General features: G+C 27.9%; 50 protein-coding genes and 1 pseudogene (2 of these 51 running past the window's edge). 41 read left to right on the top strand and 10 right to left on the bottom strand.

Annotated features, from left to right (window positions below):
- The 9 genes and pseudogenes from BINT_RS08530 to rfbB form a co-directional block, all read left to right on the top strand.
- Window positions 1–504, top strand: partial view of a tetratricopeptide repeat protein gene (locus tag BINT_RS08530; RefSeq protein ID WP_014488171.1) — the end only. 570 nt of this gene lie to the left of the window's left edge; 504 of the gene's 1074 nt are visible here — the last part of the coding sequence; its start codon lies off the left edge, out of view; it ends in the stop codon at window positions 502–504.
- Window positions 505–640: 136 nt separating this feature from the next.
- Complete coding sequence (locus BINT_RS08525) at window positions 641–1936, top strand: ABC transporter permease (protein ID WP_041177615.1); 1296 nt, start codon at window positions 641–643, stop codon at window positions 1934–1936.
- A complete protein-coding gene (locus tag BINT_RS08520) occupies window positions 1929–2618 on the top strand; it encodes an ABC transporter ATP-binding protein (RefSeq protein WP_014488169.1) in 690 nt (229 codons plus the stop codon). The genes BINT_RS08525 and BINT_RS08520 overlap by 8 nt, the downstream gene beginning before the upstream one ends.
- Window positions 2619–2809: 191 nt before the next feature.
- Window positions 2810–4630 (top strand): ABC transporter ATP-binding protein, encoded by a 1821-nt coding sequence (locus tag BINT_RS08515; protein ID WP_014488168.1) that lies wholly within the window; start codon window positions 2810–2812, stop codon window positions 4628–4630.
- A 168-nt stretch (window positions 4631–4798) separates the two neighbouring features.
- Window positions 4799–5266, top strand: coding sequence for a dTDP-4-dehydrorhamnose 3,5-epimerase (gene rfbC, locus BINT_RS08510; RefSeq protein WP_014488167.1), 468 nt, complete (start codon window positions 4799–4801; stop codon window positions 5264–5266).
- 118 nt (window positions 5267–5384) lie between these two features.
- Window positions 5385–6239, top strand: a complete 855-nt coding sequence (gene rfbD / locus BINT_RS08505; protein WP_014488166.1) for a dTDP-4-dehydrorhamnose reductase — start codon at window positions 5385–5387, stop codon at window positions 6237–6239.
- A gap of 11 nt (window positions 6240–6250) precedes the next feature.
- Window positions 6251–6873 (top strand): annotated as a pseudogene (locus BINT_RS08500) (sugar phosphate nucleotidyltransferase).
- A 112-nt stretch (window positions 6874–6985) separates the two neighbouring features.
- Window positions 6986–7114 (top strand): hypothetical protein, encoded by a 129-nt coding sequence (locus BINT_RS15415; RefSeq protein ID WP_456151107.1) that lies wholly within the window; start codon window positions 6986–6988, stop codon window positions 7112–7114.
- 11 nt (window positions 7115–7125) lie between these two features.
- Window positions 7126–7995, top strand: a complete 870-nt coding sequence (rfbB, locus tag BINT_RS08495; protein ID WP_014488165.1) for a dTDP-glucose 4,6-dehydratase — start codon at window positions 7126–7128, stop codon at window positions 7993–7995.
- A gap of 355 nt (window positions 7996–8350) precedes the next feature.
- On the opposite strand, the gene BINT_RS08490 is transcribed toward rfbB, so the two are convergent.
- Entirely contained in the window at window positions 8351–8755 is a 405-nt protein-coding gene (locus tag BINT_RS08490) for an ExbD/TolR family protein (RefSeq protein WP_014488164.1), read from the bottom strand.
- A gap of 25 nt (window positions 8756–8780) precedes the next feature.
- Window positions 8781–9554 carry a CAP domain-containing protein gene (locus tag BINT_RS08485; protein WP_014488163.1) on the bottom strand — a complete coding sequence of 258 codons (774 nt, stop codon included), beginning with the start codon at window positions 9552–9554 and terminating at the stop codon, window positions 8781–8783.
- 199 nt (window positions 9555–9753) lie between these two features.
- On the opposite strand from BINT_RS08485, the gene BINT_RS08480 reads away from it, so the two are divergent.
- From BINT_RS08480 to BINT_RS08460, 5 genes are all read left to right on the top strand, one after another.
- Window positions 9754–10992 (top strand): membrane lipoprotein lipid attachment site-containing protein, encoded by a 1239-nt coding sequence (locus BINT_RS08480; RefSeq protein ID WP_014488162.1) that lies wholly within the window; start codon window positions 9754–9756, stop codon window positions 10990–10992.
- A gap of 19 nt (window positions 10993–11011) precedes the next feature.
- Window positions 11012–12271 (top strand): peptidase M30, encoded by a 1260-nt coding sequence (locus BINT_RS08475; RefSeq protein ID WP_041177614.1) that lies wholly within the window; start codon window positions 11012–11014, stop codon window positions 12269–12271.
- Between the two features lie 80 nt (window positions 12272–12351).
- The gene (locus BINT_RS08470) at window positions 12352–12603 is read left to right on the top strand and encodes a hypothetical protein (protein WP_014488160.1); all 252 of its coding nucleotides are present in this window, start codon (window positions 12352–12354) and stop codon (window positions 12601–12603) included.
- Window positions 12604–12768: 165 nt separating this feature from the next.
- Complete coding sequence (locus tag BINT_RS08465) at window positions 12769–13959, top strand: acetate/propionate family kinase (protein ID WP_014488159.1); 1191 nt, start codon at window positions 12769–12771, stop codon at window positions 13957–13959.
- Window positions 13960–14094: 135 nt separating this feature from the next.
- Window positions 14095–15720, top strand: coding sequence for a peptide ABC transporter substrate-binding protein (locus BINT_RS08460; RefSeq protein WP_014488158.1), 1626 nt, complete (start codon window positions 14095–14097; stop codon window positions 15718–15720).
- Window positions 15721–15723: 3 nt separating this feature from the next.
- Here the strand turns inward: BINT_RS08460 and BINT_RS08455 are convergent, their stop codons facing one another.
- Window positions 15724–16236: a DUF2147 domain-containing protein gene (locus BINT_RS08455; protein WP_041177361.1), complete on the bottom strand. Its 513-nt coding sequence runs from the start codon at window positions 16234–16236 to the stop codon at window positions 15724–15726.
- Between the two features lie 136 nt (window positions 16237–16372).
- Between BINT_RS08455 and BINT_RS08450 the strand changes: the two genes are divergently transcribed.
- The 7 genes from BINT_RS08450 to ahpC all read left to right on the top strand — a co-directional run bounded on the left by BINT_RS08450 (window position 16373) and on the right by ahpC (window position 22405).
- Window positions 16373–17497, top strand: coding sequence for an aminopeptidase (locus BINT_RS08450; RefSeq protein ID WP_014488156.1), 1125 nt, complete (start codon window positions 16373–16375; stop codon window positions 17495–17497).
- A 16-nt stretch (window positions 17498–17513) separates the two neighbouring features.
- A complete protein-coding gene (locus BINT_RS08445; RefSeq protein ID WP_014488155.1) occupies window positions 17514–17999 on the top strand; it encodes a GNAT family N-acetyltransferase in 486 nt (161 codons plus the stop codon).
- Window positions 18000–18042: 43 nt separating this feature from the next.
- On the top strand, window positions 18043–18528 hold the full coding sequence (locus BINT_RS08440) for a GNAT family N-acetyltransferase (protein WP_014488154.1): 486 nt from the start codon (window positions 18043–18045) through the stop codon (window positions 18526–18528).
- A 99-nt stretch (window positions 18529–18627) separates the two neighbouring features.
- Window positions 18628–19332: a UMP kinase gene (gene pyrH, locus BINT_RS08435; RefSeq protein ID WP_014488153.1), complete on the top strand. Its 705-nt coding sequence runs from the start codon at window positions 18628–18630 to the stop codon at window positions 19330–19332.
- A 19-nt stretch (window positions 19333–19351) separates the two neighbouring features.
- Entirely contained in the window at window positions 19352–20371 is a 1020-nt protein-coding gene (floA, locus tag BINT_RS08430) for a flotillin-like protein FloA (RefSeq protein WP_014488152.1), read from the top strand.
- Between the two features lie 125 nt (window positions 20372–20496).
- Window positions 20497–21696: a MalY/PatB family protein gene (locus BINT_RS08425; protein WP_014488151.1), complete on the top strand. Its 1200-nt coding sequence runs from the start codon at window positions 20497–20499 to the stop codon at window positions 21694–21696.
- Window positions 21697–21841: 145 nt separating this feature from the next.
- Window positions 21842–22405, top strand: a complete 564-nt coding sequence (gene ahpC, locus BINT_RS08420) for an alkyl hydroperoxide reductase subunit C (RefSeq protein ID WP_014488150.1) — start codon at window positions 21842–21844, stop codon at window positions 22403–22405.
- Window positions 22406–22541: 136 nt separating this feature from the next.
- Here ahpC and fabD read toward each other — a convergent pair whose 3' ends face one another.
- Window positions 22542–23456: an ACP S-malonyltransferase gene (gene fabD, locus BINT_RS08415; protein ID WP_012669742.1), complete on the bottom strand. Its 915-nt coding sequence runs from the start codon at window positions 23454–23456 to the stop codon at window positions 22542–22544.
- Window positions 23457–23704: 248 nt separating this feature from the next.
- Between fabD and BINT_RS08410 the strand changes: the two genes are divergently transcribed.
- The 5 genes from BINT_RS08410 (at window position 23705) to BINT_RS08390 (ending at window position 31464) form a co-directional block, all read left to right on the top strand.
- The gene (locus BINT_RS08410) at window positions 23705–24583 is read left to right on the top strand and encodes a cation diffusion facilitator family transporter (RefSeq protein ID WP_041177360.1); all 879 of its coding nucleotides are present in this window, start codon (window positions 23705–23707) and stop codon (window positions 24581–24583) included.
- Between the two features lie 88 nt (window positions 24584–24671).
- Window positions 24672–25691 (top strand): hypothetical protein, encoded by a 1020-nt coding sequence (locus BINT_RS08405; protein ID WP_014488148.1) that lies wholly within the window; start codon window positions 24672–24674, stop codon window positions 25689–25691.
- Window positions 25692–26523: 832 nt separating this feature from the next.
- Window positions 26524–27939, top strand: coding sequence for a UDP-N-acetylmuramoyl-L-alanine--D-glutamate ligase (gene murD / locus BINT_RS08400; protein ID WP_014488147.1), 1416 nt, complete (start codon window positions 26524–26526; stop codon window positions 27937–27939).
- Between the two features lie 107 nt (window positions 27940–28046).
- Complete coding sequence (locus tag BINT_RS08395; RefSeq protein WP_014488146.1) at window positions 28047–29864, top strand: ABC-F family ATP-binding cassette domain-containing protein; 1818 nt, start codon at window positions 28047–28049, stop codon at window positions 29862–29864.
- 19 nt (window positions 29865–29883) lie between these two features.
- Complete coding sequence (locus BINT_RS08390; protein WP_041177359.1) at window positions 29884–31464, top strand: amidohydrolase; 1581 nt, start codon at window positions 29884–29886, stop codon at window positions 31462–31464.
- Between the two features lie 71 nt (window positions 31465–31535).
- Here BINT_RS08390 and BINT_RS08385 read toward each other — a convergent pair whose 3' ends face one another.
- From BINT_RS08385 to frr, 6 genes are all read right to left on the bottom strand, one after another.
- Window positions 31536–32369 carry a carbohydrate ABC transporter permease gene (locus BINT_RS08385; RefSeq protein WP_014488144.1) on the bottom strand — a complete coding sequence of 278 codons (834 nt, stop codon included), beginning with the start codon at window positions 32367–32369 and terminating at the stop codon, window positions 31536–31538.
- Window positions 32366–33115: a carbohydrate ABC transporter permease gene (locus BINT_RS08380; protein WP_014488143.1), complete on the bottom strand. Its 750-nt coding sequence runs from the start codon at window positions 33113–33115 to the stop codon at window positions 32366–32368. Before BINT_RS08380 ends, BINT_RS08385 begins: the two co-directional genes overlap by 4 nt.
- Window positions 33116–33430: 315 nt before the next feature.
- On the bottom strand, window positions 33431–34747 hold the full coding sequence (locus BINT_RS08375; RefSeq protein ID WP_041177357.1) for an ABC transporter substrate-binding protein: 1317 nt from the start codon (window positions 34745–34747) through the stop codon (window positions 33431–33433).
- Between the two features lie 269 nt (window positions 34748–35016).
- A complete protein-coding gene (locus BINT_RS08370) occupies window positions 35017–35922 on the bottom strand; it encodes a phosphatidate cytidylyltransferase (RefSeq protein ID WP_014488141.1) in 906 nt (301 codons plus the stop codon).
- Between the two features lie 5 nt (window positions 35923–35927).
- Window positions 35928–36650, bottom strand: a complete 723-nt coding sequence (locus BINT_RS08365; protein ID WP_014488140.1) for an isoprenyl transferase — start codon at window positions 36648–36650, stop codon at window positions 35928–35930.
- Window positions 36647–37195: a ribosome recycling factor gene (gene frr, locus BINT_RS08360; RefSeq protein ID WP_014488139.1), complete on the bottom strand. Its 549-nt coding sequence runs from the start codon at window positions 37193–37195 to the stop codon at window positions 36647–36649. The genes BINT_RS08365 and frr overlap by 4 nt, the downstream gene beginning before the upstream one ends.
- A 463-nt stretch (window positions 37196–37658) precedes the next feature.
- Here frr and BINT_RS08355 point away from each other — a divergent pair, with 463 nt between their 5' ends.
- The 15 genes from BINT_RS08355 to BINT_RS08290 form a co-directional block, all read left to right on the top strand.
- Entirely contained in the window at window positions 37659–38096 is a 438-nt protein-coding gene (locus tag BINT_RS08355) for a DUF523 domain-containing protein (protein ID WP_041177356.1), read from the top strand.
- 38 nt (window positions 38097–38134) lie between these two features.
- Complete coding sequence (locus tag BINT_RS08350) at window positions 38135–39112, top strand: type I phosphomannose isomerase catalytic subunit (RefSeq protein WP_014488136.1); 978 nt, start codon at window positions 38135–38137, stop codon at window positions 39110–39112.
- 1 nt (window position 39113) lies between these two features.
- On the top strand, window positions 39114–39893 hold the full coding sequence (locus tag BINT_RS08345) for an ABC transporter ATP-binding protein (protein ID WP_014488135.1): 780 nt from the start codon (window positions 39114–39116) through the stop codon (window positions 39891–39893).
- A gap of 119 nt (window positions 39894–40012) precedes the next feature.
- On the top strand, window positions 40013–40723 hold the full coding sequence (locus BINT_RS08340; RefSeq protein WP_014488134.1) for an MlaD family protein: 711 nt from the start codon (window positions 40013–40015) through the stop codon (window positions 40721–40723).
- A 27-nt stretch (window positions 40724–40750) separates the two neighbouring features.
- Entirely contained in the window at window positions 40751–41644 is an 894-nt protein-coding gene (locus tag BINT_RS08335) for an inositol monophosphatase family protein (protein ID WP_014488133.1), read from the top strand.
- Window positions 41645–41690: 46 nt separating this feature from the next.
- Window positions 41691–43103: a F0F1 ATP synthase subunit beta gene (gene atpD, locus BINT_RS08330; RefSeq protein WP_014488132.1), complete on the top strand. Its 1413-nt coding sequence runs from the start codon at window positions 41691–41693 to the stop codon at window positions 43101–43103.
- Window positions 43104–43177: 74 nt separating this feature from the next.
- Window positions 43178–46027 carry a methyl-accepting chemotaxis protein gene (locus BINT_RS08325; protein WP_014488131.1) on the top strand — a complete coding sequence of 950 codons (2850 nt, stop codon included), beginning with the start codon at window positions 43178–43180 and terminating at the stop codon, window positions 46025–46027.
- Between the two features lie 265 nt (window positions 46028–46292).
- Window positions 46293–49073, top strand: a complete 2781-nt coding sequence (locus BINT_RS08320; RefSeq protein WP_014488130.1) for a methyl-accepting chemotaxis protein — start codon at window positions 46293–46295, stop codon at window positions 49071–49073.
- 27 nt (window positions 49074–49100) lie between these two features.
- Window positions 49101–50312, top strand: a complete 1212-nt coding sequence (locus BINT_RS08315; protein ID WP_014488129.1) for an OmpA family protein — start codon at window positions 49101–49103, stop codon at window positions 50310–50312.
- A gap of 1060 nt (window positions 50313–51372) precedes the next feature.
- Window positions 51373–53415 (top strand): GTPase ObgE, encoded by a 2043-nt coding sequence (gene obgE / locus BINT_RS08310; RefSeq protein WP_014488128.1) that lies wholly within the window; start codon window positions 51373–51375, stop codon window positions 53413–53415.
- A gap of 75 nt (window positions 53416–53490) precedes the next feature.
- Window positions 53491–54048, top strand: coding sequence for a flavodoxin domain-containing protein (locus tag BINT_RS08305; RefSeq protein WP_014488127.1), 558 nt, complete (start codon window positions 53491–53493; stop codon window positions 54046–54048).
- A 55-nt stretch (window positions 54049–54103) separates the two neighbouring features.
- A complete protein-coding gene (locus tag BINT_RS14810; RefSeq protein WP_158306603.1) occupies window positions 54104–54367 on the top strand; it encodes a hypothetical protein in 264 nt (87 codons plus the stop codon).
- 10 nt (window positions 54368–54377) lie between these two features.
- The gene (locus BINT_RS08300) at window positions 54378–56243 is read left to right on the top strand and encodes a hypothetical protein (RefSeq protein WP_049783503.1); all 1866 of its coding nucleotides are present in this window, start codon (window positions 54378–54380) and stop codon (window positions 56241–56243) included.
- 141 nt (window positions 56244–56384) lie between these two features.
- Window positions 56385–57638, top strand: a complete 1254-nt coding sequence (locus BINT_RS08295; RefSeq protein ID WP_014488125.1) for a hypothetical protein — start codon at window positions 56385–56387, stop codon at window positions 57636–57638.
- Window positions 57639–57650: 12 nt separating this feature from the next.
- A protein-coding gene (locus BINT_RS08290; protein WP_014488124.1) for an OmpA family protein crosses the window boundary here: on the top strand, window positions 57651–57671 show its 5' portion. It continues 579 nt past the right edge of the window; the window shows 21 of its 600 coding nt (coding positions 1–21); its start codon is at window positions 57651–57653; its stop codon lies beyond the right edge, outside the window.

Below are 57671 nucleotides of genomic sequence, written 5' to 3'. Positions count from 1 at the left end.
GAAGCATTAGAATATTTTAATAAGGTTTTAGAATTAGACTCTAAAAATATACATTCATATAATAATATTGGTATAATAAAACAGGATTTAAAGCAGCATAGTGAGGCATTAGAATATTTTAATAAGGCTTTAGCATTAGATAAAAATTATTCTAAGGCATATTATAACAGAGGGCTTTCAGAATTAGAATTAGAATTATATGAATGTGCTTTGTATGATTTTAATAGATGTTTAGAATTAGAGCCTAATTATTATCCTGCTTGTTGCAAAAGGGGAGAGGTGAAATTAAAATTAAAAAATTATAGAGAGGCTTTAGAAGATTTTAATTATTATATAGAACATAGTAATCCTGATAAGCAAATATATTACTATAGAGGATTTTGTAAATATAAATTAAAAGATTATAATAATGCTATAAAAGATTTTAATATGTCTCATAATAATATAAAAACTTTTCTATTAAAAATTATTTCAAAGTTTACACTTCTATTTGTAAAAAAATAACTATAAATTATCATCATAAAAGTTTTATTATATTTGTATAAAATAGGTTTAAATTTATTGTATATAATATATAATATTTCAAATTATATTGATATGAATTTTTGAATTTTAAGGAGATAGTTTGAGATTAGAGTTAATGCTTGGCGTCAGATATTTGAGAGCCAAAAAGAAATTTTCATTTGTTTCAATTATCACAATTATATGTGTACTCGGAATATTAGTTGGAGATATGGTAATGATTACCGTGCTTTCTGTTATGAATGGTTTTCAGGACGATATAAGAGATAAAATACTTGGTATGAGGGCACATATAAATATCAGTGCTTATAGCGATCAGCCTCTTACGGATTATAAATATGTTGTTGATAATATAATGGGCAATAAAGAAATAACAAGTGCTTATCCTTATATAGTTTTGCCTTGTATAATGCGTTCTTATGGTTTTACCACTCTTATAACAGTGCGTTCATTTGAGGATAATATATTTACAACAGATAAAGATTTCATAAAGTATTTTAATTTTGTTGAAGGTAATAACAAAAATATGAATACTAATGATGCTTTAATAGGCTCTGAAATGGCAAAGGATTATGCTTTATCTATTGGAGATACTATAGATATAATTTCAGCTTCTGGAAGTTTTGATAGAGGATTCAAGCCTCAAAAAACTACTTTCACTATTAAAGGTATTTATAAAACAGGTTATTATGAATATGACAGCAGAATGGTAATAGTTCCGCTTGCTACAGGTCAAAAAATGGTTGGGTATGATAATGCTGTTACTGGGGTTGCTGTAAAGGTAAGAAATTTTTTTGATGCAGATAAGGTTGCTAAAAAGATTGATACAGATTTAAAGGAATTTTATAATGTTATGCCTTGGATGCTGTTTGATAGAAATTTCTTTCAGGCTTTGCATACAGAAAAATTGATGCTTGCTTTGATACTTTCTTTTATAATATTGATAGCAGCTTTGAATATTGCATCAAGCCAGATAATATTTGTTAAAGATAAAAGAAGAGATATTGCTATAATAAAGACATTGGGTTTAAGACCTTCAAATGTGGCTAAAGTTTTCTTTTTAGAAGGAGCTATAATTGGTTTGATAGGTACTGTACTAGGTGTAATATTCGGTATATTGCTTGCTAATTATGTCAATGAGGCTTTAGAAGGACTTAGAATTATAATGCAGTTTATAGTTAATATTATTTGGTTTATTCCTTCAAAAATAAGTGCAGGAATATCAATACCTATAGTTCCAGACTTTTTCCCCTCAGATATATATTATGTAAGCGGAGGACTTCCTTCTATAATACATGTTTCTCAGGTTATAATGGTTGCTAGTATTTCATTCTTACTTTCTGTTTTATTTGCTATAATACCGGCTTATATAGCAAGCAGATATAAACCTGCGGAGGTACTTAGATATGAGTGATAATAAAGAAGTTCTTATTAATATAGAAAAATTAAAAAAAACTTATGCAGGACCTCCTAAAGTAGAAGTATTAAAATCTATAAGTTTAAAAGTTTATAGAAATGAAATACTTGCCATAACAGGTGAATCAGGAAGCGGAAAGACTACTCTTTTAAATTTAATAGGCGGAATAGATGATATTACAGAGGGCAGTATAGATATATTAGGAAATAATATTGGTAAGATGAATGAGGGACAATTAGCACATTTTAGAAATAGTTCTCTTGGATATGTATTTCAATTTCATAATTTGCTTGGTGAGTTTAGCGCTTTGGAAAATGTTATGATACCATCTTTAATGCTTAAATATAATAAAAAAGAAGCAAAGCAAAAAGCAGAAGCTCTTCTTGAAACTGTAGGGTTAAAAGATAGAATGGAGCATAGAATAGGTGAACTTTCAGGAGGTGAGGCACAGAGAGTTGCTATTGCTAGAGCTTTAATAAATAAGCCTAGTGTGGTATTAGCTGATGAGCCTACTGGTAATTTGGATAAGAAGAATGCTGAAGTGGTAAGAGAATTATTATGGAGTATGACAAAACAAAGTAATGCTTCTTTAATAATTGTAACGCATTCTGTTTCTATTGCTAATATGGCTGATAGGAAGCTACGTTTGGAATATGGTGAAAATTTAATAGAATATTGAAATATTAATTATATAATGTAAAATTATAAATAAATATGTATAGGAATATTAATTTATGTTAATAAAAAAGTTAAAGAATTTTTTAAAAAAGAAAATAAATCATTTAATTATGGTGCTGTTACAGAAGCGCATAGAAAAAATATTATTCTAAAATAGAAAAACATCCATATAAAAGAATGTTTTCCTATGCTATGAGACATAAGAAATTATTTATACCATCTTTTATTTTGAGTGTTGGATATACAATAATAAATATACTGCCTCCATTTTTTGGTCAAATGGCAATAGCTATCACTGGAGGTAAAAGAGTCGATTTATTGGATAAAATTCCTTTTGTATCAGATTTAACTGCCAAATTTAGCAATTTGGATACAAAAAGTTTGGCCCAGCAATTTTTAAATGTGGATTCTATTGGAAATCCTGTTATAATGGCACAATTTGCTTTTATTATAATAATTGGATTTATATATGTAATATTTCGTGTAGGTTTTGATTATACTAAAACATTTCTTTTTGCATTTACTGCTCAGGAAATAGGTAAAGATGTTCGTGCTGATATGATGAAAGGTCTTCTTAATACTGATATTGCATATTTTAAACAGGAAAAAGAAGGTGATTTAATGAGCAGAGTTATTAATGAGTCTGGAACAATAGAAGGTTTTTTATCAAGTACATTACCTAATATGATTACTGTGCCTTTAACTTTAATATTAACATTATGTATGCTTTTAATTTTGAATGTTAAATTAACTTTAGCTTGTTTTATAGCTGCTCCATTAATAGCTTTGGGCATAGATAAGGTTTCAAAATTAATAAGAACTAGAGTTACAGCTGAGCAAAATTTGCTAGGCGCTACAACTTCTGTAATACAAGAAGATATAAGAGGAATAGAGGTTATTAAAATATTTTCTAAAGAAGATCAGGAAGTAAATAGATATAGAACTGTATATTCAGAATTAATAAAATTTATGAGAAAAATTTCTTTATTAACTTCTTTAAATAGACCTATGACAGAGCTTGTAATGATAGTTGCTATGCTTATAATACTTGCTTATGGCGGATTTTTAATATTTAAAGGAGAAATGCCTTTTGAGTTTTTATGGGGATTTTTACTTTACATGCTTAATATATCTACTCCAGTAAGAGATTTATCAGGTATTGTAATTAATTTGCAAAGAACAATGGGAATAGCTCAACGTGTATTTCAAATAATGGATTTACCTAGTGAGAATGTTGATGATCCAAATAAAAAAGAAATGAAACCTATAGAGCATTCTATAACTTTTGAAAATGTACATTTTGAATATGGTAAAAGGGGTAAAGAAAAACCTTTTCATTTGGGTCCTGTAAATTTCAATGTTAAAAAAGGTGATGTTGTTGCTTTTGTTGGTAATTCTGGAGGCGGTAAAACTACTTTAATCAGTTTAATACCTAAATTATTTACACCGAGTCAGGGTGTTATAAGATTTGATGGTATTGATATAAATGAATTAAATACTAGAAGTGTAAGAAATCAAATAGGTGTAGTATCTCAGGAAAATATTTTATTCTATGGAACTGTAAGAGAAAATATTTTATATGGTAAGCCTGATGCTACAGATGATGATTTGCTTAGAGCAGCTAAAATAGCACATGCTGATGAGTTTATATTGAAATTACCTAATGGTTATGATACCCACATAGGACCAAGAGGTGTAATGCTTTCAGGAGGTCAACGTCAAAGAATAGCATTGGCTAGAGCTGTTGTGAAAAGACCTTCTATATTGATACTTGATGAGGCAACTAGTGCATTAGATACAGAAAGTGAAATGTATGTACAAAAAGCTTTAAATCAAATTATTAATTTACAAACTACATTTGTTATAGCACATAGACTTTCTACAATAAAAAATGCAACATATATATGTGTAGTTGAAAATGGTAAGATAACAGAATCTGGTACTCATGATGAACTAATGAAAAGAGGTGGAAAATACCAATATCTTTATTCACTTCAGTTTAGAGATAATTAATATTTTTTATATTTTATTAGTTTATTGAATAATAAAAATATATTTTATGATAATTATTGATTACTTTAGAATTATTATAATTGAAATATATTTGAAGTTTATATATTGTATTGCTTACTTTATAATTTTTTTACTATAATTTATATAAAACAATTTTAGGATATATATATGGCTTTTACTTTTATAAAATTAGATATAGAAGGTCTTTTTATAGTAGAACCTAAAGTTTTTGGAGATTCTAGAGGATATTTTTTAGAAACATATTCAGAGAAAGATTTTTTTGAAGCAGGAATTAAAGAAAAATTTGTACAAGATAATCAATCTAAATCTACAAAAAATGTATTAAGAGGACTTCATTATCAGAAGAAATATTGTCAAGCTAAATTGGTTAGAGTATTAGAGGGTGAAGTATTTGATGTGGCTGTTGATTTAAGAAATGATTCTCCTACATTTGGGAAATATTATGGTGTTTTATTAACAGAAGAAAATAAAAAGCAGTTTTTTATTCCAAAAGGTTTTGCTCATGGATTTATTGTTCTAAGCAATTCAGCTGTTTTTGTATATAAATGTTCTGATTTTTATCATCCTGAAGATGAAGGCGGGGGTGGATATATAATGATAATAGTATTAATATAGATTGGACTTGTGATACAAAAGATGTATTAGTATCTGATAAAGATTTAAAATTACCTGCATTTGATAAAAATAAAAAATATTTCTCACTAGATGGTAATTGGATTGGAGAATAATTTTTATGGTTTGGATAATTGGTAAAAATGGAATGCTTGCTCAAGATATACTTCAAATATTCAATAAAAATAATATAGAATATATTGCAACAGCTTCTGATATAGATATTACTAATATTAATATACTTAATAATTTCATAAAAGATAAAAATATAAAAACTATAATCAATTGTTCAGCATATACTAAAGTAGATTTAGCAGAAGATGAAAAAGATATTTGCTATAAAGTAAATGCGGAAGGTGTAAAAAATATAACAGAAATAGCATTCAATATAAAATCTGATTTGATTCATTTTTCTACTGATTATGTATTTGATGGAGATAATACAAAACCATATAATGAAAATGATATAACTAATCCAATAAATATTTATGGCAAAAGTAAATTAAAAGGAGAAAATTACGCTTTGTCATACAATAGATCTACTGTTATAAGAATTTCTTGGTTATACGGAATTTATGGAAAAAATTTTGTATATACTATGATTAACTTAATGAATAGTAAAGAAAGCATCAAAGTTGTTAATGATCAATTTGGTTCTCCTACTTTTACTCAAGATGTTTCTGAGGCAATTTTTAATTTAATTGATAAAAATAATTATGGACTTTATCATTATACTAATGAAGGAAATATTTCTTGGTATGATTTTGCCAATAGTATATACAAAATTGGAAAAGAATATAATGTTATAAATAATGATTGCAAAATAAATCCATGCACTACAGAAGAATATCCAACCAAGGCAAAAAGACCAAAATACAGTGTTTTATCTGTAAAAAAAATAAAAAAATATGCTAAAATATATGATTATGAGTATAGTTTAAATAATTTCTTTAAAGCTCATAAGAATAAATATTAAAGGTTTTTTATATGAAAGGAATAGTATTAGCAGGAGGAAGTGGGACAAGACTTTATCCTATGACACATGTTATATCAAAACAATTATTACCTATATATGATAAGCCTATGGTATATTATCCTTTATCTGTTTTAATGCTATCTAAAATTAAAGATATACTTATAATATCAACAGAAAATGATACTCCTCTTTTTAAAAAATTATTGAAAAATGGAAGTCAATGGGGATGTAACATAGAATATGCTGTACAAAAAGCACATAATGGCTTGCAAAAGGATTTATAATAGGGGAAAGTTTTATAGGGAAAGATAGTGTTTCTATGGTATTAGGTGATAATATTTTCTTTTGTCAAAGTTTTTCTTATGTATTAGAAAAAAGTTCTAAAATAGATAATGGGGCTATTATATTTGCTTATCAAGTAAAAGATCCAGAACGTTTTAGTATAATTGAAATAGATAATGATTATAATGCATTATCTATAGAAGAAAAGCCTAAAAATCCAAAATCTAATTATGTCGTTACAGGGCTTTATTTTTACGATAATGATGTAGTTAATATTTCAAAAAGTATTAAGCCTTCTGCAAGAGGTGAGCTTGAAATTACAGATGTAAATAAAGTATATTTTAGAAAATAAAAAATTAAAAGTTTAGGTATTAGGACGAGGTTTTGCTTGGCTTGATACTGGTACTAGAGATAGTTTACTTCAGGCTTCTCAATTTATATCTGCTGTAGAAAATATTGAAGGTATGCAAATAGCTTGTTTGGAAGAAATTGCCTATAATAATAAATGGATTGATGCTTCTAAAATAGAAGAGACAGCATCAAAATTAAAAAACTCTGAATATGGTAAATATTTATATAATTTAATAAAATAGGTTTATAATATATGAGAAAATTTAATAATATCTTAGTTACAGGCGGATGTGGTTTTATAGGATCAAATTTTATAAGATATATATTACAACAAACAGAATATAAAGGTAACATCATAAATATAGATGCTTTAACTTATGCTGGAAATAGAGAAAATTTACTTGATATAGAAGAGCAATATAAAAGCAGATATTTTTTTGAAAAAGTTAATATTTGCGATGATAAAAAAATAAATGAAATATTCAATAAATATAATCCGGATTGTATAGTTCATTTTGCAGCTGAAAGCCATGTTGACCGCTCAATATATGGTCCTAAAGATTTTATTGAAACTAATATAATGGGTACTTTTATTTTATTGGAAGCAGCCCGTAAATTATGGGAAAATAATAAAGAAAATAAATTATTTCATCATATAAGTACAGATGAAGTTTATGGTTCATTAGGTGAAATTGGATATTTTTATGAAACAACTCCTTATGATCCTAGGAGTCCTTACTCATCATCAAAAGCTTCAAGCGATCATATTGTAAAAGCATATTATCACACTTATAATTTACCTGTTACAATATCTAATTGCAGCAATAATTATGGACCTTATCAATTCCCTGAAAAATTAATACCTTTAATGATCTCTAATATAGTAGAAGAGAAAGATCTTCCCGTTTATGGTGATGGTAAAAATATAAGAGATTGGATATTTGTTGAAGATCATAATAATGCTGTGCTTGATATAATTTATAAAGGTAATGTAGGTGAGACTTATAATATTGGTGGAGAAAATGAGATTACTAATATTGATATGGTAAATATTTTATGCGAAAAATTGGCTGTTAAAATGAATAAAGATAAAAATTATTATAAAAACTTATCAAATTTGTAAAAGACAGAGCAGGACATGACAGAAGATATGCAATCAATTGCGATAAAATAAAAAATGAATTAGGATGGCAGAGAAAATATGATTTTAATACTGCTATTGAACTTACTATAGGTTGGTATTTAAATAATAAAAAATGGATAGACAATATTAAAAGCGGAGAATATAAAAAGTGGATTGAGTTAAATTACTCATCCAAATAAATATATAAAAAGATTAGTAATATTTATATGGTATGATAAATATAAGATTATTATGTTTCTTTTATATCAAAGAATTAAAAAATATCTTATATAAGATTATAATATATAATACAAAGAATTTGTAAAATATTTTTATTTCCTATTGTATTTATAAATTATTCTTTAGTTTCAGTTGCTATACTAAGTTTAGTAAACCCAGCATTTTTTACACTGTCTATAACAGATATTAGTACCTGAGTTTTTACATCTTGATCTGAGCGTATTTCCACAGGCTTTTCCAATTCGCCTTCTGTATCTGCTAATTTTTTAAGATCGGCATCAATATCTTCAGAAACATATCCGTTTATATATTTTTGTCCGTCTTTTGATATGCTTATAACTACAGTGTCATTTTTTTCTGATCCAACTGCCGATGTGGATTTAGGCAAACTTATTTCTATTTGAGGAGTAACTATGATTGTTGAACCCACCATGAAAAATATAAGCAAATTAAATACTATATCTATCATGGGGGTTAAATCTATTCCGCTTTTTATATTGAATCTTCTTCTAAACTTCATTTATATTTATCGCTAAGCTAAATTATTATTCTACTGTTATAGTTCTTACATTACTTAAGAAATGCTGACCTTTATATAGTATAGAAATTTTATAATCTCCTTTTCCATATTCAGCTTTGAAAGTTCTTCCTAATATAGAGTTGCCCATATCTTTAACATCATATATTACTTTTCCTATATATGTTTTTCCGTCATCTCCTGTTATTCTAGCTTCAGGATCAGCCATCTCAACTGCCAATTTAAAATCAGTAAATGCAGCACCATTTAATATTCTATATTTTGCAGTTATTTCACTTTCATATTTAGCTGTAGGTGAGAAGTCAACAGATTCAGCTACTATATTGGCAAATGTTACAGTAGTATAAACGCCAACACCTCTTTTTACAGCACCAACTCCTATAGCATTATATTCTTTACTTAATATATTCTTTCTACTGTCAGGAGTTTTCATCAAATCTTTAACAATGCTTTCAGCTGCTTTTTTATCAGTAAATGGAATAACATCTAATTTATGCAAACTTTCACTTATATTTCCTACCATTTCAGGGTATAATTTTACTTGTCTTGCTTTTGAATCTAAACCATCTAAATCTGTATTACTAAAAAATTTCTTTTGAGCCATATTATCAGCATGATATAATGCTAAAGAATGAAGTCTTTGATTATTTGGAAGAGGTGGAAGAGATTCCTTACTTCTTTCTAAATTTATTAGTCTTAATACTTCATCTTCTATAGTATTAGCATTAACTATTAAAGTTGATAAAAATATGAACATTATTATGAAACTTAATTTTTTCATTTTTAATCTCCGAAATGTTTTAAAATTATATAAATTATAAATCTAATTTTATAATGATTTTGTAAAAAATAAAAGAAAATAAATGAAAAAATAATATTATTTTTTATTGACTTTTTTGGTTTAATATACTAGATTATTAATTAGTATTAGATATTATTTATCTATTACTATTATTTATATAATATGGAGAAAAACTTTTATGAAGAAAATATTTTTGATGCTATTTTTATTAGTAATATTGTCATCTTGTCAAAAAGTTGCAAATATTTTAGGAGTAGATATTGACTCTTCTTTAACATATCCTGATGAAACTATGCCTAAAAAGACATTTAATGTTTTTACATTCGGAGTTGATGGAAAGGCAATTAGAAAAACTTCTCAATTTTATAAAGTAGCAGAGTATCCTAAATTAGATATATATGTTATGGCTAGTTCAGGATATAAGCCGGAAAATGTAGATTATATAGCAAATGTATTTAATGATAATTATGCTGAAGAAGTAAGAATATATGGAGAACATACAGATGTTGATAATAATGGTAAAATTATAATTTTATTGTTTGAAATAAATGACAGTTATTCAGGAGCTATAACTACAGGTTATTTTTATAGAGCAGATTTAATATTGAATGAAAATAATAATGCTGAAATATTATATATGGATATAAAAATGCTTAATGATAATCCTCAGTATATGGCTGGAACTATACAGCATGAATTTCAGCATTTGATTAATTATAATGTTAATTATATTCAAAATAATAGAGAAATTTCAAGTTGGCTTAATGAAGCTCTTTCAGAATCTACATCTGTATTATTCAGCCCAACTACAGTTAATTCAAGAATAAAGGAATTTAATGAAGTAACATATGGATATTATTGTTTCTATACTTGGAATCTTCCTTCAACTATGAATGTATTCGCTAATTATCCGTCAGCTTCAGTATTTATGAATTGGCTTTATCAAAAAAATGGTAAAAATTCTTCTGTATTCCAAAATATAGCAAAATACTCATCATTAGATGATTATAATAGAGTTTTAAATAATGCAAGTTTTACAGGTGCATCTAGTTGGGATGATTTATTATTAAAATGGATTGAAGGAATAAAAAATAATGAAGTTGCAGGAGCTAATTTACAACTTCAGAAAGGCGGAGATACTGTATCATTATATCCAGGAGCTGCAGTAGCTTATAGCGGAAGCATTCAGTCATCTGGAAATTTAGTAACAAAAGATTTTGCTGATGGTGTACAAATAGCTTTGAATAAAGATACTTATGTAGGTGATGCTCCAAATTCTATAAATATTAATATTCCTAAAGCATCATCAATACAGGCATCAAAAATGTATAAAACAGTTAGTAAAGATGATAAGCCTTACATACCTAAATACAGACATGTATTGTTTGATAAAGACGGTAAAATTAAAGAATATTAATAAAAAAATGTGTGAGTTTATGAAAAAAATATTTTGTATAATTATTATTTTAATTTTATCTATAATTTCTTGCGGTAAGAACAGTGTTACAAATCCTGCAAAGTCAATAGATGGATTAATATATCCTAATAATAGCATGGGGCAAAAAACATTTAAAGCTAATTATAGGAAGCAAGGAAATAAACCTTATGATTTTTATAAAGTAGCAGAATATGATAAATTGATTGTATATGTTATGGCTGGTTCAGGATATAATCCAGAGAGTGTAGATTATATAGCAAAGGTATTTAATGATAATTATGATGAAGAAGTAAGAATATACGGAGAACATACAGATGTTGATAAGAATGGTAAGATTATAATTTTATTATTAGAATTGAATGCCGACTATTCAGATTCTATAGGTACTGGTTATTTTTATGGACTAGATTTGCTATTGAATGAGAATAATAATGCTGAGATATTATATATGGATATAAAAATGGTTAATGAAAAGCCTGAGTATATGTCTGGAACTATACAGCATGAATTTCAGCATTTGATTAATTTTAATGTGAATTATATACGTAATGGCAGACAAATGTCAACTTGGCTTAATGAAGCACTTTCAGAATCTACATCCATATTATTTTTCAATCAGGTTAAAGTTGATTCAAGAATAAATGAATTTAATAAAGCAACACTTGGATATTATTGTTTTTATACTTGGAATCTTCCATCTGAATCTGTTTACCCTAATAATCCTAATAGTAAATATATATTTGCTAATTATCCATCAGCTTCAGTATTTATGAATTGGCTTTATCAAAAAAGTGGTAAAAATTCTTCTGTATTCCAAAATATAGCAAAATATTCATCATTAGTGGATTATGATAGAGTTTTAAATAATGTAAGTTTTACAGGTGCATCTAGTTGGGATGATTTATTATTAAAATGGATTGAAGGAGTAGCTAACGGAGAGGTAGAAGGAGCTAATATAGAAAAACAAGAAGAGAATAATAATGTTAATTTATATCCTGGAGCAATAGTAGCCTATGATGGTACTTTGAGTTCGTCAGATAATTTAGTAACAAGAAAGTTATCAAGCGGTTTGGAATTAGCTTTGAATAAAGATATTTATACAGGCTATACTCCAACTTCTGTAAGTATTACAATTCCTAAAGCATCATCAATACAGGCATCAAAAATGTATAAAACAGTTAGTAAAGATGATAAGCCTTATATACCTAAATACAGACATATATTGTTTGATAAAGATGGTAAAATTAAAGAATATTAATTTATAAAAGGAGAATTAATGAAAAGAATTTATAAAAGCATTATAAAATATTCTTATGTTTTTATGTTAGTTTTTTCTTTTTGCTTTTTGCTAAGAAACAGGAGATTACTGGTACTATTAGAATGGTAGGTACAGCTATATTTCCAGAGATAGTTATAACTACAGAAGAGAGAGATTATTATTTTGATAAACAATTTTTTGATGAATATGCTAGGTATGTAGGACAAAATATGACTATAAAAGCTAAAGTAAAGAAAGATACTATATGGCTTGCCGACAGAAGCAAATCTTTTGACAGATATACTATTATGTGGATAGAGAAGAAAGAATAAAAAAGAAAGAATAAATAATAATAAAAAATATAATTATAAGGCTTTAAATATATCTAAATATTTAAAGCCTTTATTTGTTTATAAAAAGTAAAAATTCATTGATAAATATACGGAGTATGGTATAATAAGATAATAATAAAATAATCAAAACTATGGAGTCATTTTATGAATGTATTGGTAATAAATTCAGGAAGTTCAAGTATTAAATATCAATTATTCGCTATGCCTGAAGCAAAAGTTTTAGCTAAAGGACTTTTGGAAAAAATTGGCGAAGAAATAAGTGCTTTAAAACACACTGCGGTAGAAAAAGGAAAAGAGAAAAAAATAGAACAGAAAGTTGCTGATCATAAAGCAGGTATGTCTTTAATTTTCTCTCTTTTAACAGACAAAGAAGTTGGTGTTATAGCTGATATGAGCGAAATATCTGCTGTAGGTCATAGAGTTGTTCATGGCGGTGAAGCATTCAACAAAAGTACATTAATCACTGATGAAGCTATAAAAGCTATTGAGGCTTGCTGTGATATAGCTCCTTTACATAACCCAGCTGGTTTGCAAGGTATAAGTGCTTGTAAAGAAATATTAAAAGATGTAAAAATGGTAGGTGTTTTTGATACTAGTTTCCACCAAACAATACCTGATTATGCTTATATGTATGCTGTTCCACATGAATGGTATGATAAATATAAAATACGTCGTTATGGTTTCCATGGTACTTCTCATAAATATGTTTATGGTGAGTTCTGTAAGGCAGCAAATAAACCTAATGCTAATGTTATAGTATGTCACTTAGGAAATGGTGCTAGTGTTACAGCTGTTAAAAATGGAGAGTCTATCGATACTAGTATGGGTTTAACTCCATTAGAAGGTTTAGTAATGGGTACTAGATCTGGAGATATGGATCCTGCTGTTCCTACTTTTGTTATGGCTAAAGAAAATTTATCTGCAAAAGAAATGGATAATATTTTAAATAAAAAAAGCGGTCTTTTAGGTGTTTCTGGTGTAAGTAATGATATGAGAAACTTGGAAGAAGCTGCTAAAACTAATCCTAAAGCTGAACTTGCTATTACTATGTTCTGCTATAGAGTAAAAAAATATATAGGTGCTTATATGGCTGCTTTAGGACATCTTGACGGTATAGTATTCACAGGCGGTATAGGTGAAAATAGTGCTTATATCAGAGGAAGAATACTTGAAGGTTTAGATGAGCTTGGTATTAAATGCGATGCTGATAAAAATTCTAAGGCTAGAGGCTGTGCTAATTTTGAAAAAGATGGTGCTGCTATTAAACTTTATGTTATAGCTACTGATGAAGAAAAAGCAATAGCTATGGATACTTATAATCTTGCTTTAAAATAATAATAATAAAAATAATTTTTATATATTAGGGTATCTTAATTATTAAGATACCCTATTTTTTAATTTTTAAGTTAGATAATTATAATTTATTTCGATACTATAAAACATTAATATCATATTAGGAAGTATTATTTTATGAAAAAGAATATATTAATTAAATTATTTTGTTTATTTTATGCTGTTTTTATTTTATCATGCCATAAAGAGCCGAAAAATATTTTGAATGAATTAACAGTGTCTGTTGGACCCGAACCTCAAACTATAGATCCTACTATCAATTCTGCAGTAGATGCTATGATATATACAACGCATTTATTTGAGAATCTCACTATAAGAGATGAAAATAATAATATAATACCCGGTGCTGCTGAAAGCTGGACTTCATCTAATAACAATACAATATATATTTTTAATATTAGAAGTAATGCAAAATGGTCTGACGGAATGGATTTAAAAGCTAATGATTTTGCATATGCTTGGAAGCGTATAGTTGATCCTAAAAATGGGGCTTCATATTCAATACTTTTAGATGTTATAAAAAATGCAAGCGATATAATGATGGGTAAAAAAGATAAAGAAACATTAGGAGTTAAAGCATTAGATGATAAAACTTTGTATGTAGAATTAGAATATCCTGTTCCTTACTTTGCAGAGATGGTAGCTCATACTGCTTATACACCATTGAGAGAGGATATAGTAAGTAAAAATGAAGATGGTTGGACTTTAGATGTTAATACTATGGTTGGAAACGGAGCTTTTCAAATTGTACGTTGGGATCATAATTCAAGATTAGTTGTACGTAAGAATACGGACTATTGGAATTATAAAGAGATAAAACCTGATATTATTAATTTTGAGTTTATAGATAATGATAATACAGCAATGTCAGCCATAATAAATGAAGAAATATATTTTTATCATAATACGCCTATAAATGACAGGGAAAAACTTTTGAAAGATGGTATTGCAAGACCAGTACCTAATATATCTCTTTATTTTTATGAAGTTGATAATAGAAAAGAACCTTTTAATGATGTTAGAGTGAGAAAGGCTATTTCTTTAGCTATAGATAGGGAATATATAGTTAATAATATTATGAAAGGCGGAGAAAAACCTGCTGCTGCTATTGTTCCTTATAATATAAAAGATGTTGACAGTACAAATGATTTCAGAAATAAAAGAGATGGATATTTTTCTACAAAAAGCGAGGATTATCAAAAAAATGTAGAAGAGGCTAGAGCTTTGCTTGCTGATGCTGGTTATCCTAATGGAGAAAATTTTCCAGTATTTGAATTTATAAGTAATCCGGGCTTTCATATCACTATTGCTGAAAGCATACAGGCTATGTTAAAAGAAGCATTAAATATAAATATGGTGATAAGGCAGGAAGAATGGGCTGTTCTTTTACAAACTAGAAGAGATGGAAATTTTGATATGGCTAGACAGGGTTGGATTGGCGGATATAATAGTCCTGCTGCATTTTTATCTTTAGTAAAAACAGGATATGTATTGAATGAGGGCAGATATAGTAATCCTGAATTTGATAAGGCTTTGTTAAATGCTTCCATTGCTGAAAATGATTCAGATAGAAGCAAGTATATGCATGAAGCTGAAAGTATTGCTATGAATGATATGGCTATTATTCCAATATATTATTATGCCGGAACTGTAATGCAAAATTCAAAATTAACAAATGTTATTTATGATATATTCGGTATATATAATTTTAGTAAGGCTGAAATTATAGAAGAAACTAATTAATATTTATATTCCTTTACCTTCTATTGTTCTTAATTTATTTACAGGAATATCTGAATATTTATTAGATTCTTCTTTTGAGAGTCTTTTCCATTCTACGGTAGCTCCTACTATGCCTCTTTTATCTAATGATGCTTTTAGGAATAATGTTTTCTTGTCATCTGATAAACTTATTTTGGCATAGTATGTGCTTCCCTGATCTGTATGATATATTCTTCCTGTTTGCCACTCACCGTCTTTGAACTCTATATCGTATATGAATATTAATCCTTTCAAATCTTTATCTCTTAGTGATTTGTTAGGATTATGTATATCTAATGTACTTTTTACATCATCATGCAATGCTATACCATATGCATATACTTTATTATCAATAACTATTATTTTTGCGATTTTCATTCTGCCTTTAGGTTTTTCAGGCATAGCCCAAAATCCTTCAACATCTTTTGCATTATTTTGCCCGTACAATAAAGAACTAAATATAATTATAAATATTATAGACAATATATTATTTTTCATTTTATAATCCAAATTTATTTTTTATAAATTATACATCTAAATAATATTTTTTCTATAGTGTTTTATAATTTATATATTGATTATTATTTTTTATTATGTAAAATTAATTAATCTAAAATTATTAAGGAAACATTTTATGAAAGATTCTAGAATAGAAAAATTAGCTAAAAATATAGTTACTTATTCATGCAAATTAAAAAAAGGTGAAAAAATACTTATAAAATGCTATGGCGAGGGAGAAGAAAGAAATTTAGTAAATGCCATTATTAAAGAAGTTTATAAAGTAGGTGCAAGTCCTTTTGTTTGGAATCATGATCCTCATATACTTAGAGAATTATTAAAACAATGTAATGAAGAGCAGATGAAAATTTGGGCTAAATCCGATTTAATGCTTATGAAAGAAATGGATGCTTATGTTGGTATATGGGGCGGATTAAATAGTTCAGAAAGTTCTTCTGTAAAAATGGAAAATCATGCTATATATGAAAAGTTTTATCTTGACCCTGTTCATATGAAAGAGAGAGTAAAAAATACTAAATGGGTTGTTATGAATTATCCTACACCAGCTATGGCTCAGCAGGCTTCTATGAGTACAGATGAATTTGAAGATTTTTATTTTAAAGTTTGTAATTTGGATTATTCTAAAATGTCTAAGGCTATGGATAATTTAGTAAAACTTATGAATAAAACTGATAAAGTGAGAATAGTTGGAAAGGATACTGATTTGACTTTCTCTATTAAAGATATACCTGCTATAAAATGTGCCGGTGAACTCAATATACCTGACGGAGAAGTATATACTGCTCCTGTGAAAAATTCTGTTAATGGTGTTTTATCTTATAATACACCTTCCTTATACAGCGACGGATTTACTTATGAGAATATTAAATTCGAGTTCAAAAATGGAAAGATAATAAATGCCACTTGTAATGATACAAACAGAATAAATAAAATATTAGATAGTGATGCTGGTGCTAGATATATAGGAGAGTTTGCTATAGGAGTTAATCCATATATTACAGAACCTATGAAAGATATATTATTTGATGAAAAAATTATGGGAAGTTTCCATTTTACTCCGGGTGCTTGCTATGATGATGCTAGTAATGGAAACAGCTCTAAAATACATTGGGATTTGGTATGTATACAGACTAAAAAATACGGCGGCGGAGAAATTTATTTTGATGATAAATTGATAAGAAAAGACGGATTATTTGTTATTGATAGTCTTAAATGCTTGAATCCTAATAATTTAAAATAATATAAAAGGCTTGTAAATGAGTGATAAGAAATTTGATATTAGATTTGCCTCTGTAGAAGATTGTGCTTTAATACTGAAATTTATAAAAGAGCTTGCCCGTTATGAAAAATTAGAGCATGAAGTTACTGCAACTGAGGAGATACTTAAAGAGTGGATATTTGAAAAGAAGAAATGCGAGGTTTTAATAGCTTCAGAAAATAGTATAGAAATAGGATATGCATTATTCTTTCATAATTTTTCTACATTCTTAGGAAAGGCGGGGATATATTTAGAAGATTTATATATTAATCCTGATTATAGAGGATTAGGATATGGTAAAAAACTTTTAAAAGAGGTGGCAAAGATTGCTGTTGAAAGAGGATGCGAGAGATTGGATTGGCAGTGTTTAGATTGGAATAAGTCTAGTATAGATTTTTATTTATCACTCAATGCAATTGAGATGTCAGATTGGAATTCTTACAGATTAAGCCATAAAGTTTTAAGAAGATTTGCTGAAGAATGATTTGTTAAAGAATAATTATTATAAAATTTAAAGGTTTGTATAGATGAGTGATAAAAAATTTAGTATTAGATTTGCATCTGTTGAAGATATACCAACTATAATGAGATTCATAAAAGAGCTTGCTGTTTATGAGAGCTTGGAGCATGAACTCAATCTTACAGAGGAAAGTTTAAAAGAAAATATTTTTGAAAAGAAAAAGGCTGAGGTTGTCATTGCTTTTGAAGATGATGTTCCAGTGGGGCATGCTGTATTTTTTGAAACTTTTTCTACTTTTGTGGGAAGGCATGGGCTTTATTTAGATGATTTATATGTTAATGAAAAATACAGAGGCTTTGGATACGGTAAGAAACTATTTGAAGAAGTTGCCAAAATAGCTCTTAGCAGGAATTGCGGAAGACTTGAATGGCAATGTTTGGATTGGAATAAATCGAGTATAGATTTTTATTTATCAACCGGAGCCGAAATGGTTAAGGATGCCAGAGTTTACAGACTCACTAATAATGCTTTAAAAAAATTTTTAGATTTTTAATATATAAAAATATTTTATTTAATGATATGAATATTAAATCTTGATTATATATAAAAAAATAGTATAATTCAAAAAATTAACTTTAAAAAGAGGTCAATAATGAAAAAAAGAGTATTGCTCAAAATATCAGGCGAGGCTTTACTTGGTCAAAAAGAATATGGTATAGATAATAATGTTGTTGATAGAATAGCATTAGAGATGAAAGAGGCTGGAAGTGATACAGAAATAGCTGTTGTTGTAGGCGGAGGAAATATTTTCAGAGGTATGCAGTTATCTGATAAAACAGGTATGGTAAGAGCCACTGCAGATTCTATGGGTATGCTTGCCACTATTATGAATGCTATAGCTTTGAAAGATAGATTTATGGCAGCCGGCACTCCTACTCAAATACTTTCTGCTTTTAATATTGAAGGTATGATAGAAGGTTTTGAAAGGGATAAAGCAATTCGTATATTAGAAAGAGGAAATGTTTTGATAATAGCCGGAGGTACTTCTAATCCTTATTTCACAACTGATAGTACAGCAATACTTAGAGCTTTAGAGATTGGTGCTTCTATAGTATTAAAAGGCACTAATGTTGATGGGGTTTATGATAAAGACCCTAAAAAGAATCAAGATGCAAAAATGTATAATGAAGTAACTTTTAAAGAAGCTATTAATCAGAATTTAAGAGTTATGGATATGACCGCTTTTGCTATGGCTAATGATAATAATATGCCTATAAGAGTATTTAATATGCATACAAATGGAAACATTACAAAAGCTCTTTTAGGCGAGTCTATAGGAACTTATGTACATAATTAATTATATTTAGGAGGTTTTTATGTTTGATTATGGTTATATACCTGTTATTCCAATGTTTATTGGTATTGTTATAATATTAATATTTATCATTATTTTCTTACGTTTCTTCCCAATAGGTTTATGGGTTACAGCTTTATTTTCTGGTGTAAGAATAAATATGATAACATTGATTACTATGCGTTTGAGGAGAGTTAATCCTTCACTTATAGTATTAAATCAGATAAAGTTATGGAAAGCAGGTTTAAAAATAGGAAGCAATGAGCTTGAAGCACATTATTTGGCTGGCGGAAACCCTACAGCTGTTGCTGATGCTTTGATTGCTGCTGATAAGGCTTCTTTGGATTTAAGTTTTGAGCGTGCTGCTGCTATAGATTTAGCCGGAAGGGATTTAGTTGATGCTATAAGAACTTCTGTTTCTCCTAGAGTTATAGCTACACCTTTAATCGCTGCTGTTGCTAAAGACGGTATACAGGTGAAGGCTACTGCAAGAGTTACTGTTAGAACTAATATTAACAGACTTGTTGGAGGTGCCGGAGAAGAAACTATAATTGCTAGAGTAGGAGAGGGTATCGTTACTACTATAGGTAGTGCGGCTTCACATAAAGAAGTTTTGGAAAATCCAGATAGAATCTCTCAAGTGGTTCTTGCTAAGGGTTTGGATTCTGGTACTGCTTTTGAGATACTTTCTATTGATATAGCTGATGTTGATGTTGGAAGCAATATTGGTGCTTTTTTACAGATTGACCAAGCTGAAGCTGATAAAAAAATTGCTCAGGCTAAAGCTGAAGAGAGAAGAGTTATGGCTATAGCCAGAGAACAGGAAATGCGTGCTCAGGTTGAAGAGATGAAAGCTAAAGTTGTTGAAGCTGAATCTCAATTACCTCTTGCAATTGCTGAGGCACTTAAAAAAGGAAATATCGGCGTATTAGATTATTATAATATGAAGAATGTTATGGCTGATACTGAAATGCGTTATAGTATATCCGGTATGGATTCAATGAGCAAAAATAATAATGCTTCAGGAAATGTGAAACAATAAATTATTATTATAAATAAATTTTTATAGGCTGTGTATTTTTATATGCGGCCTATTTTTATATAATTTTTAAAAATTAAAATTAATGTTATTTTTAAATATATTTATTTTTTATTTAGGATTATTTTATGACAATAGAACAATTTAACGATGAATATTTGGTTAGCAGAGAAGGTACAAATTCAGAAAAGTGGGAAACAAAAAAAGATAAAAGATTCAATACAGATGGACTGCTTCCTATGTGGGTTGCCGATATGGAGTTCAAAGCACCCAATGAAGTAATAGAGGCTATAAATAAAAGAGTTATTCATGGAGTTTTCGGATATACTGTTTTATGGGATAGTTATTTTGAGGCTTTTTTTAATTGGCAGAAAAGCAGATACAATATAGATTTAAAAAAAGAATGGATAAGTTTTTCTATAGGTGTTGTAACTTCTATATATTGGCTTGTTAATGCTTTTACCCAAAAGAATGATTCAATTATTATACTTACTCCTGTATATTATCCTTTTTATAATGCTGTTAAAGATAATGGCAGGAACTTAATTGAATGCGTATTGAATAATGATAATGGTATTTTTTCTATAGATTTTGATAGATTAGAAAATGATATTGTAAAAAACAATGTTAAAATGATGATATTCTGTAATCCTCATAATCCTGTAGGAAGAGTATGGACTGATGAAGAGATAGATAAAACTTTTGATATATGCAAAAAGCATAATGTTTATATCATTTCAGATGAGATACATCAGGATATAAATTTGGGAATTCGTCCTTTTATATCTGCACTTTCCATAAAAAATAAAGATAAGTATATGGATAAATTAATAGTAGTAACTTCTGCATCAAAAACTTTTAATTTAGCATGTCTTTTGAATTCACATATTATTATACCTAATGAAGATACTAGAAAGATATACAATGACTATGTTAATACTATAAGTAGGACTGAATTGAGCTTGCTTGGTATGGTTGCTGCGGAGGCTGCTTATAAATATGGAGCAGATTGGCTTGACGGATTATTAAAAACTATAAAAAGAAATTATGATTATATTAAAAATGAATTAAATGAAAAGGTACCTGATATAATAATAAGTCCTTTGGAGGGTACATATTTGCCTTTTATAGATTTAAGAAAAGTTGTTAATCCTGATAGGGTAAAAGAGTTTATACAAGATGACTGTAAAATAGCTGTTGATTTTGGAGAATGGTTTTCTAAAGATTATAAAGGTTTTATAAGATTGAATATTGCTACGAATTTTGAATATATAAAAATTTTTACAGATAACGTCATTTTGCAGCTTAAAACTAAAAATTATAAATAATACTTTTATTTTTGTATAAATAAAAATTATGAAAAAGTGATATTTTTTAGTAATTTTTACTAATATAGATATTTTTTTACTTGACAAAAACTATTATTTGATGTATTGTTAGAGTATACAAACAATAAATAAAAGGAGTTATAATATGAGTTTAATCAATAAGAAACTAATAGATTTCAAGGTTGAAGCTTATCAGAATGGTGAATTCAAAACAGTTGAAACTAAAGATGTTTTAGGAAAATGGAGTGTATTTTTCTTCTATCCAGCAGACTTTACATTTGTATGTCCTACAGAATTAGAAGATTTAGGTTCAGTTTATGAAGAATTAAAGAAAATTAACTGTGAAGTATATTCTGTATCTGCTGATACACATTTCGTACATAAAGCTTGGGCTGATGCTACAAAAACTATAGCTAATCTTAAATATACTATGCTTGGAGATCCAACAGGAGTATTAGGAAGATTCTTTGAAGTATTTGTAGAAGAAGTTGGACAAGATTTACGCGGTAGCTTTATCGTAAACCCAGAAGGTTTGATTAAAGCTTATGAAGTACATGATATGGGAATTGGTAGAGATGCTAATGAATTAGTTCGTAAAGTTCAAGCTGCTCAGTATGTAGCTGAACATGGCGGTGAAGTTTGTCCTGCTAAATGGAAACCAGGTGCTAAAACTTTAAAACCAGGAATTGATCTAGTTGGTAAACTATAATCTATTAACCATATAGAATATTAGGACATATAATTAATTTTATATGTCCTTTTTTATTGCATTATTTTTTGAAAAATAAAAGACAAGAAATATTTAATAAAATAAATCTTGTCTTTTTTATTTTTAATTAATTATATTATTGAATAGCAGCATTTAAAGAATCAATATCAAATACAGGTAATGCTGTTATGTCAGGAGTGATTTTTTTAGTCATTCCAACTAAAACTTTTCCAGGTCCGCATTCAAATATTTTTGTAATGCCTTGTTTTTGCATATTAAGCATACTATCATACCATCTTACAGTTGAGAACATTTGTTTATATAAATTTTCTTTTATAGAATTGAAATCATGAACTTCAGCTGTAACATTTGATAATACTTTATTATCATTGTTATGTAATTCAATTTTTTCTAAGAATTCTTTCAAGCTATCAGCAGCAGGTTTCATAAATGGAGAGTGAAAAGCTCCAGATACTTTTAAAGGAAGTACTCTTTTAGCACCAGCTTCCTGAAGTTTAGGAGTAACTGCTTCTATTGCACTAAGTAATCCTGATATAACTATTTGATCTTTTAAATTGTAATTAGCAGCAACAACTTCTTTATTTTCAGGCATACATTTAGAAACTGCATCATAATCTAATCCCATAACAGCAGCCATACCATAAGGGGCATCAGCACCAGCCTTAGCCATTAATAAACCTCTAGTTCTAGCAATTTTTACAGCATCTTCAAATGATATATATCCTGCAGCTGAAAGTGCAGTAATCTCACCCAAACTATGACCTGCAAATAAATTTCCTTTAACACCTTTAGCTTTTAAAGCCTCATAAACAGCCATACCTACTGTAACTAAAGCAGGCTGAGTATTTTCTGTTTTTTTAAGATCGTCTTCGCTTCCTTCAAAACATAATGCTTTGATATCAACATCATCTAAAATATTAGCTGCCTTATCGAATATTGCTTTAGATTCAGCAACATTATCATATAAAGATTTTCCCATACCGGCACATTGAGAACCTTGACCTGGAAATAGAAATGCTATATTTGACATATTTTATTCTCCTTTCTTATTATAAATATTTTATTTTCTTAAATTAATAATCTATAAAATATTAACAAAAAATTTAACTTTTATCAAGACATTAATTTGATTTTGAGGATTCTTATATTAGTTATATTATTTTAATTAAAGTTAAAAGATTCGAATCTGTAAACAACAATTTATATTTGAATAATTGACATTTTATATTAAATTGATTATCTTTAATACAATGCTTAAAATTAATTTGGGGTTATAAAATGAACATGAGTAATGAGAAGAAATCTAAATATATGATAATAGAGGGTATAGTATCTGTAATCATCAATATATTATTATTTGCTTTTAAATATGCTGTAGGTTTGCTTACAGGTTCTCTTTCTATTATGGCTGATGCTTGGCATTCATTAAGCGATTGTATAAGCAGTATAATAGTCATAATAGGCGGAATATTTTCAAAAAGACCTCCAGACGAAGAACATCCTTTCGGACATGGAAGAATAGAGCTTATAACAAGTTTTATAGTTGGAATAATGCTTGTATTTATAGGATATAGTTTTTTCTCTGAAGCTATTCAAAACATTATGAATAAAAAATCAGCTTCATTTACAACTATGGCTATAATTGCTATGGTGGTTTCAATACTTGTAAAGGAATTATTAGCACAGTATTCTTTTTGGGGATATAGAAAATCCGGTTCAAAATCACTCTATGCTGATGCTTGGCATCATAGAAGCGACAGTGTTACTTCTATAATTATATTAGTTGGTATTTTATTTGGTAAAAGTTTTTGGTGGTTAGACAGTGTATTAAGTATATTGGTTTCACTTGTAATATTTTATGCAGCTTTCGATGTTATTAAATCCAGTGTAAAACCTTTGATAGGAGAATACCCTTCTAAAGAAACTATAGAGAGTATTAAAAAAATAGCTGAAGAAATGAATATAGATAATACTGATTTAAATCTTCATCATTTTCATATACATACTTATGGAGATCATAGCGAAATAACTTTCCATATGCGTTTCCCTAAAGATATGACTGTCTTTGATGCTCATTCAAAGGCTACATTATTTGAAAATGCCATAAGAGAAAAGTTGAGTATAGAGCCTACTATACATATAGAAGCATATAAATAAATGCTTATCTAATAAAAAAATAGGGGCGGGTGGGCGGGCTGTGTAGATTCTTATTGATATTTTTCATTTTTATTTTATGATAAACGCTATGATAGAGAATACTGTTTTAAATTATAAAAACTTAGAAGAATATTTTTTATTTACTGATGATTCTAAATTAATAAAGTATAATAAAAAATATAATTCGTATAAAGATTTAATAAAAATAGAAAATATAAATTCCAAAGAAGAAGTTACAGTTTTAAAATTAATGTATCCTTATATATGCATAACTGAGGAGAAAGGATTAAATTCCGCTGTTGTAAATATAGAAACATTAGAAGTAATTTATTTAAAAAGAGAAGATTATCATTCTGAAGTATCAAGCTATTCTAATGAATTTTGTATTATTAATAATGAAATACATCTTATCACTCAAACTAAATGGAATACTCTTAATATAATGAATTTAAAAACTAAAGAGATGATAACAGATATAAACAGAGATGAAGAAAAATTTGGTATAGATTATTTTCACAGTAATTTATTGGTATCAAAAGATTATAAACATTTTCTTTGTAATGGCTGGGTATGGAATCCTGTGGACTGTATAAGCTGTTTTAACATTGAGGAGTTTTTGAAAGAATATGAGAAATGTCAAGTGGATGTTGTTAATGAATATATAAGCGGTTATAATTGGGACAGACCTCTTGCTTTTATAGATAATAAAAGATTTGTTTTGGCTTGTGATAATACGAATTTTAATGATGAAGATTTTATTTATAATCAATTAAGATTCTACAATATAGATGATATAAAAATAGATGATAGCGATAATAATGAGTATAGATATTTAGAAAGCTATAATAGTATTAATATTAATTTATTTAGTTTAGATGAAAATAATGAAGTTCATGGAAAGCTATATTTTTATAAGGATAATTTAATTGCATTTGATTTCAATAAATATTCCATAAATATTAAAAGTTATAATATAAAAGATGAAAGTATAAAAAATATCATCACCATAAAAAATAATAATTGTTTTTTTAATGATGTTTTTGGTATTATATATTATATTGAAAATGATACTATAAAAGAGATTGATGTAAATAATTTTATTATATAGACATTAATTTTTATGTTTCAATAAAAAATTATAAAAAATAAATCATTTAAATTTATCATTATTCTATTATAATTAGTTTTTATAAAAAATAATTTTTTTAATTTTAAATATTTGCAGGGATTTGCGTGCCTTCGGCAACTCCACTTCTTTTGCGACCGAAGAAAATACCTTTAGGTATGCCACAGGCGAAGTGCTACATTTGTGCTTTAATTTAATAAATTCTTTTACAAGTAATACAATTTTAGTATGATTTAATATTAATTTTATACTTGCACTTTCGCGAAGCGTATCCGAGTTTATCGAGGATATAGGTTCTTTGACGAAGTCCGCCTGCGACCGAAGGGAGTACCTTTAGGTAGGCGTGCGGCGGGAAAAAGAACAATAAACAAATTGATAAACTTAAAAATTTTTAGTATATACTGAAACGATTTCATTTTGCCGACTACTACAGATTATGTAATTATTATCAACTTTTTTGCCGCACAAAAAAGTTGCAAAAAACGCAATTGTTAGAACTTTATATTAAATATATACTTATTAAATATAGAATATAACCTAAATTTAGACCATAAATATAGCCTTTTTGCTTCTTTGTGGCAACAAAAGAAGTGGGGTATGGGGCAAAGCCCCATATATAAAAAAGAAAATATAGTTGTTTAGGTATATACTATATTGAAGACGATATCATAAAAGAGATCGATATAAATAATTTTGTTATATAGACATTAATTTTTATCTTTCAATAAAAAATTATAAAAATAAATCATTTAAATTTATCATTATTCTGTTATAATTAGTTTTTATAAAAAATAATTTTTTAATTGGTGTTAAAATGATTTTAGATTTAAATAAAACTTATATAAAAGTATTGAAAAAGCAGAATATATTAATTTTGGGTGCTACTTTAAGAAGCGGAGTAAGTATAGCTAATACTCTATATGATATTAACAGAACTTTTAATGTTAATATCAAATATGCTTTAAGTGATAGTAAAACAGAAGAACAACTTAAAGATAGTATAGAAGCATTAAAAGATAAAGATATCAAATTATTTTTCGGTAATCAGGATATATCTATTTTGGATAATATCACTTTGATAATAATTTCACCAGGCATTCCGCATACTATACCTATAGTTGAAGAAGCTAAAAGAAGAAATATAAAGATTATAGGAGAAATTGAATTTGCATACAATTTTATTCCTAATAGAAATTATATTGCAGTAACCGGAACAGACGGAAAAACCACTACAGTTACATTGATTCATGAAATAATAAAGTCTTATAAAAAGGCAAGACTTCTTGGAAATGTTGGAAATACTTTTTCTAAAGAGATTGAAACTATAGAGCCTGATGAAGATATCATATTAGAGCTTTCAAGTTTTCAATTAGAAACAGTTGAAAAATTTCATGCTCATATAGCTGCTATATTGAATATTGCAGAAGATCATCTTGACAGATATAGAGATATAGAAGATTATTTCAATACAAAAAAGAATATAATTATCAATCAAAATAAAAATGATTTTCTAGTACTTAATTATGATAATATATACACTAATATTTGGTATAATGAGCTTAATGGTAATTCTAAGAGTAAGCTGCTTACATTCTCTTTAAAAAGTAAATTTGCTACAATATACTATAATGAAGAAGATGAGTATATATATTATGAGAATGAAAAATTATTTTCTATAGCAAACAGAAAATTAATAGGTAAACATAATATAGCCAACATATTGGCAGCAGTTTTGATATGTTTAAAAGATGGAATACCTGCAGATAATATAGAGAAAGTTGTAAATAATTTCAAAGGTATAGAACATAGAGTTGAATTAGTTTCTGAAATTAATGGAGTTAAATATATAAATGATTCAAAAGCTACATCAATGAATTCTGTAATGAGTGCTTTAAAATCTTTTGATAAAGATATAATCCTTATAATGGGCGGAAGAAATAAAAATATAGATTTCACTCCTTTAAATAGTATAGTAAATGCAAGAGTAAAAAAACTTATACTTATGGGAGAGGCAGCAAATGTCCTTTCAGATATGCTTCATTTTGATAATAAAATTATAGTAAGAGATTTGACAGATGCTTTTAACTATGCTTCGTCTATAGCAATAAACGGAGATACTGTTCTATTATCACCTGGATGTACTAGTTTTGATATGTTTAAAAACTATGAAGAGAGAGGAAAATATTTCAAAAGTTTGGTGTATAAACTTAGCGAAAATTTAAAAGAATAATCTTGTAATTTAATATAATTATTTCATTTTTATATTTGAATATTTTTTAAAATTATTATAGAATTAATGCTTAATAAAAATAAAAATATTTAAGTTAAAAATGAAATATGGCTAAAAGTATTATAAATATAGTTAATATATCAAAAAGATTTGTTCATAAAGTACTGCTTGATAATGTCAATCTTCTTATAGAAGAAAAATCTAAAATAGGAATGATTGGAAGAAACGGAGCAGGCAAAACAACACTTTTGAAGATTCTTATGGGACTTGAAGAGGCTGATGACGGAGAAGTAATATTTTCAGATGATGTAAGAGTAGGATATCTTCGCCAGCAGGGTGATTTCGATGATAATGAGAAGGTAATAGATTATCTTACAAGAGTTACAGGAAAAGAATCTTGGAAATGTTCTAAAATAGCAAGTCGATTTGGAATAGATCATATAAAAGTTAATAATAATCTAGGAAGTTTATCTAGCGGATATAGAATGAGAGTTAAACTTTCAGAGATGATGCTTTATGAGCCTAATTTTTTAATATTAGACGAACCTTCAAACTTTTTGGATTTAAATACATTAATCGATTTAGAAAATTTTTTAACCGATTATAATGGAGGTTTTTTGATAGTTTCGCATGATAGGGAATTCTTAAAAACAACATGTGAAAAAACTATTGAAATGGAAAATTCAAAAATAACATATTTTCCGGGAAATATAGAAGATTATTTTGAATACAAAGAAGAAAAAGAATATACAATAAAAAAATATAATAAGAATATAGAGGAGAGAAAGGCTCATTTAGAGAGATTTGTAGAGAGATTCAGATATAAAGCTACTAAAGCAAAAGCGGTTCAATCTCGTATAAAACAAATAGAAAAATTAAAAACTATAGAAATTAATCACCCATCAAAGAATGTAAGAATAAAACTTCCAGAGGTTCCTGAAAAGAAAGGTTTTGCTCTTATATCCGATGATTTAGCAGTTGGATATGGCGATAAAGTAGTTGCTAAAAGCGGAAGAATAGAAATAGCAAGAGGAAGCAGGGTAGCGGTTCTTGGGCAAAATGGTGAAGGTAAAACTACATTTTTAAGAACTATAGCTGGAAGACTCAATCCTGTATCAGGTACTTATAATTATTCTTATGGCATAAAGATAGCGTATTTTGGTGAGGATACTTACAAAAATATAACTTCTAATGATACTGTATTATCTTATTTAAAGAAGAATGCTAAGCAGGGACTATTGACTCAAGAACTTTTAACACTTTTAGGAAGTTTCTTATTTTCAGGCGATGATGTTAATAAAGATGTAAAAGTATTAAGCGGAGGAGAGATGGCAAGGCTTTCACTTCTTGCTGCTATTACTCAATGTGCTGATGTTCTTATATTGGACGAGCCTACAAACCATTTGGACTTTGAAACTGTTGAGGCACTTGCTAATTCTTTGAGAGATTATGGCGGAACAATATTTTTCACTTCGCATGATAGAACTTTTGCTAGTTTGCTTGCTGATACTATTATAGAAGTTAAAGATAAAAAACTTTCTCTTTATTCAGGTGATTATGAGGCTTATGTTTATAGGGTAAGACTTGATGCTTTAGAGGAAGAAGAAAAAGAATTAGAGTATCAAAATAAGAATAATAGTAAAGAAAGCAGCAGCAATGATGATAAGAACAGCAATAATTATGAAGAGAGAAAAAAGATTAGAAACAGACTTTCAAGATGTGAGTCTTTGCTCAAAAAACATGAAAAACAAATAGAAGATTATAAAAAAGAAGAAGCTGAAATATTAAAATTTTTTGAAACATCTGCAAATTATGATGATGAAAAAAGTAAAAGGCTTTTGGAAGTTAAAAAACTAATAGAGGAAACAGAAAATGAATGGCTTTTAGTTAATGAAGAGATAGATAATATAAAAGCTATGTTATAAAATTTAATGGAGGATATAAATGAGGATTTTTAAGAATGCTAAAATTTATTCTATGGACAAAAATGATAATATTTATGAATCTGTAGCAGTTGAAAATGGAAGAATAGCTTTTGCCGGAACTAATGAAGAAGTAGCAAAAAAATTTCCAAATGCTGAAGATATAATAGATTTAGAAGGAAAAACAGTTGTTCCTGGATTTAATGATAGCTGTGTTAATTTTGTTGAATATGCCCGTTTTAATACAATGCTTGATTTAAGTAAATGTATGTCAATAAAAGAAGTATTGGATTTAGCACAAAATGCCCAAAAATATGAAGGATGGGTTATAGGCTGGGGCTGGAATCAGGATTATTTTGAAGAAAAAAGAATGCTTACAAAAAATGATTTGGATAATATATCAAATGAATATCCTGTTGCCTTTAGAAGATGCTGCGGAGAGATGATAGTTGCAAATAGTAAAGCTCTTGAAATATGCGGTATTACGGAAGATATGAAATCTGATAGTATAGATTTTGAAAACGGACTTATAAGTTCTAAAGATATGATATTGATATTGTCTAAAATCAAATCATTGGAAATAGATACTCTTAAATCAATAATATTAGATACTCAGGAAGCATTCTTCAAAATGGGTATAACTTCTGTTCAAACAGATGATTTAAGAAGTTTGCCAGATTTCGATTATAGAAAAATTATAGATGCTTATCAAAAATTAAATAGAGAGAAAAAATTAAAAATAAGAGTATGCGAACAGGCACAATTTATCAATAAAAAAGATATAGATGATTTCAGAGATTATTACTATTATCAATATATTAATGATGAGAGATTTAAAGTAGCTCGTATAAAACTTGTTATAGACGGTGGTATAGGTTCAAGAACTGCATTATTAAGAGAGGATTATAATGATGCTAAAGGTTTCAAGGGCGTTTCTCAATATAGTCAGGAAGCTCTTGATGAATTAGTTTCTTATGCTAATAGTTTGGATTATTCTTTAGCTATACAGGCTACAGGAGATGGTGCTGTAGATATGGCATTAAATTCTATAGAAAAAATAAAAAATACAAAAGATTTCAAATATAGAAGAAACGGATTAGTATATGCTCAAATAACAGATAAACAATTATTTGAAAGAATGAAAGAATTAAATGTTGGTATATATTATCAGCCTATATTCCTTCACTATGACATGCATATAGTTGAAGATAGGGTAGGTAAAGAAAAAGCTTCTACTTGTTATGCTTATAAAACAGCTAAAGATATGGGAGTTCATATTGGATTCGGTTCTTCAGGTCCTGTAGACGGTATTAGTGTAATGGAAGGTATACATTGTGCTGTTAATAGAGAGGATTTAAATGGCTGGCCTGAAAATGGCTGGATGCCTCAGGAAAAACTTACAGTTAAAGAGGCAGTTTATTTGTATACTATGGGAAGTGCTTATATGTCTTCTGAAGATAATATTAAAGGCAGTATTGAAGAAGATAAATTGGCTGATTTTGTAGTTTTAGATAGAGATATATTTGAAATTGATCCTAAAGAAATAAAAGATATTAAAGTATTAAAAACTATAGTTGACGGAGATATAGTTTATAGTGCTTGATATTTATTAATATAAGTAATAAAAAAGGATTTAACAATTAAATGTTAAATCCTTTTTATTATATATTATTTTTATTCTTTTACAGAACCGCCTGTTAATCCGGATATAAAGTATTTTTGTAAAGTTAAAAATACTGCCATTATAGGAACTACAGCGAATATAGCACCAACCATAATCTGTCCGTAATCTATTCTTGTATCAGATTTTAATTGTGATAATGCTACAGGCAAAGTAAATTTTTCAGGGCTATTTAATATTATTAAAGGCCAAGTAAAATTAGTCCATTCAGCAACAAACATATATATTCCTAAAGCAGTTAAAGCTGGAATCATTAAAGGCATAACTATTTTTAAGAATATAGTCCATTCATTAGCTCCATCTATTCTAGCAGCTTCTATTAATGTATCAGGTACACTATGGAAATTCTGTCTCATCAAGAATATTCCGAAAGCTCCTGCTATATCAGGAAGTATTATTGCCAAATGAGTATTTTGTATATTTAAAGTTGTCATCATTCTATATAATGGTACTAATTTAGCATGTGCAGGAAGCATCATAGTAAGCATTATAATAACAAACACTATATTCTTACCTTTAAAATTAAATTTAGATATAGCATAGGCTGCCATAGAACATACCAACAAATTAATCACAGTATATATTATAGCTATTTTTAATGAATTGAATAAAGCATGCCATATTGGAATTCTTTCCTGAAGATTTTTCAAATTTTCAAGAAATTTGCTTCCAAAAGTTATAGGAGGCGGAAATAAAAATATATCTCCTGATTCTCTAGTTGCCGCTATAAACATAAATATTAAAGGATATATACAAGCTATCATAGCTATTGTGAGAACTATATATAATATTATTCTAGTTATTTTTTGCTGTTTATTTTTATTCATTTGTTATTTCCCCCAAATTTCATTTGCAATCTTGAAAGAACTCCTACTATCACAAGTATTGCTACAGATATTGTTGCAGCATAGGTTAAGTTGAGAGATTGAAATGCTTGTCTGTATATGTATAATCCTAAAGTTATTGTAGAATTATTAGGGCCTCCATTTGTTAATAGGTATGCCTCTGTGAATAAATTTAGAGTTCCTATTGTTGATAATATAGTTGAAAATAGTATAACAGGTTTAAGCATTGGTATAGTTATATAGAAAAATTGCTGAAATGCATTAGCTCCGTCTATTCTAGAAGCTTCATAATAATCTTCAGGTATAGTTTGTAGTCCTGCTAATATTATTACCATATTATATCCAGTCCATCTCCATGTTATGATTAGCATTATTACTATTCTTGCAGGCCAAGTTTGTGTAAGCCACATTATAGGACCTATATTGAATATAGAAAATAAAAAATTAACAACACCTCTCTCCTGAAACAATAATACAAATATTAAACTATAAGCTACAGATTCTACTATAAAAGGTACAAAGAATGCCGTTCTATACATACTTTTTAATTTTGTAATTCCTCTATGCAGTATTATAGCTAGAAGTATAGATAATATAGTCATTATTGGTACTTGTATTATTAAATAGATTAGTGAGTTTTTTAGAGATATAAAAAAGTACTGATCTGTGAAGAGTCTTTTATAATTTTCTATACCGGCAAATGTAAGAACCCCTCTATTTTGTTTCATAAAACTTAACACTATTGTTTCAAATAGCGGATATATACTGAATACAGCTATAAAAAATAAAGCTGGTGCCAGAAATATCCAAGGTGTAATATTTTTTTTATTGTCATAATATATCCTAAAAATAATATACTCTTAATTAAAAACTTATTTTCTTTGATATTCTTCTTATATGATTATTTATGATTTTATATTATTGATGATACCTACAATAGTAAATTTTATAGATTGTATGGTAATTTATATGTAAAAAATCAATATAAAAAATGAGGTGCCTAATGATAATATCATAAGACACCTTCAAAAAAATAAGTTTATTTATTTGGCTATTGCTCTTCCAGTAGCACTGCTTATTTGATTTGCAGCATCATTCAATGTAGAAGCAATATCTTTATTATTATTCAAAACATCTTCATATGCACTTACAACTGTGTTTCTAACTTCAGCAAAATCATCAGAATTGTATATAACATTAGGTATTTGTTTTGTTACATCTGCTAATATTTTATTGAAATTATCTCCGAAATAGTCATCAGCTTTTAAGAATCTAGAATCATCATAAGCAGGTAAATAAGAAGGGAATAAACTGAATTTTTCATACATCATAAGCTGATTATCTACATTCATTAAACTTTCTTTTACGAATTCTAAAGCAGCAGCTTGTTTAATAGGATCAGTAGCAGTTATAGATAATCCAGCACCACCAGATGAAGAAGCTCTAGCAGCATCTTGATTAAGAGCAGGTATAGGCATAATTCCCCATTTACCTTTCATTTCAGGCATTTGGTCTTTTATAGTACCGCCCCACCAGCCGCCTATTATATAAGAAGCAACTTCTCCGTTTTTATTGGCTACTATAGAACCATCCCAGTTAACAACATTTTTAGCAACACCTTCATCTATAAGTCTTTTTATCATTTGAAGAGTTTCTATTGCTTTTTGAGATGCAACTGTTATTTCACCTTTATCATTTAAATAATATGATTTATTAGCTATTAATAATGCTCTGTACAAATTTTCATCTTGAGTGAAAGGAAGACCAGTCATATATACATTAGGGAATTTTTCCTGAAGTTTTTTTCCAGCAGCAATATAATCATCAAAAGTTACTATAGTATTAGGATCAATTCCAGCTTCTTTAAATAAATCTACTCTATAGAACATAACAACAGGACCTGAATCCCAAGGTATAGATACTAATTTTCCAGTACTGTCATAACTTGATGCTATTTTAGAAGGATCTACAACACCATCAATAGTTATATAATCTTTCATATCTAAAAAGTATTGAGGATAAGTTTCAGCGTAAGTCTGTATATAATCGCTTTCTATTTGTATAACATCAGGCACCCCATTTCCGGAAGATAGTATTACTCCATATCTTTCGTATACATTCTGAGCCAAACCAAATTCCTGAACATTTACTTTTATTTTTGGATATTTAGCATTAAATGCTTTTGCTGTTTCCATTAATGCTTTAGCAGCAACATTCCAAGCCCATACAGTGATTTCTGTTTCTGTATTTTCATCTATAGCTGGTAATTTTGCAGCTGTTGTTGATGTTTGTTTATTGTTATTACATGACATTATAGTAATAGAAATAATGATGAATAACATGAATAGCTTTTTTATCATAGGGTACCCCTTATTATATATATTTTTTAAAATGGTATACATTTTTTACATAAAACTCAAACAAATAAATTTCCATATTAATGCAGTAATTTATTTGTTGATTATTTTATTAGTTTATAAATTTTAATTATGAGATTTATGCTATGTTAGATATACTAATTTTATAAAAATTATTATAATTTTTATAAATATATTTCATAAACAATAATATATTTTTAAAATAGTTAATAATTGAAATGATAATGTATAAAAAACAATATAAAATATTTTTACTGAATTAATAAAAATACATAATATGATATTGGGGCAGTAAGTATTACACTGTCAAATATATCGAATACTCCGCCATGTCCTGGAAACAATTTACTTGAATCTTTAGTGTCATACATTCTTTTTATAAGACTTTCACCCATATCCCCTAAAAAACCTGTTAATGTGAATATTACAGTTAATAACATTAATTGCGGAAAAGAGAAGTTAGGTATATTCTTTCCTAATAAACAAGTTAGATACCCATTTGAATATAAGAAATAATATAATATGGAAAGCGGTATTGTGAATATAAACATTCCTACTAAACCTTCATAACTTTTATTAGGTGAAGCACTGTTTGATAATTTATGCTTACCAAATTTCCTTCCTATAATATATCCTCCAGTATCACTGAACCAAGCACATAGCATAATAAATACTATGTAATATTTTCCGCTAGGCATAAAACGCATAAGAGATATATGCCATACTCCCAAACCAACATATATAAAGCAGAAAACAGCAGTTAATATAGCTCTTCCTTTTTCTTCAAATGTTGATACATGAACTTTGAACATATTAATGATAAATAGTATAGCTATCAAAGCAAAAACCATTACCAATGATAAATCCATAGAAGGATGTTTAGTTTCTACTATTTTATAAAGATTGGAGAAGTCGCCTTTAAATACATTTACATCACATATAGTTATTATATATCCTAATACCATAGCTATCATAGTTGCTACAACAGTTCTTAAATTCTTTTGTCTATGTACCTTAGCCATATAAAATATTTCTGAGGCACTTAAAATAGATATAGCCAATATTGCTATATGAAATAAAAATATAACTTTATCATAAAACATTACTATGAGAAATAATGGTAATGTTACAGCTACAGATATAAGCCTTTTCTTCATAATTGTTATAGACCTCCATATCTTCTATTTCTATTTGAGTATTCTTCTATAGCTTTTTTGAAATTTTCTTTAGAAAAATCCGGCCATAATATATCTGTAAAATATAGTTCACTATATGATGCCTGATACATTAAGAAATTACTTAATCTATATTCACCTGAAGTTCTTATTAAAAAATCAGGATCTGGTATTCCTTTTGTATATAAGTAATTTTGAATAAAGTTTTCATCAATACTTTCTATGTCTATTTTGTTATTTATAGCATCATAGCATATATTTTTTAAAGCATTCTTTAATTCATCTCTGAAACCATAATTTAAAGCTAAAATAACAGTAAGTATTGGATTTTTGCATTTTTCAAGAGTTTCTTTTTCTGTTTCTTCTATTGTTTCTATAGTATCTTTTGGAAATGCAGAAATATCACCTATATGTTTAACTAAAATATTGTTTGAAATAAGCCTTTTTATCTCTTTCTTATAGAATTCTTTTAAAAGTTTAAATAATGCTTTTTTCTCTTCCTCAGGTCTTTTCCAATTTTCTGTTGAAAATGCATACAAAGTTAAATATTTTATATTAAGCTCACAGCATGCTTCTACTATATTAATGACATTTTCGCTTCCAGCTCTATGCCCAAGACTTCTGCTCTTATTATGAGATTTAGCCCATCTTCCATTGCCATCCATGATTATAGCTACATGTTCAGGTATATTCGGCTCATCAGTAATCATATAGTATCTAATTCTTTTTCTTTTGCAGTGATCATATCATCTATTTTTTTGATGTATGAATCTGTATCATTCTGTATTTTTTTCTCTTGAGATTTTGATTCATCTTCAGTGATAGTTTTATCTTTTAATTCTTTTTTGATTTTATCATTTTCATCTCTTCTTATGTTTCTTACAGCAATTTTTGCTTCTTCACCTCTATGTCTAACACCTTTTTTTAACTCTTCTCTTCTTTCTTTAGTAAGTTCTGGTACTACTATTCTTATGTTTCCGCCGTCATTGAAAGGATTGAAACCTAAATCAGCTTTTAATATAGCTTTTTCTATGTCGCTAACTAAACCTTTATCGAATGGCTGTATCATAATAGTTCTTGAATCTGGTGTTGAAACGTTACCTACTTGTTTTAATGGCATACTGCTTCCATAAGCCTCTACTTTTACTCCGTCCAATATAGAAGCATTAGCTCTTCCTGTTCTTATACCTTTTAAATCATTTTGTAAACTTGAAACTGCTTTTTCCATTCTATCTTTATATGATTCTTTTGACATAGATAAAATCCTCTTTAATTTAAAATAATTTATTTAGTAGATTATAATTTAATATAATACTATTGTCAAGTTAATTCTTTATTTATAAATTCTTACTCTGCTTGTTCATTTTTATAATTGATATAATTTATAAAGATGTAAAATATATAAACTCAATATTATTAATTTTTATATATAATGACTGTATATGAAAAGTATATTAGATATCTATGAAGAATATGAAGAATTTGAAAATAAAATGAATTTGTTTGATAAATTAAATAATTGTATGTTACTATATCTAGTAAAAAATGTTTACTTAATTATAAAAAAGCAATAGAAGTTTTTATTAAATTAAAAGATTTATATGCTAATGAAGCATTAATGCAATTTATTTTTAAAATAAATAAATAATTTTTTATCTTCTATACAAATAAAATTATTTTTAGTATATAATATTAGGATAAACTATGAGAGAGAATTTATGAATGTGTTGGTCAGTGCCTGTTTATTAGGATTGAAATGCAGATATGACGGCAATGATAATAAATCAGATGAGCTTCTAAAAGTTATATCTATGGGTTATAACTTAATTCCAGTATGCCCCGAACAGCTCGGAGGTCTTTCTACTCCTAGAAAACCTGCTGAAATTATTAAAGGCAGAGTTATAAATATTGATAATGAAGATGTAACAGAAAATTTTCTTAATGGAGCTAATGAAGTATTAAAACTTGCAAAACTTTATAAAACAGAATTAGCGGTATTAAAAGAGAGAAGTCCTTCCTGCGGTTTTGGTAAAATATATGATGGAACTTTTAGTAAAATGGTTATAAATGGTAATGGTATATGTGCTGATTTGCTTTATAATAATGGAGTAAAAATTATAGGGGAGAGCGAGATAAAAGAATATTTTGGATTATAGTATATTGAATTATTTATTTTATCTTATATAATTATACTATGTATTTATTGGAATTTAATGAAATAGCAAAAGAAGTCATTTGGGGCGGAAATTCTTTGGTTTCAGTATATTCGAAACCTTTTGATAAAAATAAAACTATAGGTGAAAGCTGGGAAATTTGCGATTTGCCTAATGATAATAATATAGTATCTAATGGTGAGCTTAAAGGAAAAACTTTATCATATTTGGTGAAAGAATATGCTTCTGAACTTTTGGGTACAAAGTGTAAAGACGATTATTTTCCTTTGTTTTTGAAACTTATAGATGCAAAAGATAAATTATCAATACAAGTTCATCCAGATGAAGAATATGCAAGTAAAAAACATAACAAACATGGTAAAAATGAAATGTGGTATGTTATGGAAACTTATGGCGATGCAAAACTTCTCATTGGTCTTAAAGAAAATATTTCAAAAGAAGATTTAAAAAATGCTTTGAATAATAGTAAAAATATAGAAAATATGTTCAATTATTTTGATATAAAAAAAGGAGATGCATTTTATATACCTAGTGGATGCATACATTCTATATTAGGGAATGTTGTTATGGCCGAGATACAGACTCCTAGTGATGTAACTTATAGGCTTTATGATTGGAATAGAGTTGATAAAAATGGTAAATCTAGAGAACTTCATATAGAAGATTCTTTTAATGTTATAAAAGATATTAATGCTTTTAATTTGAAATCTGATAAAAAAAATGTTTTTAAAGATAAAAAACTAGAAATTAATACAGTATTTTCTAATGATTATTTTAATGCTGAGGAATATATTATAAATGAATCTTATTCTTCAAAGACTAATGGAGAAAGTTTTGAAATAATGATGGTTTTAGATGGAGAAGGTTATATAGAATCAAATATTGCTGATAACGTTATTAAACTTAATGCTGGTAAAACAGTGTTGATTCCAGCTAGTTTGGGCAATTATTTTATTAAAACAGATGATATAATAAAAATGTTGAGGGTAACTTTATAATATGAGTGATATTATAGAATTAAAAGATGTGTATAAGAGTTTTGGTGCTCAAAGGGTTCTTAATGGGGTTAATCTTAAAGTTAACAAAGGAGAAACTCTATCTGTTATAGGTAATTCGGGATGCGGTAAAAGCGTACTTATAAAACATTTGATGGGATTGCTTCAGCCTGACAGCGGTAGTATAATAGTAGATGGACAGGATATTAATAAAATTTCTGATAATGAACTTACAGAAGTTAGAAAAAAGTTTGCTATGGTGTTTCAAGGGGCAGCTTTATTTGACTCATTAAATGTATATGAAAATGTAAGTTTTGGACTCAGAAGAATAAAGAAAGATATTCCTGAAGAAAGAATAAAGGCAAAAGTAGCCGAAGTTCTTGAAATGGTCGGAATGCCTAATATAGAACATAAAATGCCTTCAGAGCTTTCAGGTGGTATGAAAAAACGTGTCGGACTAGCTAGAGCCATAGCTATGGACCCTGAAATACTGCTTTATGATGAACCTACAACAGGTTTGGATCCTGTTATGTCTAGGGTTATAGATGATTTAATAGTAAAAATGCAGTCTATTCTTAATGTTACTAGTATAGTTATTACTCATGATATGACTAGCGTATTTAGAATGTCAGACAGAGTTGTAATGCTGTATAAAGGTCAGATTATTGAGGGAGGAGATCCTGATCACTTAGCAGAAACAGAAAATCCTCATTTGAAATTCTTCTTTATGAGCAGTATAGCTAAAAAGGGTGAAGATATAGAGAGTATTAGACCAAAAGATTAAATTATTTCATATATATAAAAAAATATAATTTTAGGATAAGGAAAAATCATGAAAAATAAAGTTAAATTAGGTATATTTTTATTGCTACATTTGTTATATTTGTAGGGGCTATAATATTATTGGGTAAGATAAAGCTCAAGGGTGATGGATACAGGATATATGTAGACTATGTATTTATAGGAGACTTACAGGAAAATGGTAAGGTTTCATATAGAGGCGGTGGAATTCAAATAGGTTTTATTGAAAAAATAGCCATAAATCCGGATGGAACTATTAGAGTAACTTTATTTATTACTGATAAAAATGTTATAATTCCAGTAGGAACTAAATTTTCTATACAAACAGTAGGATTAGGACTTGGAGAAAAATACATAATGGTATCTCCTCCTGCTATTAATACTACCGGTATGACAAGTATGGCGCCTAATACAATAGTAAAAGGTGTTGAACCGTTTAGTATAGAAACAACATTAGGCTCTATAGGTGATATAGGTAAAGATTTAAATTTTCAAGAATTATCAGCGGTTGTAAGTAATCTTGCTCAAACTATAAATTTGATATCTGGTGTTATAGTTAGTAATGAATCTAACATAAATAATTCGATATCAAATGCAAGTGCGACTTTAGGGTATATAAATAATATTGCTAGGGATTTATCTTATGTTATAAATGATGTAGAACAGGGAAATGGGACAATAGGTGCCATAATGAAAGATCCTCAGTTACATACTAATTTTAATCAAATAGTTGATAATTTAAGAGTATTTAGCGAAAAAATAAAAGATAATCCTTCTCTTTTGCTTTTCAGAGAGCCAGAAGCTAAAAAATAAATTTAATATTTATTATTGGAGGGTAATATGTTAAATGACATTATAGATATGCTTACGAATGGATTTTCTAGTAAAAAGAAAAAATCAAATTTTTCTGAAAATGATGCTATATTGAATGAAATAAAAGATTTATCAAAATCTAAATTAAATAAATGCTTAAAAGATGCTGAGCATATAGCAATTAAGGCAGGTAAGTATTCTTTAAAATATTTCGGATGCCCTAAAAAAGTATCAAAAAAAGGTAAAACTGATTTATTTACAGAAGTTGATTTAAAAAATGAAAAAAAGATAAAAGAATATTTATTAAAATGCTATCCTAAATTTGGATTTTATGGAGAGGAATCTAAAGATAATACTAGTAAGAAATTTACTTGGATAGTTGATCCTATAGATGGTACTAGTAATTTTATACATGGTTATCCTTTTTACTGTATATCTATAGGGCTTGCTTATAAGGGTATACCTATATTAGGAGTGGTTTATGCTCCTTTAACAGATACAGTTTATAAGGCTCATATAAAGTCAAAAGCCTATAAAAACAATAAAGTTATAAAAGTAAGTTCTAGCAATAAACTTATAGAATCTCTTATAATAACAGGATTTTATTATAATGCTAGTGTAGATGATGATTTTCTTCATGATAGAATGGTTGATTTTGCTAATATGGTAAAAAGTACTTTAGCTTTAAGAAGAGATGGTTCCGCTGCTCTTGATATATGTATGGTAGCTGAAGGTGCGGCTGACGGATTTTTTGAGTATGGGCTTTCTCCTTGGGATATTTGTGCTGGCAGTATTATATTAAAGCAGGCCGGAGGTATGGTAACTGGTATAAATATGGAAGAATATGATATTTTTTCTAAAGAACAGTATATAGCAAGCAATAAAAAAATTCACAAAGAAATGGTTAAAGTACTTGAATAAGTTTTCAATAGGTAATAAAATATATAAAAAAATTAAGGAATGTTTTATGGTAGAAGGAAAAAGAGGAAAAGTTATTCAGGTTGTAGGTTCTACCTTAGATGCTGAGTTTGAAGAGGGACATCTTCCAGCTATATTGAATGCACTTTATATAGATAAAGAAATAGAGGGTGTTCAAAGACATATTATTTGTGAGGTACAGCAGCATTTAGGCGGCGGCAGAGTAAGAGCTATAGCTCTGGAATCTACAGATGGTATATCAAGAGGAGATGATATATTTGATACCGGCAATCATATAATGGTACCGGTTGGAACAGAAACTATAGGCAGAATATTTAATGTATTAGGTCAGACTGTAGATAAAGGTGAGCCTATAGTAGCTAAAGAATACAGATCAATACATGCTTCACCTCCTAAATTTGAGACATTAGAGCCTAAACTTGAAATATTTGAAACCGGTATTAAAGTTATAGACTTGTTAGCTCCTTACATTAAAGGCGGTAAAACAGGGCTTTTTGGAGGAGCAGGAGTAGGTAAAACAGTTCTCATAATGGAGCTTATACATAATATAGCAAGTGAGCATGGCGGTTATTCTGTGTTTGCTGGTGTAGGTGAGAGAACTAGAGAAGGTAATGACTTATGGTCAGAGATGAAAGAGTCTGGAGTTATTAATAAGACTTGTCTTGTTTATGGTCAGATGAATGAACCACCTGGAGCAAGATTAAGAGTAGCTTTATCTGCTTTGACTATGGCTGAATATTTTAGAGATTCTGCTGGTTTAGATGTATTATTATTTATAGATAATATATTCAGATTCACACAGGCAGGAAGTGAGGTATCAGCATTACTTGGACGTATGCCTTCAGCAGTTGGTTATCAGCCTACTTTAGCAACAGAGATGGGAGCTTTACAGGAAAGAATTACATCCACTAAAAATGGATCTATTACATCAATACAGGCTGTTTATGTACCAGCAGATGACCTTACAGACCCAGCACCTGCTACAGCATTTACTCACCTTGATGCTACTACTGTATTATCAAGAGAGGTTAGTGAAAAAGGTATTTATCCGGCAGTAGATCCTTTAGCTTCAACAAGCAGAATATTGGATCCGAATATATTGGGTCAGGAACATTACGATGTTGCAAGAAAAGTACAGCATATATTACAGAGATATAGAGATTTACAAGATATTATTGCTATACTTGGTGCAGATGAGCTTTCAGAAGATGATAAATTAATAGTATCTAGGGCTAGAAAAATAGAGCAGTTCTTAAGTCAGCCTTTCTTTGTAGGAGAGCAATTTACAGGACTTCAAGGTAGATATGTAAAATTAGAAGATACTATAAGAAGTTTTAAAGGTATTTGTAATGGCGATTATGATGATTTGCCAGATCAGGCATTTAGATTTGTTGGTTCTATAGAAGAAGCCGTTTCTAAAGCTAAAACTGTATCAAATTAATTTATTGTTGCTAAATAAATAATAATATTTACCGACTATATTCTAATAGTATATAAAATTGTAGGTTACAAAGTATGATATTTAAATCAGATGAAAATACACTGAAAAGAAGATTAAAATTTTATTTGCCTGCTCTATTCATTTTTGCAGGAGTTGTTTCAGTAGCTATTTTTTCAATATTATTAAAAACAGTTTATCAATTATCAAGTTCTATAATAAGTTATTTATACATATTTATTTTTATATTGATTGCTGTTTTTTGTATAAGTATATACTTTGATTGTTTAAAGTTAGAAAAGGGAAAATTTATTGCTATAGGAAAAATTTATGTTATAAAAGCAGGATTGGCAGTAGTTCTTGTAGCTATTTTTTCATACAGTCTTCATATATATCTTGGTAAAATATCTATATTTGAGATGCTTAATATACGTTTAATAATGGTTATATTTTTGATTAGTGTAGCCATGTCTATTGCCTCTACAAGTTTTAATATATTAGTAAAACCATTATATAAAAAAACAGGAAGAAGAGAATATCATCTTCCTATAGCATATAATTTTCTTCCGATATCTATAGCGACAGTAATATTTATAGTTACTTTTGTTAATGGTATGCATTACAGATCTGAAATAATTTATGACAGACAATATGATATAATAACAAAAAAAGGTTATGCTAATGATTTTGCGAATAATATTGCAGATTCTCTAGGAAAATATGTTACAGTAGCTGATAATATAGTTGCATATATGAATATAATATATAGAAATACATATACTTTGGATACTTATACATCTTTATTATCAAGTTATTTAAGTACAAGATATACTAATGATAATAATATTTCATCTGTAGGTATATATTTTGGAGATTTAGAAAATGTTAATATTGATATCAACACTAATGATATCAATAAATTATCCATAATTTGGAAATATGATATTAATGACTTAGCTAATATTGAAACAAATGGAAGACCTAATATAGCAAATAGTTATACTAGTAGGTTATCCACAGAAACTAATACTCTTATAGATATAACTCCAAATGCTAATACTTTTTATATATATAGTCCTATTTTATTAAATAATAGACATGTGGGATTTGTTAGTGTAGAGGTAAGAAGTTCTGTATATTTAGATGTATTATCAGATGAGGCTTTTAAGAATAATTTGAATATATTTTTAACAGATGATTCATATAGTATAAAGGCTTCTAATAATCCTTCATTGATAGGCGATACCCAAAGAGATTTTGATAGTACTGCTATTGGTATAGAAATAAAAAATAATAATTATAATAACTATAGAAATAATATAGTTGATGTGAATGTTATTTCTTTTGAGAATACTAATGCAGTAGCTATAAAATATGCTTTATTTAATAACTTATATGTTATAAATATGTGGCAGCATAATAGTGCATATAGAAATCAATTATTTAGAAATACTATAATAAGATCTTCTATATCAATATATTTAGGATTATTAGCATTCTTATTAGTTATATTAGCTTTGATACTTTCTTTGAGAAAAACTTTAGTATTTGCTAAAAATGTATCAGAGTCTTTGAGCGAAGGAGAAGGAGATTTAACAATCAGACTTCCGGTTATTAGTAATAATGAATCAGGTGAATTGGTACATTCTTTTAATAAGTTCTTAGATAAAGTAAAAAATATTATAGTAAGTGTAAAAAATAATGCTTATACTTTAACAGGTAATATTCAGAATATGAGAGCTTCTATTAGTTTAAGTATCAGTGATTTTAATACAATTTATAAAGAATTTGAAACAGAGCTGTCTAATTCAAATAAAATAGCAGAATCGTCAGCAAATGCTGCTAGAGTAAGTTTTATGCAGCGTACTAGATTTACAGCAGTGAATGAGACAGTACAGTTATTATTAGAAAATATTAACGATATTAATGATAAGATGAAGCAGCAATCAGAAGCTGTAACTAAGACTAGTAGTTCAGTACAGCAAATGATGGCTAACATAGTAACAGTAAGCCATGGAGCTACTAAGGCAAATGACTATGCTAAGATTCTATATACAGAGGCACAGGAAGGAAGTAATATAGGTGAGTCTGTAGTAGGTTCTATACAAAGCATTAAAGAATATTCTAAGCAGATAACTAATATTACACAGGTAATACATAATATAGCAGAGCAGACAAACCTATTAGCGATGAACGCAGCAATAGAAGCAGCACATGCTGGTGAGCATGGACGCGGATTTACAGTAGTAGCAGATAAGATAAGAAAATTGGCAGAAGATACAGGAGAGAACTCTAAAATCATTAATGAGATAATTGAAGAGACAACACAAGCAATAGATCATACAGTATCTTTAGCTTTCAAGAGTTCAGAGTCAATGGGAAAGATATTAGAAGGTTCTAATACTTTGGCAGATTTGATAGCAACAATATCTGGTGCTAATGATGAATTAGATATAGGCAGACGTGAGATATTGATGAATATCAGCAACTTGAATAATATTACAGAAGATGTACAGGAATTATCTTTAAAACAAATGCAGATGAGTTCAGCAGTTAGTCAGAATATTTCTAGTGTAGATAAGTTAGCAGAAGATGTAGTTAATGTAGTAAATACAGCAGAGACTGAGATGAAGGAATTAGTAAATTCCATAGAAAATGTATCTAATTTATCCAGTACAAGCAGCAATAATATGGAGACAATGGATAAGAGAATAAAGGAATTACAATATATCTTCCTACAGTTATATAAATTGGTAATATCTTTCAAAACAGAGAAGACAGAAGAAGATATAGCAAAAGAGAATAATAAAAAAGCTTTAGATAAGAAAAAGCTTAAATTAGAACGTAAGGCAGAGAAAGCTAGATTAAAAGAAGAAAAGAGAAGATTGAAAGAGTTGAAGAAAGAAAATGCTAAAAATAAAAAATAAAAATTATATTTTACCATATTATAACTTTTTATATGTTTATTAATTATTAAATATATTTTTTACTGGTAAATTTTATAAAATGATGTTATATTAACAGATAAAATAGTTTGTAAAGTTAAATGGTTATTTCTAAATATTGACATTATTATGCCGAAAATTAAGATAGTAACCAAATATTTTACAGGTTGAATAGTATGTTTTTTCAAGTAAATGAAGATAAATTAAAAAAAGATTAAAATTTTATATACCAATAGCATTCTTAATTATGGCCGCTATCTCAGTTGGTTCATATTCTATACTATTAAAAACAATTTATCAGCAATCAAGTTCATTAAGAGGATATGTATATATATTTATACTTTTTTTAGCTTTATTTACAGCTGTAAGTATGTTTTTCGATTGTCTCAAAGTAGAAAAAGGAAAATCCATACCTTTAGGAAAAATATATGTTGTCAAATCTGGTATTGCTGTAGTTTTAGTAGCTATTGTTTCATATACAGTTTATATATTAGATGGAAGTATTACATTATTTGAAATACTAAACATACGTCTAATAATGGTTATATTTTTAATTAGTATAGCTATGGCTGTTTCTTCTATATTTTTTAATATATTAGTAAGACCTTTATATAAAAAGACAGGCGGAAAAGAATATTATTTACCTATGGTTTATAATTTTTTACCTGTATCAATGGCTACAGTAATATTTATAGTTACTTTAATTAATGGTATGCATTACAGATCTGAAATAATTTATGACAGACAATATGATATGATGGTAAAGAAAGGTTATGCTAATGATTTTATTAATAATATTTCAGATTCTCTAGGAAAATATGTTACAGTAGTTGATAATATAGTTGCATATATGAATATAATATATAGAAATACATATACTTTGGATACTTATACATCTTTATTATCAAGTTATTTAAGTACAAGATATGCTAATGATAATAATATTTCATCTGTAGGTATATATTTTGGAGATTTAGAAAATGTTAATATTAATATCAACACTAATGGTATTGATAATTTATCTATAAATTGGAAATATGATGTAAATAATTTAGCTAATATTAATACAAATTCAAGACCTAATATAGCAGGTAATTATATTACTAAACTATCTACAGAAACCAATTCTCTTATAGATATAACTCCAAATGCAGATACTTTTTATATATATAATCCTATTTTATTAAATAATAGAAATGTAGGGTTTGTTACTTTAGAGGTAAGAAGTTCTATATATTTAGATGTATTATCAGATGATACATTTAAGACTAATTTGAATATATTTTTAACAGATAATTTATATAATATAAAGGCTTCTAATAATCCTTCATTGATAGGCGACACTCAAAGAGATTTAGATGGCAGTGCAGTTGGTGTAGAAATAAAAAATAATAAAAGTACTAATTATAGAAATAATATAGTAAATGTAAATGTTATTTCTTTTGATGATTCTGATACATTGGTTATAAAATATCCTTTATTTAATAACTTGTATATTCTAAATGTTTGGCAGCATAGCAATGCTTATCAAAATCAATTATTTAGAAATACTATAATAAAAGCTTCTATAGCAATATATTTAGGATTATTAGCATTCTTATTAGTTATATTAGCTTTGATACTTTCTTTGAGAAAAACTTTGGTATTTGCTAAGAATGTATCAGAGTCTTTGAGCGAAGGAGAAGGAGATTTAACAATCAGACTTCCGGTTATTAGTAATAATGAATCAGGTGAATTGGTACATTCTTTTAATAAGTTCTTAGATAAAGTAAAAAATATTATAGTAAGTGTAAAAAATAATGCTTATACTTTAACAGGTAATATTCAGAATATGAGAGCTTCTATTAGTATAAGTATCAGTGATTTTAATACAATTTATAAAGAATTTGAAACAGAGTTAGTCAATTCTAATAAGATAGCAGAATCGTCAGCAAATGCTGCTAGAGTAAGTTTTATGCAGCGTACTAGATTTACAGCAGTGAATGAGACAGTACAGTTATTATTAGAAAATATTAACGATATTAATGATAAGATGAAGCAGCAGTCAGAAGCTGTAACTAAGACTAGTAGTTCAGTACAGCAAATGATGGCTAACATAGTAACAGTAAGCCATGGAGCTACTAAGGCAAATGACTATGCTAAGATTCTATATACAGAGGCACAGGAAGGAAGTAATATAGGTGAGTCTGTAGTAGATTCTATACAAAGCATTAAAGAATATTCTAAGCAGATAACTAATATTACACAGGTAATACATAATATAGCAGAGCAGACAAACCTATTAGCGATGAACGCAGCTATAGAAGCAGCACATGCTGGTGAGCATGGACGCGGATTTACAGTAGTAGCAGATAAGATAAGAAAATTGGCAGAAGATACAGGAGAGAACTCTAAAATCATTAATGAGATAATTGAAGAGACAACACAAGCAATAGATCATACAGTATCTTTAGCTTTCAAGAGTTCAGAGTCAATGGAAAAGATATTAGAAGGTTCTAATACTTTGGCAGATTTGATAGCAACAATATCCGGAGCTAATGATGAATTAGATATAGGCAGACGTGAGATATTGATGAATATCAGCAACTTGAATAATATTACAGAAGATGTACAGGAATTATCTTTAAAACAAATGCAGATGAGTTCAGCAGTTAGTCAGAATATTTCTAGTGTAGATAAGTTAGCAGAAGATGTAGTTAATGTAGTAAATACAGCAGAGACTGAGATGAAGGAATTAGTAAATTCCATAGAAAATGTATCTAATTTATCCAGTACAAGCAGCCATAATATGGAAACAATGGATAAGAGAATAAAGGAATTACAATATATCTTCCTACAGTTATATAAATTGGTAATATCTTTCAAAACAGAGAAGACCGAAGAAGATATAGCAAAAGAAAAGAGTAAGACAAAAGTTGTAGATAAGAAAAGGATCAAATTAGAACGTAAGGCAGAGAAAGCTAGATTAAAAGAAGAAAAGAGAAGATTGAAAGAGTTAAAGAAAGAAACTTCTAAAGTAAAAAAATAAAAAATAATTTTATTAAATATTAATCTTATGAAAAAAATTAGTTTATTTGTTTTTATATTTTCTATTTTAATTGTTAGTGTTTTAAATTCTGAAATAACACATAAATTTTATTGGAATTTAGAAAAAGGAAAAAGAATAGAATCAGTTAAAACAGCTGATGTAGAATATTATGAGAATGGTATATTAACAAGTACATATAAAGAAAGAAACATTGTTGATTTAACCGTTATTGCGATAGCTCCAAAAGGCGGATATAGAGTAAGCGGAGTATTCAAGATTTTTAGAATGATGAAAGGCGAGAAAGTTTTTCATCTTGATGAAGAATACACAAGCGATTTTATAATTCATACGAATGGTAAATTTGAAGTTCCTTATAATTATTTTATGCCTAATGTAAGACATGTTCCTACTTTCCCTGATAATGAAGTAAAGCTCACTGAATCATGGAATAGAGAATCTATAGAAATTGTTAAAGTAAATAATGCTCCTAATTTGACAATGGCTTTGTCTTCAGATTATTTATTTGCAAATGTTGAAACTAATGATGACGGAAGCAGAAATGCTGTTATACAATATCATATTATGACTGATAAAGATTTGCTTCAGGCTGGACTTTCAAGAAAAGGTTATCCTGAAAGAATATACGGTTTTAATTATGGTACATTCCTTTGGGATATGGAAAAAAATATTCCTGTATCTCAGCAGGAAAGATATCAAATATTATTTGGATACGGAAGAGAATTGTCTTATGCTAGTTTGCAGTACAAAATGAATATTATAAGCACATATAAAATTTATGATACTATTACAAGAGAAGAAGAAGAGTATAATAGAAAAAAATTAGAAGATAATCTTTATAATGATGATAATGTTACTATAGATACAGTACCTGAAGGTTTAGTATTAAGACTTGGAGAGATTCTTTTTGATACAGATTCTTATACTTTAAAACCGGAAGCAAAAAATACTATAGATAATGTTATTAAAGCAATCAAAGAAACTTATCCTGACAGAGAAATCATAGTAGAAGGTCATACTGATAATACAGGACAAAAAGAATATAATCAGCAATTGTCTGAAAAAAGAGCAAAATCAGTTGCAGATTATATACTCCCTAATCTTGATCATGATAAATTATCTTATAAAGGTTTTGCTGATGATGAACCTATAGCTTCTAATGATACAGCAGACGGAAGAAGAAAAAATAGAAGAGTTGATATCATAATCAAATTAAGATAATGCATTTATATTTAATCAAATATATGTATAAAAAGTTTTGGCATATAGATTGTTTGTAATAGTCTGGCAATATTAAAAAAATCATTTTTTATAAACTAAACTTTTAGTATATACTAAAAATTTTTAAGTTTGTCATTTTTTTAGTCAACTTTTTCCCGCCGCAAAAAGTTGCAAAAAGTGCAAGGTATAAAATTAGTACTAAATCATACTAAAATTGTCTTATATGTAGCCTTTCGTGAAGCGTATCCGAGCCTGTCGAGGATATAGCTTCTTTGTGGCAATACCATACCTAAAGGTATTCCTTTCAGTCACAGGCACTTCCTTAGGTCGCAAAAGAAGTGGGGTGTGGGAGCTAGTCTCCACAAATAATAAAAATAATAAAATAATTTTTGACAAAATATATTTGTTTCAGTATATACTGAAACAATTTCATTTTGCCGACCACTGCACATTATATAATTATTATCAACTTTTTTGCCGCACAAAAAGTTTTTATCCTTCGGATACGCTATGCGAAAAACGCAATTACTAGAACTTTATATTAAAAATATATGTATTAAATGTATGGTATAGCCTATATTTATACTAAAAATGCAGTTCTTTTGGTTCTTTTATACCAATAAAAGAACTGGGGTATGGGGCAAAGCCCCAGATATAAAAACAAAAATAAATTTATATTTTTGACAAACTGTATTTGTTTAGGTATATACTGAAAATTTTTAAGTTTGTCAACCACAAGCTGTGGCACCTTCCCGCACAGTATTGCCTACTCTTATCAAACGTCCGTTATACTTGCGGCTGATTACTTATTATTGCACAAATATGTGGTTTTACATTACATTTAAAAACATATTTTACCGCTATGTGTTAATATTTTATATTATTTATAAGTTATAATTACATTCAAAAATAATCAAAAATTGACAAAATATAGTTGTTTAGGTATATATAAGATTATTTATTCAATATTTATAGCATTGATAAAATATATTTTTATAATATAATAAATGTCTGAAAATAAATAATTTAAATATACAAATAATAATAAGGTAATAATAAAATGGATCAATTTATAGATGTAGTAAGTTTTGAAATAGAAGCAGGACATGGAGGAGCTGGAAGCGTAAGTTTCAGAAGAGAAGCTCATGTACCTATGGGAGGCCCTGACGGTGGAAACGGCGGAGATGGCGGAGATGTTATTGTTAGAGTAGATGCAAGAATAAATAGTTTCGGTAAAATAAAAAGCAGAAAAAGATTCAGAGCTAGAGACGGAGAACCCGGAAGAGCTAGATTAAGCGACGGTAAAAGGGGCGATGATGTTGTTATAAGAGTTCCTATCGGTACAGTTGTTTATGATGAAGATACAAATAATATATTAGCTGATTTACTAGAGGACGGACAAAGCTATACTGTTGCTAGAGGCGGAAAAGGCGGAAAAGGAAATAAATTCTATGCTACAGCTACTAATCAGGCACCGGACTATGCACAGCATGGTTTGGAAGGCGAGAAATTAAATATAAGATTAGAAGTTAAACTTATTGCTGATATTGGACTTGTTGGAATGCCTAATGCCGGTAAATCAAGTTTGCTTGCAAGACTTACAAGAGCTAATCCTAAAATTGCATCATATCCATTTACTACACTTACTCCGAATTTGGGTGTTTGTTATTTAGATTATGAAAGAAGTTTTGTTATTGCCGATATTCCGGGAATTATAGAAGGTGCTAGCGAAGGTGCCGGACTTGGACTTACTTTTTTAAGACATATAGAAAGAACAGGTGCTTTATGTTTTGTTATAGATTTAACTGATGAAGATGTAGCTGATACTTATAAAAAACTTAGAAATGAATTGAAGCAGTATAGTAAAGAATTAATAAAGAAAAAGTCTATTATCGTACTAAATAAAACTGATATGCTTGAAAAAGATGAGATAAAAGAAAAAGTAAAGGCTATAGAAAAAGCGGTAAAAAAAGAATATAAAAATAATAAAGAAACCCATTATGAAGAGCCTGAAATATTTGCTTTGTCTGTATTTAGTTTAGACGGTGAACTTCTTGATAAAGTAACAAATGCATTTTATAAAGCAAATGAAGAAAGATATGATAACACTAAAAAAGAAACTAAAGAGCCTTTACTTCTCAATCAAAATAAAAATAAATCAAAGTTAAAAACAAAAAGAGTATTCGGCCCAGTAGTGTCAAAAAGGTTGGGTAATTCTTTAGGAATAGATGTTATACCTCATAAGACTTGCAGTTATAATTGTATATATTGTCAATTAGGTTCTGAAGAAAATACTAAAACTAATCTTGCTAATTATTATTCTGTTGATGAAATAATATATGAATTAAAAGAGGCTTTGCTTAATAATAAAAATATTGATTATATAACATTTGCAGGTTCAGGAGAGCCTACACTTTATAAGGATTTAAAAAAGTTAATTTATGAAATAAAACAAATAACTGATATTCCTGTATGTATTATAACAAATGGTTCTTTGCTTTATAAACAGGAAATGCGTTCTGATTTGCTTATTGCTGATTTAGTTATACCTTCTCTTGATGCCGGTAATATAGATACTTTTAAACTTATAGATCAGCCTAATAAAGAAATTGATTTTGATAAAATGGTTAATGGGCTTATAGAGTTTAGAAGAGTTTTTAAAGGTGAGTATTGGCTTGAAGTATTTTTACTTAAAGATATAAATGACAGTAAAGAAGAGCTTGATGATATAATAAAAATAGTAAACAAAATAAAACCTGACAGAGTACAGCTTGTTACAGCTACAAGAAGAACCTCAAACGAAAAAGCTAAGGCATTGAATGATGAAGAAATGGAAAAGGCAAAGAAATATTTTGAAGCAAACTGCAGTATTGAAATAGATGTGCCTAGCGTATCTGATAAGGCGAAAGGAAATACTAAAAAAATCACTGAAGAAGATATAATAAATTTTTTAATAAGACAGCCTGACACAGTTCATATGATTGCTATTAGTTTCAATGAAGATGAGAGCAGAGTAAATGAATTATTAAAAAAATTAGTTGAAAGCGGAAAGGTGAGGGAAGAGATGGTTAATGGTGTATTATCTTATGCTGTTAATCTTTAGTATAAAAAATAGTTTTTGACAAAGTCTTTTATTTTTACTATAATGTAATATATTAATTTTTTATAGGATTAGTTTATGTCAAATAAAATTGCTGTGCTTTATAAAAGTAAATACGGAACTACAAGAACTTATGCTAAATGGATAGCCGATAAACTTCATGGTGATCTTTATGGTATAGATAATGTAACTTTTCAAAATTTAGATACTTATGACTTTATAGTTTTTGCAGGTGCTTTGTATGCAGGTAAACTTTCATCAGCTAAGGGCATAAAAAAGTTCTATAAGAAATTAAAGGGAAGAAAAAATTTATACTGTGTGATAGTAGGGCTTGGGAATCCTGAAGATAAAGAATTATATAATGATTATGTTAATAAAAATTTCCATTCTGATGAAAAAGAAAATATGAAATTTTATTTTTTAAGAGGAAGCATAGATTTTGATAAATTAAAACTTCATCATGCATTGATGATGCTTATGCTTAAGAGAATAATATCTGCTAAAGCTGTTAAAACAGAAGATGAAAAAGCATTATTAGACAATTATGGTAAAAAAATAGACTTTCTTAATAAAACTTCTGTTGAGGAAATAGTTGTTGATATAAAAAATAAGATTAAAGAACTTCAAAATAAATAAAATTTTAATTTGTAAATCATCTTGAAAAAATAATATTATAATATAAAATGAAAATATGTTTGATTTGTTATTTTTTGATTTCTGCTTAGGTATCACAGCCAAGCCAAGCCAAGCCAAGCCAAGCCAAGCCAAGCCAAGCCAAGCCAAGCCAAGCCAAGCCAATAATATAAAATCGCTTTCTTATAAAATATCAAAAAAAATTTGCCTAATTTTATTCAAAATATTCTATAACATTAAGAATGTAAATAATATTAATAAATATAAAATTTTAATAAAATTTATTGATAGTAATAATAAAAAATTGTATAATAATACTTGAGGGTTATATTATGAAAAAGAATTTTATTAATAAAAATAAGAAATTTTATTTTTTACTTCTTTTATTGATTTTAATAATAGTGCTGATAATGTCCTGTAAAAAGGTAAATCTCTTAGGGCCTAACAATATACCGCCTCCAACAAAATTTCCAATCATAGATGATAATAAACCAGAAATACCGGATTACCCAGATCCAACACCAGTTCCAGATCCTCCAGATGAAGGAGATATTGAAGAAAAGCCTATTGAAGTAAAACCTGAAGTAGTTCAAAACGGTACAGTGTTCGGCGGATATGGAAGAAGATTCAAATTCAAAAATGACTGGTATGTTTTAGCTACAAATGAATATGAATATAACCCAGAAACAAAAATGCTTAGACAATTAAATAAAGGTGCTGTATTAAGAATAGAGAAAGACGGAAAAACAATAACCAAAATACACGGCATTAATTCAGGAGATTTAGAACAAACAGAGTATTGGAAGAATTTACATTCAAAGAAACTCGTTATTACTGATACAGAAGTAAGGATACCTGTAAAAGCAGAGTCTCAAGGCTGGGCAACAAATTGGCAATATAAAATTCCTGATAATGTACCTAATAATATTGGTTATTATTGGGGATACAGTTATGATGAAGAAACTGGAGAAAAAATAGAAGATATTTATAAAAAAATTACTAACGATAATTTTGGTTATGTAGAGAAACTTATAATTCATTACAGTAACAGAAGTTCATCAGATTTATTAAATTGGAAAAAAGCTTCTTCCTCAAATGTATTTGATTTTCCAAAACCTAATTTTAATAATCCGAGTTTTCAAGGAAGATTTGGAAATACTATTGAAAATAGGATAATTTATTTTAAGGGTAAAATATTTGTATTTAAATTGGATTTTAATTTTTATAATGAATATCTTACATATTATATAGAGCCTAATGATGAAGATTTTTATTGGAGTAAAAATGAATATTATACGATTGAATGGGGAAAAGATATGTCTGATGCTAAAAATTGGGTTACAAATCATATGATAAATGGATTGAAAATATATGGTATATGGTATGATGAAAATAAATTGTATGCAGAAATTCAATCTAGTTATTTAAAACGTGGCTATAATGATAGATGGAAATTATGGACTAATTATTATGTTAATGGAAATGATCCTAAGAATGTATATACAACAGAAGATGGTATAAATTGGAAAGAGGAACCTTATGATGTTATGGATAAATATAAGCTTAAAGGGGCAGGGATTTCAAGAGGATATGATCCTGCGTCAGGTAGTATAATTAATATAACTAATAAAATGCTTGGTTATGAAATACCTGATGGTACACCTTTCGAGCCTTCTTATACTGAGTTAAACGGTAAATACTACAGAACTTTCAACAGCACTTATCCTATGCCACCAATAAAGGAAATTATGGAAACTGTTGACAGATTTGAAACAAACTTCACTGTTACAGAAGAACATATTAAAAAGTCTGGTTATTATCAGTTACAAGTTTCTTCAGTTCCACCAGATAAAGCACAAGAGTCTGACTGGGTTAATGTAGTGCCTAATAATGAATTAGCTTCTTCTATAGGCTGGGAGAGCGGAGGAGCTGATTTATTTACTTTCAATAACAAAATAGTGCGTTTAGTTGATTATGACAGACAGTTTAAACTTAATACTCAATATGAAACGGCCTTGAATCTTTCAGAGAAATATTATAATTTGCTTTTAAACTCTCCTATGTCGGAGTTCAAAAAGTATGATTATTATTTCTTGTATTATAAGGCTATGGCTGATATGTTAAAGATAATTAAAGATAAAGGCAATGACTATTTCCGTCCTGATGAGGCTGTTACGCATTATACTTTTGAGCTTTAATGCTAATATTTAATTATAATTTTTATTTAAATAAAATTTAATATTAGCTTGCATTAAATTAATATTAAAATATAATAAAAAATGATTTTATTAATGGATTTATTCATACTTGTTTTTTTTTAATTATTTGTTGGGTTATTTATGAAAAAGGTATACTTAATATTTTTTATGATGATTATTATAAGCATCAATTTATATTCACAGATTATTCCGACTATTGATTATAAAACTTTTATTAATGCTTATATAGAATCTACAGGAATGTATAATAATATTCCCAAAGAAACATTGAATATTTTAACTGACAGCAAACAAATGAATCAGCTTTTCGATGACGGAATAAAAAGTTTTACATTTGGAGAAATTCTTACTATAATACAGAATCCTGAAAAAGTGTTGGACACTACAACAAATGAATCTGTTATATTGTTAGTTGGTACTACATTAGGATTTTTAGAAGTTGCTAATATGCAGCAGGGAACAGCTACAGTAGTTATTAATGCTTTAAAAAATAAGGCAGCTTTCAATGCAGCTTCCGGAAATAATACAGGGCTTCTTATACCTATGCATACACCTATAGGAAGTTTTGGAATTAATTTATACAGCGATGTTCCTTTACTTCATATAAATGATATACAAAATCCTCCTAAAAGAGAAAATGATTATGATTCATTGGCAAAGGCTTTGGATATACTTCCTATACCTCATATAAATGCTTATTTGCAGGTTAATCTTGGACCTGTACCTTTGGCTTTAACTCTTAGAGGAGGTATTTCTTTAGGATTTAAAGAGATTTACGGTGCTGTTGTAAATGATGTTGAAATAGAGTCGCTTGGCTGGAATGTAGGTGCTTCATTAAAGGCTTATCTTTTCAGAACTAAATATTTTTTCGGAGATTTAAGATTTGACTTTAACTATGATGAAGGAAATTTAAAATTAGCTGCCAATAACAGAAATGTATATGTACCTCTTTACTTAGGTTATAATGGCGGAACTGATACAGGTGTAGTATTCAATGGAAATGCTTTTTTAGAATCAAAATGGAAAACTTTTGCTTTAAGTCCTAAATTGGTATTTGGATTTAAAATGCAGGAGAAGGTGCCAGTTATACAATATTTAGCTGCTTATTTTTCTGTGGGAGCTGACATTATATATGGAAGTCTAGAATCAAAAGTTGGAGTAAATGGTATAGGAAGCTATGCAAATATTGTTGGACATAAAATAACAGTTGATGATTTATATGTACCAAATTCTCAAGATAAAATGTCTTATCAGCTTTATGATATGAGGGTTGGTTTTCATTTTGATATATTCTATCAGTCATTTGCCATAGAGTATGGTATATTTACAAAGCAATTTGCAGTTTCTTTTATACCTATAAATATAAGGTTTTAATAGGGTAATGTTATGAGATATATAAAGATATTT

Source organism: Brachyspira intermedia PWS/A, assembly GCF_000223215.1.
Lineage (GTDB): Bacteria > Spirochaetota > Brachyspiria > Brachyspirales > Brachyspiraceae > Brachyspira > Brachyspira intermedia.
The sequence above is the reverse complement of the archived record's forward strand: the minus strand, read 5'-3'. Positions and strand labels throughout refer to the sequence as shown.

Bases quoted from the DNA above. Each gene is read 5' to 3' on its own strand.
- BINT_RS08525 (WP_041177615.1), top strand. From the start codon at position 641: ATGCTTGGCGTCAGATATTTGAGAGCCAAAAAGAAATTTTCATTTGTT.
- BINT_RS08520 (WP_014488169.1), top strand. From the start codon at position 1,929: ATGAGTGATAATAAAGAAGTTCTTATTAATATAGAAAAATTAAAAAAA.
- BINT_RS08515 (WP_014488168.1), top strand. From the start codon at position 2,810: ATGAGACATAAGAAATTATTTATACCATCTTTTATTTTGAGTGTTGGA.
- rfbC (WP_014488167.1), top strand. From the start codon at position 4,799: ATGGCTTTTACTTTTATAAAATTAGATATAGAAGGTCTTTTTATAGTA.
- rfbD (WP_014488166.1), top strand. From the start codon at position 5,385: ATGGTTTGGATAATTGGTAAAAATGGAATGCTTGCTCAAGATATACTT.
- BINT_RS15415 (WP_456151107.1), top strand. From the start codon at position 6,986: ATGCAAATAGCTTGTTTGGAAGAAATTGCCTATAATAATAAATGGATT.
- rfbB (WP_014488165.1), top strand. From the start codon at position 7,126: ATGAGAAAATTTAATAATATCTTAGTTACAGGCGGATGTGGTTTTATA.
- BINT_RS08490 (WP_014488164.1), bottom strand. From the start codon at position 8,755: ATGAAGTTTAGAAGAAGATTCAATATAAAAAGCGGAATAGATTTAACC.
- BINT_RS08485 (WP_014488163.1), bottom strand. From the start codon at position 9,554: ATGAAAAAATTAAGTTTCATAATAATGTTCATATTTTTATCAACTTTA.
- BINT_RS08480 (WP_014488162.1), top strand. From the start codon at position 9,754: ATGAAGAAAATATTTTTGATGCTATTTTTATTAGTAATATTGTCATCT.
- BINT_RS08475 (WP_041177614.1), top strand. From the start codon at position 11,012: ATGAAAAAAATATTTTGTATAATTATTATTTTAATTTTATCTATAATT.
- BINT_RS08465 (WP_014488159.1), top strand. From the start codon at position 12,769: ATGAATGTATTGGTAATAAATTCAGGAAGTTCAAGTATTAAATATCAA.
- BINT_RS08460 (WP_014488158.1), top strand. From the start codon at position 14,095: ATGAAAAAGAATATATTAATTAAATTATTTTGTTTATTTTATGCTGTT.
- BINT_RS08455 (WP_041177361.1), bottom strand. From the start codon at position 16,236: ATGAAAAATAATATATTGTCTATAATATTTATAATTATATTTAGTTCT.
- BINT_RS08450 (WP_014488156.1), top strand. From the start codon at position 16,373: ATGAAAGATTCTAGAATAGAAAAATTAGCTAAAAATATAGTTACTTAT.
- BINT_RS08445 (WP_014488155.1), top strand. From the start codon at position 17,514: ATGAGTGATAAGAAATTTGATATTAGATTTGCCTCTGTAGAAGATTGT.
- BINT_RS08440 (WP_014488154.1), top strand. From the start codon at position 18,043: ATGAGTGATAAAAAATTTAGTATTAGATTTGCATCTGTTGAAGATATA.
- pyrH (WP_014488153.1), top strand. From the start codon at position 18,628: ATGAAAAAAAGAGTATTGCTCAAAATATCAGGCGAGGCTTTACTTGGT.
- floA (WP_014488152.1), top strand. From the start codon at position 19,352: ATGTTTGATTATGGTTATATACCTGTTATTCCAATGTTTATTGGTATT.
- BINT_RS08425 (WP_014488151.1), top strand. From the start codon at position 20,497: ATGACAATAGAACAATTTAACGATGAATATTTGGTTAGCAGAGAAGGT.
- ahpC (WP_014488150.1), top strand. From the start codon at position 21,842: ATGAGTTTAATCAATAAGAAACTAATAGATTTCAAGGTTGAAGCTTAT.
- fabD (WP_012669742.1), bottom strand. From the start codon at position 23,456: ATGTCAAATATAGCATTTCTATTTCCAGGTCAAGGTTCTCAATGTGCC.
- BINT_RS08410 (WP_041177360.1), top strand. From the start codon at position 23,705: ATGAACATGAGTAATGAGAAGAAATCTAAATATATGATAATAGAGGGT.
- BINT_RS08405 (WP_014488148.1), top strand. From the start codon at position 24,672: ATGATAGAGAATACTGTTTTAAATTATAAAAACTTAGAAGAATATTTT.
- murD (WP_014488147.1), top strand. From the start codon at position 26,524: ATGATTTTAGATTTAAATAAAACTTATATAAAAGTATTGAAAAAGCAG.
- BINT_RS08395 (WP_014488146.1), top strand. From the start codon at position 28,047: ATGGCTAAAAGTATTATAAATATAGTTAATATATCAAAAAGATTTGTT.
- BINT_RS08390 (WP_041177359.1), top strand. From the start codon at position 29,884: ATGAGGATTTTTAAGAATGCTAAAATTTATTCTATGGACAAAAATGAT.
- BINT_RS08385 (WP_014488144.1), bottom strand. From the start codon at position 32,369: ATGAATAAAAATAAACAGCAAAAAATAACTAGAATAATATTATATATA.
- BINT_RS08380 (WP_014488143.1), bottom strand. From the start codon at position 33,115: ATGAAACAAAATAGAGGGGTTCTTACATTTGCCGGTATAGAAAATTAT.
- BINT_RS08375 (WP_041177357.1), bottom strand. From the start codon at position 34,747: ATGATAAAAAAGCTATTCATGTTATTCATCATTATTTCTATTACTATA.
- BINT_RS08370 (WP_014488141.1), bottom strand. From the start codon at position 35,922: ATGAAGAAAAGGCTTATATCTGTAGCTGTAACATTACCATTATTTCTC.
- BINT_RS08365 (WP_014488140.1), bottom strand. From the start codon at position 36,650: ATGATTACTGATGAGCCGAATATACCTGAACATGTAGCTATAATCATG.
- frr (WP_014488139.1), bottom strand. From the start codon at position 37,195: ATGTCAAAAGAATCATATAAAGATAGAATGGAAAAAGCAGTTTCAAGT.
- BINT_RS08355 (WP_041177356.1), top strand. From the start codon at position 37,659: ATGAATGTGTTGGTCAGTGCCTGTTTATTAGGATTGAAATGCAGATAT.
- BINT_RS08350 (WP_014488136.1), top strand. From the start codon at position 38,135: ATGTATTTATTGGAATTTAATGAAATAGCAAAAGAAGTCATTTGGGGC.
- BINT_RS08345 (WP_014488135.1), top strand. From the start codon at position 39,114: ATGAGTGATATTATAGAATTAAAAGATGTGTATAAGAGTTTTGGTGCT.
- BINT_RS08335 (WP_014488133.1), top strand. From the start codon at position 40,751: ATGTTAAATGACATTATAGATATGCTTACGAATGGATTTTCTAGTAAA.
- atpD (WP_014488132.1), top strand. From the start codon at position 41,691: ATGGTAGAAGGAAAAAGAGGAAAAGTTATTCAGGTTGTAGGTTCTACC.
- BINT_RS08325 (WP_014488131.1), top strand. From the start codon at position 43,178: ATGATATTTAAATCAGATGAAAATACACTGAAAAGAAGATTAAAATTT.
- BINT_RS08320 (WP_014488130.1), top strand. From the start codon at position 46,293: ATGGCCGCTATCTCAGTTGGTTCATATTCTATACTATTAAAAACAATT.
- BINT_RS08315 (WP_014488129.1), top strand. From the start codon at position 49,101: ATGAAAAAAATTAGTTTATTTGTTTTTATATTTTCTATTTTAATTGTT.
- obgE (WP_014488128.1), top strand. From the start codon at position 51,373: ATGGATCAATTTATAGATGTAGTAAGTTTTGAAATAGAAGCAGGACAT.
- BINT_RS08305 (WP_014488127.1), top strand. From the start codon at position 53,491: ATGTCAAATAAAATTGCTGTGCTTTATAAAAGTAAATACGGAACTACA.
- BINT_RS14810 (WP_158306603.1), top strand. From the start codon at position 54,104: ATGTTTGATTTGTTATTTTTTGATTTCTGCTTAGGTATCACAGCCAAG.
- BINT_RS08300 (WP_049783503.1), top strand. From the start codon at position 54,378: ATGAAAAAGAATTTTATTAATAAAAATAAGAAATTTTATTTTTTACTT.
- BINT_RS08295 (WP_014488125.1), top strand. From the start codon at position 56,385: ATGAAAAAGGTATACTTAATATTTTTTATGATGATTATTATAAGCATC.